This window comes from Psychrobacter muriicola 2pS (assembly GCF_904846535.1).
In the GTDB taxonomy this organism is placed as follows: Bacteria; Pseudomonadota; Gammaproteobacteria; order Pseudomonadales; family Moraxellaceae; genus Psychrobacter; species Psychrobacter aquimaris.
In genome coordinates this window covers 115,343-163,070 of record NZ_CAJHBC010000006.1, presented here as the reverse complement: position 1 = coordinate 163,070, position 47,728 = coordinate 115,343, and the positions used below count along the sequence as shown (strand labels likewise).

General features: G+C 41.9%; 35 protein-coding genes and 1 riboswitch. Of the genes, 6 read left to right on the top strand and 29 right to left on the bottom strand.

Annotated features, from left to right (window positions below; genetic code table 11):
• The 16 genes from JMX93_RS10590 to sdhC all read right to left on the bottom strand — a co-directional run.
• A partial coding sequence (locus tag JMX93_RS10590) for a hypothetical protein (RefSeq protein ID WP_499204672.1) occupies window positions 1-1,256 on the bottom strand: 1,256 nt, incomplete at its 3' end.
• A gap of 129 nt (window positions 1,257-1,385) precedes the next feature.
• Window positions 1,386-2,117: a hypothetical protein gene (locus tag JMX93_RS10585; RefSeq protein ID WP_499204671.1), complete on the bottom strand. Its 732-nt coding sequence runs from the start codon at window positions 2,115-2,117 to the stop codon at window positions 1,386-1,388.
• Between the two features lie 158 nt (window positions 2,118-2,275).
• A complete protein-coding gene (locus tag JMX93_RS10580; RefSeq protein ID WP_499204670.1) occupies window positions 2,276-4,018 on the bottom strand; it encodes a hypothetical protein in 1,743 nt (580 codons plus the stop codon).
• A 202-nt stretch (window positions 4,019-4,220) separates the two neighbouring features.
• Window positions 4,221-7,079, bottom strand: coding sequence for a glycosyltransferase (locus JMX93_RS10575; protein ID WP_499204669.1), 2,859 nt, complete (start codon window positions 7,077-7,079; stop codon window positions 4,221-4,223).
• Between the two features lie 33 nt (window positions 7,080-7,112).
• Window positions 7,113-8,357 carry a UDP-N-acetyl-D-mannosamine dehydrogenase gene (wecC, locus tag JMX93_RS10570; RefSeq protein WP_499204668.1) on the bottom strand — a complete coding sequence of 415 codons (1,245 nt, stop codon included), beginning with the start codon at window positions 8,355-8,357 and terminating at the stop codon, window positions 7,113-7,115.
• A 39-nt stretch (window positions 8,358-8,396) separates the two neighbouring features.
• The gene (wecB, locus tag JMX93_RS10565; protein WP_499204667.1) at window positions 8,397-9,536 is read right to left on the bottom strand and encodes a non-hydrolyzing UDP-N-acetylglucosamine 2-epimerase; all 1,140 of its coding nucleotides are present in this window, start codon (window positions 9,534-9,536) and stop codon (window positions 8,397-8,399) included.
• Window positions 9,537-9,575: 39 nt separating this feature from the next.
• A complete protein-coding gene (gene galE, locus JMX93_RS10560; protein ID WP_499204666.1) occupies window positions 9,576-10,625 on the bottom strand; it encodes a UDP-glucose 4-epimerase GalE in 1,050 nt (349 codons plus the stop codon).
• 100 nt (window positions 10,626-10,725) lie between these two features.
• Window positions 10,726-11,601, bottom strand: coding sequence for a succinate--CoA ligase subunit alpha (gene sucD / locus JMX93_RS10555; RefSeq protein ID WP_443510533.1), 876 nt, complete (start codon window positions 11,599-11,601; stop codon window positions 10,726-10,728).
• Between the two features lie 152 nt (window positions 11,602-11,753).
• Complete coding sequence (gene sucC / locus JMX93_RS10550; RefSeq protein WP_193012646.1) at window positions 11,754-12,920, bottom strand: ADP-forming succinate--CoA ligase subunit beta; 1,167 nt, start codon at window positions 12,918-12,920, stop codon at window positions 11,754-11,756.
• A gap of 156 nt (window positions 12,921-13,076) precedes the next feature.
• Complete coding sequence (gene lpdA, locus JMX93_RS10545; protein ID WP_443557705.1) at window positions 13,077-14,531, bottom strand: dihydrolipoyl dehydrogenase; 1,455 nt, start codon at window positions 14,529-14,531, stop codon at window positions 13,077-13,079.
• 222 nt (window positions 14,532-14,753) lie between these two features.
• Window positions 14,754-15,995, bottom strand: coding sequence for a 2-oxoglutarate dehydrogenase complex dihydrolipoyllysine-residue succinyltransferase (odhB, locus tag JMX93_RS10540; RefSeq protein WP_193008440.1), 1,242 nt, complete (start codon window positions 15,993-15,995; stop codon window positions 14,754-14,756).
• Between the two features lie 153 nt (window positions 15,996-16,148).
• Window positions 16,149-19,034 carry a 2-oxoglutarate dehydrogenase E1 component gene (locus JMX93_RS10535; protein WP_193012644.1) on the bottom strand — a complete coding sequence of 962 codons (2,886 nt, stop codon included), beginning with the start codon at window positions 19,032-19,034 and terminating at the stop codon, window positions 16,149-16,151.
• A 925-nt stretch (window positions 19,035-19,959) separates the two neighbouring features.
• A complete protein-coding gene (locus JMX93_RS10530; RefSeq protein ID WP_193008438.1) occupies window positions 19,960-20,670 on the bottom strand; it encodes a succinate dehydrogenase iron-sulfur subunit in 711 nt (236 codons plus the stop codon).
• A gap of 211 nt (window positions 20,671-20,881) precedes the next feature.
• Window positions 20,882-22,732 carry a succinate dehydrogenase flavoprotein subunit gene (gene sdhA / locus JMX93_RS10525; protein ID WP_443557709.1) on the bottom strand — a complete coding sequence of 617 codons (1,851 nt, stop codon included), beginning with the start codon at window positions 22,730-22,732 and terminating at the stop codon, window positions 20,882-20,884.
• Window positions 22,733-23,180: 448 nt separating this feature from the next.
• Window positions 23,181-23,585, bottom strand: a complete 405-nt coding sequence (sdhD, locus tag JMX93_RS10520) for a succinate dehydrogenase, hydrophobic membrane anchor protein (RefSeq protein WP_193012659.1) — start codon at window positions 23,583-23,585, stop codon at window positions 23,181-23,183.
• Between the two features lie 2 nt (window positions 23,586-23,587).
• Window positions 23,588-23,974, bottom strand: a complete 387-nt coding sequence (gene sdhC / locus JMX93_RS10515) for a succinate dehydrogenase, cytochrome b556 subunit (protein WP_083475612.1) — start codon at window positions 23,972-23,974, stop codon at window positions 23,588-23,590.
• Between the two features lie 1,029 nt (window positions 23,975-25,003).
• On the opposite strand from sdhC, the gene gltA reads away from it, so the two are divergent.
• Window positions 25,004-26,284 carry a citrate synthase gene (gene gltA, locus JMX93_RS10510; RefSeq protein WP_193012642.1) on the top strand — a complete coding sequence of 427 codons (1,281 nt, stop codon included), beginning with the start codon at window positions 25,004-25,006 and terminating at the stop codon, window positions 26,282-26,284.
• Between the two features lie 187 nt (window positions 26,285-26,471).
• Here the strand turns inward: gltA and JMX93_RS10505 are convergent, their stop codons facing one another.
• Together JMX93_RS10505 and JMX93_RS10500 are read right to left on the bottom strand one after the other, a co-directional pair.
• Window positions 26,472-27,425, bottom strand: coding sequence for a hypothetical protein (locus JMX93_RS10505; RefSeq protein WP_499204665.1), 954 nt, complete (start codon window positions 27,423-27,425; stop codon window positions 26,472-26,474).
• 72 nt (window positions 27,426-27,497) lie between these two features.
• Window positions 27,498-27,992 (bottom strand): type IV secretion protein Rhs, encoded by a 495-nt coding sequence (locus JMX93_RS10500; RefSeq protein ID WP_499204674.1) that lies wholly within the window; start codon window positions 27,990-27,992, stop codon window positions 27,498-27,500.
• Window positions 27,993-28,610: 618 nt separating this feature from the next.
• Here JMX93_RS10500 and JMX93_RS10495 point away from each other — a divergent pair.
• Both JMX93_RS10495 and ribBA read left to right on the top strand, forming a co-directional pair.
• Window positions 28,611-29,900, top strand: a complete 1,290-nt coding sequence (locus JMX93_RS10495) for a replication-associated recombination protein A (protein WP_499204664.1) — start codon at window positions 28,611-28,613, stop codon at window positions 29,898-29,900.
• Window positions 29,901-30,225: 325 nt separating this feature from the next.
• On the top strand, window positions 30,226-31,338 hold the full coding sequence (ribBA, locus tag JMX93_RS10490; RefSeq protein WP_443214716.1) for a bifunctional 3,4-dihydroxy-2-butanone-4-phosphate synthase/GTP cyclohydrolase II: 1,113 nt from the start codon (window positions 30,226-30,228) through the stop codon (window positions 31,336-31,338).
• 106 nt (window positions 31,339-31,444) lie between these two features.
• Here ribBA and JMX93_RS10485 read toward each other — a convergent pair whose 3' ends face one another.
• The 6 genes from JMX93_RS10485 to JMX93_RS10460 all read right to left on the bottom strand — a co-directional run bounded on the left by JMX93_RS10485 (window position 31,445) and on the right by JMX93_RS10460 (window position 37,617).
• Window positions 31,445-31,936 (bottom strand): acyl-CoA thioesterase, encoded by a 492-nt coding sequence (locus tag JMX93_RS10485; protein ID WP_499204663.1) that lies wholly within the window; start codon window positions 31,934-31,936, stop codon window positions 31,445-31,447.
• A 57-nt stretch (window positions 31,937-31,993) separates the two neighbouring features.
• Entirely contained in the window at window positions 31,994-32,971 is a 978-nt protein-coding gene (locus JMX93_RS10480) for a hypothetical protein (protein WP_499204662.1), read from the bottom strand.
• 102 nt (window positions 32,972-33,073) lie between these two features.
• The gene (locus JMX93_RS10475; RefSeq protein ID WP_499204661.1) at window positions 33,074-34,051 is read right to left on the bottom strand and encodes a uroporphyrinogen-III synthase; all 978 of its coding nucleotides are present in this window, start codon (window positions 34,049-34,051) and stop codon (window positions 33,074-33,076) included.
• 98 nt (window positions 34,052-34,149) lie between these two features.
• Window positions 34,150-35,184: a hydroxymethylbilane synthase gene (hemC, locus tag JMX93_RS10470; RefSeq protein ID WP_499204660.1), complete on the bottom strand. Its 1,035-nt coding sequence runs from the start codon at window positions 35,182-35,184 to the stop codon at window positions 34,150-34,152.
• A gap of 195 nt (window positions 35,185-35,379) precedes the next feature.
• Entirely contained in the window at window positions 35,380-36,117 is a 738-nt protein-coding gene (locus JMX93_RS10465; protein ID WP_198332754.1) for a LytR/AlgR family response regulator transcription factor, read from the bottom strand.
• A 348-nt stretch (window positions 36,118-36,465) separates the two neighbouring features.
• Window positions 36,466-37,617 carry a histidine kinase gene (locus JMX93_RS10460; protein ID WP_499204659.1) on the bottom strand — a complete coding sequence of 384 codons (1,152 nt, stop codon included), beginning with the start codon at window positions 37,615-37,617 and terminating at the stop codon, window positions 36,466-36,468.
• 113 nt (window positions 37,618-37,730) lie between these two features.
• On the opposite strand from JMX93_RS10460, the gene argH reads away from it, so the two are divergent.
• Both argH and JMX93_RS10450 read left to right on the top strand, forming a co-directional pair.
• The gene (gene argH / locus JMX93_RS10455) at window positions 37,731-39,104 is read left to right on the top strand and encodes an argininosuccinate lyase (protein ID WP_193012657.1); all 1,374 of its coding nucleotides are present in this window, start codon (window positions 37,731-37,733) and stop codon (window positions 39,102-39,104) included.
• Window positions 39,105-39,451: 347 nt separating this feature from the next.
• The gene (locus JMX93_RS10450) at window positions 39,452-39,742 is read left to right on the top strand and encodes an oxidative damage protection protein (RefSeq protein WP_193012633.1); all 291 of its coding nucleotides are present in this window, start codon (window positions 39,452-39,454) and stop codon (window positions 39,740-39,742) included.
• Window positions 39,743-39,826: 84 nt separating this feature from the next.
• On the opposite strand, the gene phoU is transcribed toward JMX93_RS10450, so the two are convergent.
• The 5 genes from phoU to pstS form a co-directional block, all read right to left on the bottom strand.
• Window positions 39,827-40,603, bottom strand: coding sequence for a phosphate signaling complex protein PhoU (gene phoU, locus JMX93_RS10445; protein ID WP_193012632.1), 777 nt, complete (start codon window positions 40,601-40,603; stop codon window positions 39,827-39,829).
• A 152-nt stretch (window positions 40,604-40,755) separates the two neighbouring features.
• Window positions 40,756-41,595: a phosphate ABC transporter ATP-binding protein PstB gene (pstB, locus tag JMX93_RS10440; RefSeq protein ID WP_499204673.1), complete on the bottom strand. Its 840-nt coding sequence runs from the start codon at window positions 41,593-41,595 to the stop codon at window positions 40,756-40,758.
• Window positions 41,596-41,756: 161 nt separating this feature from the next.
• Window positions 41,757-42,662 (bottom strand): phosphate ABC transporter permease PstA, encoded by a 906-nt coding sequence (gene pstA / locus JMX93_RS10435; RefSeq protein ID WP_499204658.1) that lies wholly within the window; start codon window positions 42,660-42,662, stop codon window positions 41,757-41,759.
• A gap of 61 nt (window positions 42,663-42,723) precedes the next feature.
• Window positions 42,724-43,677, bottom strand: a complete 954-nt coding sequence (gene pstC, locus JMX93_RS10430) for a phosphate ABC transporter permease subunit PstC (protein WP_499204657.1) — start codon at window positions 43,675-43,677, stop codon at window positions 42,724-42,726.
• A gap of 220 nt (window positions 43,678-43,897) precedes the next feature.
• The gene (gene pstS, locus JMX93_RS10425; protein ID WP_499204656.1) at window positions 43,898-45,070 is read right to left on the bottom strand and encodes a phosphate ABC transporter substrate-binding protein PstS; all 1,173 of its coding nucleotides are present in this window, start codon (window positions 45,068-45,070) and stop codon (window positions 43,898-43,900) included.
• A 292-nt stretch (window positions 45,071-45,362) separates the two neighbouring features.
• Window positions 45,363-45,507, top strand: a riboswitch (TPP riboswitch).
• A gap of 248 nt (window positions 45,508-45,755) precedes the next feature.
• On the opposite strand from pstS, the gene thiC reads away from it, so the two are divergent.
• Window positions 45,756-47,696, top strand: coding sequence for a phosphomethylpyrimidine synthase ThiC (thiC, locus tag JMX93_RS10420; protein WP_499204655.1), 1,941 nt, complete (start codon window positions 45,756-45,758; stop codon window positions 47,694-47,696).
• The last annotated feature ends 32 nt before the right edge of the window (window positions 47,697-47,728 follow it).

The window sequence follows — 47,728 nt, the reverse complement described above, 5'->3', positions numbered from 1 at the left end:
ATATTATATTTATTATCAATACAGACTTCACCCTTAATAAGAGTGAGACTATCATCTAGTTTTTCGACGCTCATTTTCGATGAAACTCTACTTTTATCAGAACCATCTCTATACAATGTAATTGGATATAAATCATCATACTTATAATAAAATGCACCAGAATGACCTCGTTGAGATTTAACTAGTACATTAGATGAGTCTTTCCAATCATAATTTAAAAAACCTGCATCAGTAATGACAGGCATGCCGTCGTACCAATAAAAAATAGATGTATCATCAGAATGTTTATGAGTTGAGGATGAATATCCGCACTTCATAGAAAAATATCTACTCCTCAACTTTCTATGTTTTATTGAATAGAAACCACTTTCTAGTGAATAAAACTCGGCAAACTCTAGTTGTTTCACTACTTTCTGTGAACTGATATTGCTATCTCCAAATGGGGGTAATTCTCCATTTGGTAGTGCAATTAAAGATAACGTATGCTCTGCTATCTTCAAGATAGCAGATAATTGATCAATTACTACTGAGTAACGACTATCATATTCTGTAATAAATTTCAGTTCAGCGATCTGCTGTCTTAAGAATTTAATATAAAAATTTTGATACGCTGGTGTATTTTCATTACAAAGGCCGTAGCTATCAAATGCACCTTCAACGATTTCAGTTAGTCTATTGGAAGCTAAATTAATAATGCTATCTTCCCTTGAAGAAGTCATTTTAACAAATAACGGTATATGCAGTAATGCTGATGCTAGCATCATTCCATGATTATTGTTTACGATATTATTTGGCAATATTGCCCATTCAACTAATTTTGAAAGTATTTCTAATATATTTTCTTTGTTAGTAAATTTTGTATCATCTTGAGCCAGAAGGTAAGTTAAATTCTTTACTTGTTCGGCTACCAAGTGATCTCGTGAAGTTAATTTATTAAAAATATCTTCACTTATTTGACTATTAATAAAGATATGATAAGCATCAATAAATTGATTAACAAAGTTATAATCCTCATGTTCCTTATATATAACTCTGAGCCAAGCTAAAGAATGATACCAAAGCATTGTGCTTTGATATTGGGGTGTTTCATTTATATCAAAAGTCGTATTAACGTCATCTGATAATATAATTAAGAATTTATTGGGAGTAATCGCATCATATCTATTGATATCTAGTGGTTCGATATTCCAGCTAGGTGTAATATCTGCGTCTCTTAATTTAATATAATCTAAATATTTATCTTTCGGTAAAAGCATGTGAAACCCTTAAAAATTATATAATAATTACTAATTAGAGGAGAAGCAGTACTCTACAATTCATTTAACTTAACAAGTTATATATTCTCATTAAATAATATGTAGATTGTTTACTTTCTAAATATAACTCTAAACTGATAAATTTTCTTTAACGAATGTCATATACTTTTCTTCCGGCCAGCTCCGTGCTGGAAGAAATTTTGCCTTATAACGCAAGGCATTTTCGATAGTGACTCTACCGATTTCTTTTCCAGGCACCCCTGCAATAATTGAACCAGCAGGTACAGATTTAATCACAACAGTATTTGGAGCAATGATTGATAAAGGTCCAATTTCAATACCTCCTGTTATATTCGCTCCAGCTCCAATAACTGTTAAAGCACAAATTTTGGGTACTGTAGTTAATTTATTCACTCTTTGATCAATTCGCGTTTTACTGCCATTACCACCTATAGTTACATTCGCTCCTATTGTTACACCTGGAGCAATCTCTGCATCTTTATGCAGGATAACTCCAATACCACCATATGCAAAAATAATTTCACCTTCTAATTCAAGAGAGGCTGGTACGTAACTATTATGAAAAAGGTAGTTCAACCTTTCACATCTATCAGCTCTGTCAAGCATTCCAGCTTTAAGATACCTATTTGAAGATTGCCAAATACGATAAGCACTAGGAATTTTATCGCCAATAGTAGGTATGCATTCAATCCAAGTATCAACTAACTTATCCCAACCATGATTGACCTTTTTTTCAGGAGATAAATTCCATTTGCCATCTCTTAAATTCGTTTTAATATCATTAATAAATTCTAGATCGGAAAAGCTACTATGAGAAGTTAAAGAAATATTGCTATTCACAAGGCTTTCGATATGATCTATTTTGGCTCTTAATTCTTGGAGAGTTTCTGATAGAAAGTTTTCTGACAGAGGATCATTTTGACACCTTTAAACAGTAAACAGTTTTAGGAACAGATATTAAAGTTTTTAGCACCTTATTGATATCATTAATATAGGCATCAAATTAGGCTATAATCTGCAAAAGCTCTGAGCTTTGAAGCTAAACTCGCCCTATTTCTTGGACTGTGTTCTTTAGCCCAAGAAATTAGGTTATTTAAGTCTTCATTTGCTAATAAAGAAAACTCTGTCCGACTCGACTGTAATATTTTGACAGAATCATCTATTTCTTTATCCAAAATTTTATTAAAATCCCAATCTAATGAAGTTGGTCTCACAGCTCTTTGGAAGCCTCTAAGCTCCTTAATATTTTGTACAGTATCAAGTGCAGGAGATACTTTGACTGAGTCATTATTTATACGAGATAAGTGATAATTTGAATGAAAAATTCGCTCATCTGTGGGCGAATCAAATTCAAAATATGCAAGTTTATCATCAAAGCAACGAATAACATCGAAAAGCACACGCCCTGTCACTTGCTCACTCAAGGGAAGTGAACGTGAAGCCTCTAATAAAGATGGTGTAGCAGCTACGTTCAGAGTGTACATTGACTCAGGTATAGAATGCCTTTGACCAAAATGAAATCGATTTCTAAAATTTAAATAATGAGCATCAAGTTTATGACCAACTTTATCTCCTGGTAGCCTTTGGAACGTTTCTAGTAAAGAATTAATATAAACAGGTAAAAACCCATTTCCAAAGCTTTTTTCTTTGAACTGATGCAGTAGCTCTGATAAATAATCATCAGAGCTCATTATCGATGAATCTGCCGTACGAAAGAGCATCGGTTTCCAATATTCACGATATAGCTCACCGCCACCGCCCAACATACGTATCGATGGAATCTTCGATAAAGAAAAAATTGGCTGTATATCTGCTGGTACAATCCAATGGTATGTACCAAAAACTTGAGAACGTCTTCTTTCCAGATTCTGTTCAGGTGTATGTACAGAATATCCAATCGGAACTGGTCTACCTTGGTAACTACCACCATATCTTTTAACCAATCCAGAAGCGATATTTAAATCAGTAGTGAGACCAGGGGAGGTTGGATTTGAGATAGTATTGAAGATAGCATCTTTAACCCTACCTGAAGCAACCAATGCGCCAAACACTACCCGACTATCTCTACCACCCGTTAAGTCGGAAAATACTGGCAGCCCACTATCCAATATAGCTGTTACATTATCTATAACCTCTTGAGCACCCTTCCTAATTAGCTGCCAATATTCAGTCGGTGATTTTTCTTGGAAATCACTTTTCAAATAGGTCTGCTCTATATGAACTTTTCCGTTTATAATCTTTGCAGTAGCTCCAGCTGGTAAGAGCTTCACTCCATCTATCGGGGTATCGAAGGTATTAAGAGAATAAGAGAATCCACCATTATTATAGGTAGAACTAAAAGAGGCAGGGATATTTGTTTTTTTGATCAATAATGCTAATAGATGTAATCGGTTAGAAACAAAACTTTCAGAAGTATAAACCATACTCATCCCAAAGGGATCGGGTTGTACCAAGGCAGAATGACTAGATAAATCCACAAAAACATAATTCCCTGCACCGTAATTGGAAGGTATAACGCTCATGCGCCTTGGACCAAGATAAAAATTCGAATCTAATACACCTAGGCCAGATAAGAAACGATCACCCAACCTACTATCCCAAACGTAAGCAGTATATCCAGATTTCTTAATCTCGTTGGCACCCAAACCTATTAAAGTACTTCTAATATATTCATTACTTTGAGTCGTAATCAAAAAATCAACTCTAGAATCTGAATAAGGGATAAAATTTAATTTACTCATAGAACTCTCAAAAATTTAATAGTATAGTAATTATGCATTTGATAAATATATAATAGAGCTTGTAATATTTCACTTATGTCAATAATCTTAGATATAGTTATTTTTTATTTTTCAATTCACTCATAAAAATACCTTTTTCAACTAAATTTAGGATTGTAGTCTCACTATCTAGCTGCTACTGCTAAATAAATATAGTGAACTTTTAAAAGTCATTTAGAATTTCAAATAAAGTTTCATAATCCTGATTACTACCAATCTTTGTAAGGTATTGCGTAACTTCCAGCCTATTGAGCGCACTACCTTCTTCATAGAAAGACCATATAGCACTATTGCTTCCTATATAATCACTTACTTTTGATGGCAGATACGGATTAACACCAAATACCTCTTCGGCTTTAGCATCGTTCACTATCAATACATCCATCTTTTTACTTATTGATAAAAATTCAAAATAATTGACATAGGGATTAATAATAAAGTAATTTTCTAACCCCTCTTCCTTAATCATTTCATAAGCAGAATCAGTTTGTTCAGTAAAAATATGTACAAGCGGTTTCTTTAAATAGTCATACTTATATTTATTAACATTGTAATATTTCAATATTTTAATTAAATCATCTAATCGACGTGTTTTATAGAAAGCACCGAAGTATGCAAAATTAATTTTACTATTATCTAGTGAATAATCAGCTTGGCAGCTTTCATAAAACTCTGTAGGTAAGGTTGGATGTGGTTTGATATTGGGTACAGCTTTAGCACTAACTAATTTTTCACGATGAGGAAATTTACTCAACATCAATTTCTTTTGATTTTCACATGTAAATATAATTTCATCTGCAAATAAATAAACTATTAGTTCACACCAAACATACAGGTTTGACTCTTCTAATAAAGAAGAACTCAGCTTAAATTCATTAATAAGATGTTCTACCCATTGTTTAGATATATCAGATTTTCTAGGATGACCTTCAATATCAAAGATAACTGGATCAGAAAATTCCGCAATCCAATGGACAGTAGGGTTCTTTCGTTTATATTCTAATGCTGCAAAATGTGAGGCTGGCCAGAAAGATCGACTATATACTTTTTTGTATTTTTCATTCTTACTAGTTAATGCGTCAACTGATGTACAAAAGTCATCAACCCCCTTCCATCCTCCAAAAGTAATAGGTGTTGATATCACAAACGAATCTCGTACTAAGTGCTCATCAATCTTAATTAGTTCAGGGTTAACATTTCTTACTGATGACATATCTGCACACATGACATCACACAATTGATTAAACTCAAACACTCTTTTTGCTGCCACAACTGCGCTTGTATCTACAAAGGGAGGGTGACAGTAACTAATCACTAATAATTCAGGAGATGTATAACCTAGTCTATCTTGCATATATCGATAAGGAAAGCATTTAATTTGCCGTTTAACTATCTCTAAATGTACATTGCGGTACTCATTCTCATTTTCTTGTAAATACTTAACAATAAATCCACACTGCGCTCTAATCTTATCATCAATGAAACTATGCCTTTCAGTCTCTGAGTATTTTTTCAAAACGGTGAGATCTTTGATAACATCTAATCTTTGTTCAACATTAAAATCAAAACTCATCTGTTGTCTAGATACAGAGTTATCTCTTAATCTTCTAATGTAGTAAGCATTTTCGTTAGACGACATTATTAGTCTTGGACGATAATTACTATAGTACTTTGTAAAAAAGACTACATCTTCACCACTTCTAAGTTTTTCATTAAATGATATTTTTTTCAGATTTTCTGTAGGCAGTATTTTACTCGCGATCATCGTAATTGCACTTGTAAAGTCCGATAAATCTTCGGTTTCACGTTCTAACGAGTTTAGTAGCTTGTTATTTATTGTGTTTTGTTTAATTAGTTGATCAGATTCTGTTAAGTCGTATATTCTGCAGAACCCTATAGCGTCTATACTGCTAGTCTTATAAAGTGCTGCGATATACTCTTCTGATAGTAAGTCGTCATCATCACAAAATATTGTATATTTTTTAGTGGCTGCAGCTATAGCATAGTTTCTTGCGCTAGAGGCACCTATCTTATCAATATAACTGCAGTTAATATCCAGCTCTGGATTATTTTCAGAAAAATTTTGCACTTTATCAATCGTATTATCTCGTTCACCGTTCACAACAACGATGACCTCGATTAGACTTAAATCTATATTCTTCTGATTCTTTATGCTCGTAAGGGTATCAACAACTGTTCTTTCACCTTTATAGCTTGGGATAATTACAGAAACGCCATCATCTAGAACGATACCTTTTTCGGCATTACAACTATTTTTTTTGAAATTGGCTGTAACGTTTTTAAAATTAACTATTCCCTGTCCTTTTACTCTCAGACCTAAACTAAAGTAACTTACATTTTCCGGTATTTTAAGATTTAATCCTTTATTTATTGGCAACATATTATAGGATAACCTTTCTTCGGTGTTAGCACCGAAGAAAGAGATTATAACTACTACATCTAAATTAGAAGACACATCGAATGTAAAGTTCAAATACAACATATCTCTTACAATTTCATTAACTTTCCAAAAGTTCTTTGATGAGGTATATATTGTTTGACTTTCGTCATTCTCAAAAAATATTTTATTTTTTTCTAGAAAAACTATCTTTTTTCCAGAATTAACTCCAAAGGTCTTAATAAAATCATTGATGTTATTAAAGTCAGAGTGATAAGCATCACTACTACTAGAATGCAAAAAGTCATTCATTGTTTTAAAATGAGCACCTTTATATATCTCTACTCTTTTAGCTGGAGCTTTTTTTCCTATAACACGAGCTGATCTCCGATTTTTACTCTCTAAATAAATAGTAAATAGCTTTCTTGGTGTACTAATAGCGCTAGGTAAGTCTTTCTTAGCATCTATGAGGGTTTTACCAAGCTTGTAAGATATGGTATCAAACTCAGGATCACCTATAGATACGAATGTAGTACCTATTTGACCTTTACTTACACGCTGTAATTCTTTGAACTCAGACCTAATATAGGCAATATTCTGTCTAACCTTTGAAGTAAAATCCATAAACCACCTGCATTAATTTTTATAGAGCTATTGTTAGACTATTCCTACAGTATCAACTATCGCTTTGTCTTGAGGAAACTGAACAGATTTAAACTGATTATGCCCGACTAAAACAGCAATAACATCTGCTTGTGTCAGAGCATCACTTAAAGAAAATAGGCTGCCCGTAGATAAAGTATTCGGTAACTGCTTAATGTTAGGCTCGACCAGTAGAATTTCAGCATAATCCATCTTGAGCATTTTTCCTGCAATATGAACTGCAGGGCTCTCTCGTAAATCATCAATATCAGGTTTGAATGCTAAACCTAATAACGCTACTGTCGGCTTATCAATCCCTTGCTCTTTTAACTTGTCCACCTCGGCCTTAATCTTTTCAATAACCCAGTTAGGCTTATTATCATTTATCTCACGAGCCGCACGGATGATTTTAGCCTCATCTGGGTTTTGATTAACGATGAACCAAGGATCAACAGCGATACAATGTCCACCAACCCCAGCCCCAGGTTGCAAGATATTGACGCGTGGATGGTGATTGGCCAGCTCAATCAACTCCCAGACATTAATATCTAACTTATCAGAGATAATAGATAATTCATTAGCAAAAGCAATGCTCACATCACGAGAGGCATTTTCAGTGAGCTTTGCCATTTCAGCAGTGCGAGAGTTGGTTGCGAGCAAATCACCTTCTACGAATATACGATACACTTCTTGGGCTTTTTCCGTCGACTCTTTGGTCATTCCACCAATAATACGATCATTTGAAATCAGCTCTTCTACTACCTTGCCTGGCAGTACACGCTCAGGGCAATAAGCAACAAAAATATCGGCTTCATTTTCAGGCTCATGATACTGAGGAAAGGTAAGATCAGGGCGCTCTTCAGCGAGCCATTCGACCATTTTCTCAGTGGCACCCACTGGTGAGGTTGACTCTAGAATTACGACGTCACCTTTTTCTAACAGAGGGGCTAATGCTTTACTAACAGCATGAATATAGGATAAATCAGGTTCGTGATCATCACCTTTGAAAGGCGTCGGTACTGCGATGAGATAAGCATCTGAGTGTACTGGCGTAAGGCTAGCTTTAAGCTTACCATTATCAACAGCTTGTTTGACAATCGCTTCTAGACCTGGCTCAACGATGTGAATCTTGCCTTGATTAATTGTATCAACTGCATGTGGGTTAACATCGACACCGACGACATTGGCACCATGATGGGCGAACATCGCAGCTGTTGGTAAACCAATATATCCTAGACCAAACACACAAATATTTTTCATCTTTCTCTCACTTAATTTATTCATAGTCGATTCAATTTTTTAAGCTTCTTTATGTCCAAAAAAATTAACAATAGTCTCTGCTATACGTTGTGAAGCCTGCCCATCACCGTACGGGTTATGTGCTTCACTCATTTTTAGATATAAAGCTTCATTTTCAATAAGGTTGCTAACTTCAGCCACAATAGTAGCGTGATGGGTACCAACTAATTTAACGGTTCCTGCTTCAACTGCCTCTTGACGCTCAGTTGTTTCACGCATCACTAGAACTGGAATACCGAGTGATGGTGCTTCTTCCTGAATACCACCAGAGTCAGTTAATATAATGTGGCTGGTACTCATCAGATAAACAAATGGTAGGTAGTCCTGCGGTTGAATCAACTTAACATTATCAAGACCACGTAGTAAACGTTCAACTGGTTCCTTTACATTGGGGTTCAAATGTACAGGATAAACAAACTCATAATCTGGGTATTTTTGAGCAAGCTCCTGAATTGCTTGACAGATCGACTCAAAACCACCCCCAAAATTTTCTCGGCGATGCCCAGTAATTAATACACGGCGTTTGGTAAAGTCTAGTTCAGTGAACTCCTGCTGCAAATTATTTCTGAGAGTCTCGCTAGTTTCTAGCTTATGTTTGACATCTAATAGTGCATCAACGACTGTATTACCAGTGACATAAATAAAATCAGGATTATTATGCTCATCATATAGATGCTGAGCAGCCGTTTTGGTGGGTGCAAAGTGCAGTTTAGTAATGATGCTGGTTAGTTGTCTATTGGCTTCTTCTGGCCATGGAGAATAGATGTTATAGGTCCGTAATCCAGACTCAACATGTCCAATTGGTATTTGCTGATAAAATGCTGCTTGAGCACCACACAATGTGGTCGATGTATCACCATGAACTAATACCAAATCTGGCTGACACTCTTCAAGAATAGGTTCAAGAGCAAGTAGCATTCTTGAACTGGCTTGAGTCAAACTTTGTCCTGACTTCATAATATCTAAATCATAATCTGGTGTGATCTCAAATAATGACAATACCTGATCGAGCATTTCACGATGCTGTGCTGTCACACAAACTAAGGATTTTATATTAGGATTGCCTTCCAAAGCTTTGACAACTGGTGCCATTTTAATGGCTTCAGGACGTGTGCCAAATATACTCAGTACTTTTATCATAAAGATCTCTTGTTTATTTCAATATATTTTTGATTTAGATTATTTTTTTATATCATAACCATTCGGATTCATGCTCTGCCAGCGCCAGCTATCTTGACATATCTCAGTAATTGATAATTTTGCTTGCCACTCTAACAGATTTTTCGCTTTATCAGCACTGGCATAGCAACTGGCAATATCACCTGCGCGGCGGTCTGCAAATTGATAAGGAATATCTTTTCCAGAAACATTAGAAAATGCCGTTACTAACTCTAATACAGAAGTACCTTTGCCAGTGCCTAAATTAATAGGTAAAAATCCTACTGAATCTCTTTTTCCTGTATTTATTTGACCTTCTAAATAATTCAGTGCAGCAACGTGACCTTGCGCCAGATCAGTAACATGGATAAAGTCACGTACACCTGTCCCATCTATTGTAGGATAGTCATGCCCGAAGATACTGAGTTTTTCAAGTTTTCCTACAGCTACTTGAGAGACATAAGGCATCAAATTATTTGGTATGTCGTTCGGATCTTCACCGATCTGTCCTGATGAATGTGCGCCTACTGGATTAAAGTATCTAAGAGGAATCAGATTCCAACTGTCATCGGATACGGCAAGGTCTTCTAATATGTGCTCGACGGCAAGTTTGCTTTGTCCATAAGGATTGGTACAAGAACGCTTTGAATTCTCATCGATAGGTAGGATTTCAGGGTCGCCATAAACAGTGGCAGATGACGAAAAAACGAGGTTTTTGACATCATACTCTGCCATAACTTCCAGTAAGGTAATAGTGCCACTGACGTTGTTATTGTAATATAGCAATGGCTTGGCAACAGATTCACCAACGGCCTTTAATCCTGCAAAATGAATGACACCGAAGAACTGATGAGATAAAAACACTTGTCTAAGTGACTCAGCATCGCGAATATCGCCTTCGATAAACTCAATAGGCTGACCAATGAGAGCCGAGACACGATTGATTGCTTCACGACTACTATTAGATAAGTTGTCGTATACGACCATATCATAGCCAGCTTCATGCAGTGCGATACAGGTGTGTGTGCCAATATAGCCAGCACCACCTGTGACTAGTATCTTGTTTTTCATAAATGTATTTTCGGGACAAAAAAAAGACACCCCATTGTAGGAGTGTCTTCTTGATATTTCAATGCAGTTTTAGTAGCTAGAATGTAGACTTATGCCTATCTTACCAACCAGTAACTTCTTTTAGCTTTTCGCCAAGCTTAGATGGGTCGCGCGTATATGCGATACCAGCATCTTCAAAGGCTTTGAATTTCTCTTCAGCAGTACCTTGACCACCAGAAATGATAGCGCCTGCATGACCCATACGCTTGCCTTCTGGAGCGGTAACACCAGCGATATAACCAACAACAGGTTTAGTTACATGGTCTTTGATATAAGCAGCCGCTTCTTCTTCAGCAGTACCACCGATCTCACCGATCAGAATGATTGCTTCAGTTTGTGGATCAGCTTCGAACAGTTTTAGCGCGTCAATCTGGTTCATACCAGGGATAGGATCACCACCGATACCGATACAAGTTGACTGACCAAAACCAAGCTTAGTTGTCTGAGCAACGGCTTCATAAGTCAATGTACCAGAGCGTGAGATGATACCCACTTTGCCTGGCTGATGGATATGGCCTGGCATGATGCCAATTTTGCACTGACCTGGAGTGATAACACCTGGGCAGTTAGGACCAACTAGACGTACATCGCCCGCTTCTTCAAGGTAGCGTTTGGCTTTTAGCATATCGAGAGTCGGTACGCCTTCAGTGATCACTACGATCAACTTAACGCCAGCATCAATTGCTTCAACGATAGAATCTAGTACGAATGGTGCTGGTACATAGATAACAGAAGCGTCAGCTTGGGTCGCTTCCATGGCCTCGCTCATAGTGTTGAATACTGGTAGGCCTAAATGCGTTTGACCGCCTTTACCTGGAGTTACACCGCCGACGACTTTAGTACCGTATTCGATCGCTTGTTCAGAGTGAAACGTACCATTCTTACCAGTAAAACCTTGTACCAATACTTTGGTATCTTTATCGATTAATACACTCATTATTTATTCCTTGTATTCGGTTGTCTTGCAATAGCCACCTGATGGTGTGTTATCGATTAAATATTAATGATAAATTTATACCAACAAGCTGCTATTACGCTTTGACTACTATGCTTAAGCGCATATATTTAAAGGACTATGCCCCAAGCATATTAAGCTTTAACAGCATCGACAATTTTTTGAGCCGCATCTGCTAGGCCTTGGGCTGAGATCAATTTCAGACCAGACTCTTCTAGGATTTGCGCGCCTTTTTCAGCGTTGTTACCCTCTAGACGTACAACAACTGGTACTTTTACGTCAACTTCTTTGATAGCAGCGATAATAGCTTCTGCAATCATGTCACAACGTACGATACCGCCGAAGATGTTGATTAGAACGCCTTCAACACTGCTGTCTTCTAGGATAATTTTGAACGCTTCAACAACGCGATCTTTAGTTGCGCCGCCGCCAACGTCCAAGAAGTTAGCAGGCTTGCCGCCGTACAATTTGATGATATCCATGGTCGCCATTGCAAGACCAGCACCGTTCACCATACAACCGATATTGCCTTCTAGAGCAACATAGTTTAGGTCAAACTCAGCAGCTTTAAGCTCACGCTCATTTTCTTGTGTCTTATCTTGTAGTGCTGCAATTTTAGGTAGACGATACAGTGCGTTTGAATCGATACCAATTTTGCCATCAACACAAACGATTTCGCCATTTTCACGAACGGCTAATGGGTTGATTTCCATTAGGGCAAAGTCGTTTTCAACAAATGCTTTATAAGCACCAGTCATCAATTTAACGAACTGGTTGATTTGCTTGCCTTCTAGGCCTAATTTGAACGCAACATCACGCGCTTGGAAGGGCATTAGACCAACTAAAGGATCAACATGTACTTTAAAGATTTTTTCTGGTGTGTTGTGTGCGACTTCTTCGATATCAACGCCGCCTTCAGTTGATGCCATGAACGTTACGCGACGCGTAGAACGATCAACAACTGCACCAAGATATAGCTCAGTTTGTACTGGATACATATCTTCTGCAACCAATACAAAGTTAACTGGTTGGCCATCAGCGTCAGTTTGGAAAGTAACCAAATTGGTACCGATGAGCTCTTCAGCAACTTGCTTGGCTTCTTCACGAGTCTTAACCAGCTTTACACCACCCGCTTTACCGCGACCACCAGCATGTACTTGCGCTTTGATAACCGCAATGTCAGTTGGCGTTTTATCAAAAGCAGCAGCAGCTTCGTCGCCGTTATGGGCAATGATGCCTTCTTGAATCGGCAAACCGTAGCTTTTTAATAGCTCTTTTGCTTGATACTCATGTAAATTCATTGATTGTATCCTTTATTTTTTACAATTAATAAAAAGTGAAAACAAGTGCACATATATACATGTTGGACATGCATATGGCGCACTTATGATCGTGGTGGAAGTCATAACAACCCCACCGCGATCAGGTTATAAGTCGGTACCTATCAAACTAACTACTTATTTCTTACGCTTTTTACGCTGAATGGCGTGAATAGCACGACCATCAGCAGACAGAGCAGCTTCATGCACGGCTTCTGAAATGGTTGGATGTGCAAAGGTCATCAATTGCAGATCTTCGATACTAGAGACAAACTCCATCGCAATCATACCCTGATGGACGATATCACCAGCACCAGCAGAAATAGCATGCATACCTAATAGGCGATCTGTTTTAGCATCAGCCACGACTTTGATAGAGCCTTCTGCTTCGCTTTGAGCCAATGCACGGCCGTTGGCTGCTAGATTGAATGAACCTGTTTTAACTTCGTAGCCAGCTGCTTCAGCTTCTTGCTCAGTCAAACCAACCCATGCGATTTCTGGATGGGTATAGATGACGTTAATAATCGTGTCATAATTAACTTGGGCTTTTTCGCCATGAATGCGCTCAACGGCCATCATGCCTTCTTCCATCGCTTTATGCGCAAGCATTGGACCACGAACCAAATCACCGATAGCATATACGCCATCAAGATTGGTTTTGCACTGATCGTTGACGTCGATAAGACCACGTTCAGTCAATGTGATACCACTGTCTTCGCCCAATAGTTTTTCGGAGTAAGCACGGCGACCGACACAAACGATCAGTTTGTCAAAGCTTTCTTCAGATGACTCGCCTTTGCTTTCGCTAGTGACGACAACTTGGTCACCTTGTACTTCAGCATTGGTTACTTTGGTATCAACACGGATATCAAGACCTTGCTTCTTCAGTATTTTGCCCGCTTCTTTAGCGATGTCTTTATCGGCGGCGGCTAAGAAACTTGGCAACGCTTCATAAACAACCACTTCAGCACCTAGACGACGCCATACTGAACCAAGCTCAAGACCGATAACACCGGCACCAATAACGCCTAGACGCTTAGGAACTTCGGTGAAATCAAGAGCACCAGTAGAGTCAACGATACGATCGCCATCAGTTTTAGCCACTGGGATATCGATCGGCACAGAACCTGCCGCAAGAATCACGTTCTTAGCAGTGATAGTCGTTTCTGCTTCATCAGCAAGGGCGGTAAATTTAACTTGCTTATCAGCGCCTTTGCCGTCAACCAACGTACCCCAGCCTTGTAGCCAGTCAACGCCATTGCCTTTTAATAGTGCAGCAACGCCGCCCGTCAATTGCTTAACGATGCCTTCTTTACGCGCAATCATTTGCTCAACATCGATGGCAACGTCACCAGTGCTGATACCATGTTCAGCAAGATCATGCTTAGTCGCTTCATAACGATGCGAGCTATCAAGTAATGCTTTTGATGGGATGCAACCAACGTTTAAGCAAGTGCCGCCAAGTGCTGGCTCACCTTTATAAACACGCTTTTCGATACAAGCAACGCTCATACCTAACTGACCTGCACGGATAGCGGCTTCATAACCACCAGGACCGCCGCCGATGACGACTAAATCATAATTGTCTTTCATAGTACGTTCCTATTTCTAATTATCGTTCTAATTGTAAGTATCATTCAAACTGAGGATTATCTCATTAATATATAAGCGATGTTTTTACTCAGCATGCTTCTACTTTATGGTAAATACACCATGTCAGCGAAACATTCTTATTTATTAATAAACAACTAGCACCACTGTTTAGACTAAAGTTAAAAAGCTTGTATCAGCGGCTGCCAATACAAGCTTAAAAGCTTACAGGTCTAGTAGCAACATGGCTGGATCTTCAACCAATTCTTTGATGGTTACTAAGAACTGTACCGCTTCTTTACCATCAATCATACGATGATCATAAGACAATGCAAGGTACATCATCGGTAGAATTTCAACTTTACCATCAACAGCCATAGGACGGTCGTTGATAGCGTGCATACCTAAGATAGCAGTTTGTGGTGGGTTCAAAATAGGCGTTGACATCAATGAGCCAAATACACCACCATTTGAAATCGTGAAAGTACCACCAGTCATGTCATCTAGGCCAAGTTTGCCCTTTTGAGCCAAGCCACCAAGCTCACGGATACGGCTTTCAACATCCGCCATGCTCATGCGATCGGTATCACGTAATACTGGAACGACCAGACCGCGATCAGAGGATACGGCAACACCGATATCATAGAAACCATGATAAACAATGTCGTCGCCGTCTAGTGAAGCGTTTACTGCTGGGAAGCGTTTAAGTGCTTCTGTAGCTGCTTTAACGAACAATGACATGAAGCCCAGACGTACGCCATGACGCTTCTCAAACTGGTCTTTATACTTAGCACGCATGTCCATCAACGGCTTCATATTAACTTCGTTGAACGTCGTTAACATCGCTGTTTCTTGTGAAGCTGCTAGCAAACGATTTGCGACTGTCTTACGAAGACGTGTCATTGGCACACGTTTCTCAGTACGCTCACCCATTGATTCAGCCACTGGACGGCCGCTGTCAGATTTGATGCTGCTATCCGCTTTCAATGTTGGGTTAGCCATATCTGTTTTGGTGACACGACCGCCGCGACCACTACCTTCCACTTCTTTTGGATCTACACCAGACTCTTTAGCTGCTTTACGAACTGCTGGGCTTTGATCTTTATGATCCGCTTCGTCTTTTTTATCTGTTGCTTGTACAGGCTCGCCACCATCTGCTGCTTGCTTCGCTTGTACTGGCGCTGCTGGCTGATCTGGATCTACCGCAGGAGCACTATCTGCACTGGCGCTGGCACCAGCTTCAAACTGACCGATGACCTCGTCAGACAACACGGTATCATCAACCTGCTTAACAATTTTGGTCACAACGCCGTTATCAGGCGCCACAACTTCTAATACGACTTTATCAGTTTCGATTTCAGCCAATAGGTCATCACGATTCACTTGCTGACCTTCAGTGACATGCCACTCAACGATAGTACCGTCGGCAACTGATTCTGGAAAAACGGGGGCTTTGATATCAGCCATCGATATACTCCTTAGATTGGGATATTCATATTTGTTATTAAGTCGTGATAGGCAGTCAGTGCCATCTTGGATAGCCATCTTAAATAAGATTATCTAGATTTTATTACAACATACTGACTGTTATCGCCTGATTCATTTATCTTCAATAATCTGTTATTTAGCCAACTCATCGACACTGATACCAAGACCACCAGCGATTAACGCTTGCTGCTGCTGAGCATGCAGTTTTGGTGAACCTGTTGCAGGTGCTGCACTCGCAGGACGTGCCACTGGCTCCATGACTTTCGCCTTGGTTGGGTGTGGTACGACGATACGGAACATATGCGGTGCTAAATAATACCAAGCACCTTGGTTAAGCGGCTCTTCTTGCGTCCATACAATCTCAGCCAAGTTGCTGTATTTTTCAATCTCAGCCATCAAACGCTGCTCTGGTAATGGGTAGAGCTGTTCGATACGAACAATAGCAACATGATCTAGACCTAAGGCACGGCGCTGCTCAAGCAAATCGTAATAAACCTTACCACCACAAAGCACCATACGAGTGACTTTGTCTGCGTTTTGATTGTCCATCTCTGGTAATACGGTTTCAAACTTACCATTCGCCAGCTCTTCAAGATTAGAAGTTGCTAGCTTATGACGCAGTAAGCTCTTCGGTGACATGACAATCAATGGCTTACGAATTGGGCGAACCGCTTGACGACGTAGCGCATGATAGATCTGTGCAGGTGTCGTTGGCGTAATCACTTGCATGTTGTCTTCAGCACATAGCTGTAAGAAACGCTCAAGACGTGCAGATGAATGCTCAGGACCTTGACCTTCAAAACCGTGTGGTAACAACATAGTTAGACCACAAACGCGCTGCCATTTGGTTTCACCACTTGAGATAAACTGGTCAATCACCACCTGTGCGCCATTGACGAAGTCACCAAACTGCGCTTCCCAAACGATCAAGGCATTTGGTACTGTCGTTGCATAACCATATTCAAAGGCTAGTACCGCTTCTTCTGATAACAGTGAGTTATAAGTGGCAAAACGGGCTTGGTTTTCACTAATATGAGCCAATGGCACATACATGCTGCCATCATTGATATTGTAGATTTCGCTATGACGATGTGAGAAAGTACCACGACCAACGTCTTCACCAGTAATACGTACCAATACTTTATCGTTATCGACTAGTGATGCGTATGCCAACGTTTCAGCTGCACCCCAGTTAAGAGGCTCTTCGCCCGTTTGCATGGCTAAGCGCTGCTCAACCACTTTTTGTACTTGGCGTTGTAACTTGTAGCCTTCTGGCATTTCCGCCATACGACGTCCATAACCTTTTAGAATCTCGATGTCGACACTGGTATCCCAATCATCCACCAATTCGTGACCTAAATAAGGTTTCCAATCTACAAATAGCTGCTCGTTAGGTTCTTGAACTAGCGAGTTGGCAACATAGTCACCACGGTCTAAAGATTCACGATAGTCATCTTCATACTGTTTTTCTTGTTCAGCATTTAACACACCCTCTTCGATGAGTTTTTGTGCATAAATCGTACGAGTCGTTGGTAGCTTCTTAATAACTGCATACATAAGAGGCTGAGTCGCTGACGGCTCATCGGCTTCATTGTGACCGTTGCGGCGATAGCAGAACAGATCGATAATGATGTCTTTATCAAACTCATGACGGTAATCTAATGCTAACTGTGCGGCAAATACGACCGACTCAGGATCATCACCGTTCACATGTAGAATAGGTGCGTGTACCATTTTTGCGACATCAGTACAGTACTCAGTTGAACGCACGTCTTCTTGACGACTTGTCGTGAAACCGACTTGGTTATTGATCACAATATGTACTGTACCACCAGTGGTATAAGCACGGGTTTGTGACATTTGGAACGTTTCTTGAACCACGCCTTGACCAGCAAACGCAGCATCACCATGAATAACGATTGGCAATACTGAATTGCCACCTTTGTTATCCAATTGTGGCTGATCGTTGCGGCGAACTTGACGGGCGCGTACAGAACCTTGCAATACCGGCGCGACAATCTCAAGATGTGACGGGTTAAATGCTAAAGCCAAATGCGCTTCACCGCCTGGCGTCATCACATTCGATGAGAAACCATTATGGTATTTAACGTCACCTGAGCCTTTTTCTGGCTGTACTTTGCCATCAAACTCGTCAAACAAGTCCGCAGGGTTTTTACCTAAGATATTGACCAGTAGGTTTAGGCGTCCACGGTGAGCCATACCGATAACCATCTCTTTAGTGCCATAACCGCCTGCACGTTGGATGATTTCATTGATAGCAGGGATAAAGCTTTCGCCGCCCTCTAGTCCGAAACGCTTAACGCCCGTATATTTACGTGCTAAGTATTTTTCTAGACCTTCAGCTGCTGTTAAGCGCTCAAGAATAGATAAGCGTTTTTCTTTATCAAACTTGATGTAACCTAAGTTGGATTCTAGATACTTTTCCATCCAGCGTTTTTCAGTACTGGTGGTAACGTGCATGTATTCAGCACCAATGTGGCGGCAGTAAACACGTTCCATAATTTCGATGATTTCACGCAATGGCGCTTCATCTTTACCAATATTTAAATCGTTGGTAGGAAATACCGTATCAAGGTCAGCTTCTGAAAGGTTGTGATAAGCAAGGGTCAAATCTTCCACTTCTGCACGTGGATGTAAATTTAACGGATCAAGCTTGGCGCGGCGATGACCACGGCGGCGGTAAGCTGAAATTAGCTGCTGTACACCCATTTGCTTAGGGTTAGCACAGTCAGTTAAATTGCCTGTATTTGCATCAGGCGCTTGAGTGCTAGCTTTGTTAGCCGTTTGGTTGCGGGCAAGCAACAAAAACTGTTCCTTAATAGCGTTGTGCTGTGCATCGTTTGGCGATTTATATTGTTCAAAATACGTTTGCCAATCGGTATCGACGCTATCAGGGTCGTTTAGGTATTGCTCATAAAGAGCTTCTATATAGCTGGCGTTGTCAGCAGCCAGTTCTGTATGTCCTAGGCTTGCGGCTTCTTTAGTTATACTATTCATAATAATCGTCTATTTGATAGATAAATGAATGGAATCGTGCTTATTATTGTGTAATCTGTCGTATGTTAGATATATACATACTTGATGCTATAAAAACTCAATCGTCTTCTATTCAGTACTGTTTTATAAAACCACAGTTATCACTATAAAAGAGTAGTACATTTGCCTGTCATTTTGCTTATGACAGACAGTAATTCTAAATAGTGATAATAAGTGTCATTGCAATACCTATTATTAAAAATACAATTATTTGTGAACGTCCAGTTTTCTTATCCGACTCGTTTCACAACATTAATTTATATATACTGCAATTAGTCATAACCAATTCATTGAAGATAAACATCCAATGAATCGTTCAGCTAGCCTATCACTTGGCTACTCTCGCTGAATCGTATGGTTACTTCCGAGCTATCATTGCTTTTGAGGCAAACATACATTGCTGTATAGAGTAGCATGACAGCGTTTTGCGCCATAGTTTGTTTGTTCAATAATAACTATTTAGGTAATGAATATCTACTATCATTTTAGGTACATTATTTCAGTTTACTGCGTGCCTTATACATCTATTTATCAGTAAAACATAACTGCTGACGACTAAAATTTAGTCATTAAAATGCCTTATCATTACAATGATGCACTATTCTAACATTTAACGTGGTTAATATCTCTTGGTGAATACTTTTTTCTAACACCAATTATATAGATTGCTGACGCATATATCATGTCTTCTTACATACAACCAACGTATTGTTATGTTAGCCCAGTATTACCTTTAACCATGCCATATAATTGTCTCTCTAAGAACTGTCTGGCACTGAAAAAGAATCAAACCATCTCAGAGAGCTTGCTCATAAAAAACACCACCTAATGATTAGGTGGTGTTCTTCGTACGATATCTGCAAAAAAACTAGGCGATTATAAACGATTAACCCGCTTGGTCAATAAGCATATTACGTAAATGACCAATCGCTTTGGTTGGGTTTAAGCCTTTTGGACAAACTGACACACAGTTCATGATACCGCGGCAACGGAATAGGCTAAATGGATCATCTAGACGCGCCAAACGTGCTTGCGTATCACTATCACGGCTATCAGCCACAAAGCGATAAGCATGCAATAGCGCTGATGGACCTAAGAATTTATCAGGGTTCCACCAGAACGATGGGCAGCTGGTTGAACAGCACGCGCATAGAATACATTCGTACAGACCGTTTAGCTTTTCGCGTTGCTCAGGTGATTGCAGACGCTCTGTCGGCGGTGCTGGCTGGTCATTGATTAAGTAAGGATGTACTTTTTCGTATTGCTCATAGAATTGGTTCATATCGACGACCAAATCTCGAACAACTGGTAAACCAGGTAATGGACGTACCGTGACTTTTTCTGGCAGAGTGTTCATGTTAATGAGACACGCTAGACCATTTTTGCCATTGATGTTCATGCCATCAGAGCCACAAATACCTTCACGGCAAGAGCGACGGAAGGTCAGTGTTTCGTCTTCCTTTTTTAGGCGTAATAACACGTCAAGCAACATACGATCTGAGTCTAGCAACTCAATCGTATACGTTTGCATGCGCGGCGCTGCGTCCAGATCAGGATCGTAGCGATAGATTTCGATGGTGCGAGTACCTCGGCTCATAATGCTAAACTCCACACGTAGGTGATGGCGGGCATACAAAGATTGCAGCACATCAGCGCTATTGATTAGTCAATATTGACAATAATTATTAAATATCGACTAATCATATCGTAACGCTGGCATGAGCATGTAGCTGGCGGTCACCTTTTAATAAATGAATAAGGGATAAAACGTTTACGCTGTTCGTACAGCTAAATTGCGCAGTCTAGAATTAATAGACGCGAACTTTCGGTTCGATATAATCAACCGTTAGTGGTACTTTACGAACTGGCTTATAAATGATGCGATTGCCTTCAGAATACCATAAGGTATGCTTCATCCACTCGTGGTCATTACGGCCATTTGGTGCATAATCGTCATCTTCTGGACGGTCATAATCAGATACACTATGCGCGCCGCGGCTTTCATGACGCTTTGCGGCTGATATCATTGTCGCTTTTGCCACTTCATATAAGTTCGCAACTTCGAAAGCTTCAATACGTGCTGTATTAAACACTTGTGATTTATCACCCAAATGGATTTTTTCGATCTTATCGCCCAGCGCTAAAATCTTCTCAACGCCTTCGTCCATCATTGCTTGTGTACGGAATACACTCGCATGTGCCTGCATGGTTGCACGAATCTCATCAGCCACGTCTTGCGCATTGTAGCCTTCGGTAGACTGTTGCAGCTTGTCTAAACGACGCACGGTGAAATCAAGCACGCGTGGATCTAGTGGCTTATAGTTGTGATCAGCATGGTGAAATTCATCAACAATGTGTTTGCCCGCAGCGCGACCAAATACCAATAGATCAAGTAATGAGTTGGTACCTAAACGGTTGGCACCGTGAACACTCACACAAGCACATTCACCAATGGCATAAAGACCCTTAACTACGTTGCCTTTTGCATATAAACCATCTTCATCCGTACCAGCTTCTAGATCAGGGGTAATTACTTGACCATGAATAGTGGTTGGAATACCGCCCATCATATAATGAATGGTTGGGATAACAGGAATTGGCTCTTTGGTGATATCAACGTTAGCGAAGTTTTTACCAATCTCAAAGACTGATGGCAAACGCTTCATAATGGTTTCAACACCCAAATGCGTCATATCCATGACGATATGATCGGCATTAGGACCACAACCACGGCCTTCTTTGATTTCTTGGTCCATCGAGCGTGATACTAGATCACGTGGTGCCAAATCTTTCACGGTTGGTGCATAGCGTTCCATGAAGGCTTCGCCATCTTTATTACGTAAGATAGCGCCTTCACCGCGGCAACCTTCGGTCAATAGTACACCAGCACCATGAACGCCCGTTGGGTGGAACTGCCAGAATTCCATGTCTTGTAATGGGATGCCAGCACGAACTGCCATGCCAATACCGTCACCAGTATTGATATAAGCGTTGGTAGATGCCGCAAAGATACGACCAGCACCACCTGTCGCTAGGACAGTGATTGGTGATTGGAATACGGCAACCGTACCTGTCTCTTGCTCAAGCGCGATAACACCGTTGATGTTGCCAGCTTCGTCTTTGATCAAATCAAGCGCAATCCACTCGATGAAGAACTCAGTGCCTTGCTCTAGATTTTTCTGATATAGCGTATGTAGCAATGCGTGACCTGTACGGTCGGCAGCAGCACAAGCGCGTTGTACGGCTTTTTCGCCATAGTTCGACGTATGACCACCGAATGGGCGCTGATAAATCGTGCCATCTTCGTTACGGTCAAACGGCATGCCCATGTGCTCAAGCTCATAAACTACTTTTGGCGCTTCGCGGCACATGTATTCAATCGCGTCTTGGTCACCCAACCAATCTGACCCTTTAACGGTATCATAAAAGTGGAAATGCCAGTTATCGTTACTCATGTTGCCCAAACTTGCGCCGATACCACCCTGAGCCGCAACGGTGTGCGAACGGGTTGGGAATACTTTGGTCAAAACGGCAACTTTCATGCCCGCTTCTGCCAAATGTAGTGAAGCACGCATACCTGAGCCGCCGCCACCAACGATGACTGCATCGTAGTTTAGGGTCTTAATATTACTAATGGTATTATCTTGTCTAGTTGCCATTACGGTTTTCCTAATGCCTGTTAATGCTTAGAAGTAAATAAAAAGGCTGTCTCAAAATCATCCTATTGCTGGACAAAACACTTTATTGTCTCGCCACTACTTGCAATTATCAAAGTGGATGATGCTAACAACCTTTAACCACCTAATTTGCATATCTATCGTTATATTGGGTTCGCTCACTGACTAAACCATAGCGCACTTACTATATAAGTGACTGACTAAGTCAATGATGTCCAACGCTATGATTGGCTATGACTATTTTTGGCTATAACGGATGACTTTGACATTTGTTATGTCGCGTCCGTTATTGTTCATAGATAAATCAAGGTTATCAATATATATAGTCTGTTCAATATAATGTGGATACAAGGAAAGCTAGTGAAAGCACTACAAATAGTAGACTAATCAAGCCTGACACCGTATCCATATTATAGGGGATTGGCTATAGTTAAACGGCAACAACACCGAAACCAGTACCCCAAAAAATCATAATACCCCAAAATAGAAACACTAAAATAGCGATAATCATCAATGACTGTAGCACTAAGCGTAGACCTGCGGCGCTTGAGCCCAATTTGCCAGTGGTAATATAATCAGTGAACACGGTCCACATACCAACCCAAGCATGGCCAGCTAGTGCAAGTACCGCCACCAAGCTAAATAGACGCATAGGCAAACTGGTCATAAATGATGACCATTCAACGAAAGTAACATCGCCGTGCGTCAAAAAGAAGCCCAGCAATACCACACTATAAACGGCTAAAACGACAGCGCTAATACGCTGGATAATCCAATCGCGTGAGCCTGAACCTGTCAGACCGGTCGCACTTTTGATTCCTGAATCATTTTTTATCATTAGAACATCACCCATACAAATGACGCGACAATTAGAATCGCTGCAATCACAAAACTAACCATAGACGCAGTGCGGCCAGATTTTAGCTCTTCGTTCATGCCCATATCAGCAAATAAGTGCTTGATGCCCATCACAAAGTGATAAGCAATCGCGGCAACAAATATCCATGCTAAAAAGCGCACAAGTACGTTGTCAAATACGGTTTCAAAACTCTCAGCCGAAGCCAATGAGTTCTGTAGTAACCACAGCATGACAGGAATCAATAAAAATAAAATAATGCCAGAGATACGATGCAAGATAGAGGCGATCGCAATCGGTGAGCGATTAACGCTAATCACTTGGCTTAAAGGCAGATCAATAGGTCGGTTGCTTTTCACAGCGGGCATCCTTTTTGCGGTTATACTCCTGTATCTGCTATCAACGCTTGATATCACTGATGTCGATTAAGCATTGAGCAACACACGAGACGAATAAAGTAAGGAAGAGCTAGCTGACTTCGTTTAGTTTGCGCTAAATATGAAGAAAGGATCATGGAGTTCAAAGTATTGATAAATTGTTTAATACCGCTCGTCAAATCGACAGGTCTGTCAAACAACCCATCTATTATACAACAAAGAAAATAAACATGAGTAAGATCGATTAACTAGTCTATTTTTACTGGTCATATCAATAAAAATAACGCTATTCCGTCATCGATATCAATACAGCCCTTTTACTAAAAACTTAAAAATAGAACAGTTAACAAGAACATTCAAACCATGGATCGAAGATATTGTTTATCAAAACGCTGGTGCGTCGTTGCTCTTGTGCTACTCAGCCGAGACCGAGTATGAATAGAAAAACGACACTATATCATGACCACTTATCAATTCGCACAAAGCGAGCGCCAGTTAAGTCCCTACAATTATAAAATGACTGGACGATAATTACAAATTTATCCCCTAAGCAGTAAAAGATAAACGCTGTGTTAACAAATAAACAGACAGAGGACATACGCATTTTTCAAAATTGCACAATTCTGGCGGAATTTTTACCCAACTCAATTCGTCTACTACTCATACTCTGTCTGTTTTTACCCCAAATATTAATAAAATCTGCTACATTATTATCGTAAATTTCTTTAGAAATTATGCGGATAATGTAGCTCTACTTACTGTCATAAAAACAAGCTTTCTAAGCAAAATAACTAATCAGACATATTTTGATACAAAAATTACAGTGAACAAACACGACTAAACCGTGCCAATTGGTGGCATTGATGGTAAAAGTCTTTTCAAATCATAAGGAATTACTGCTAATATACCCTGCGTATTAAATGAGTTAAATGCATTTTGATCATTTGACTACCGATAGCGCGAGGGTGTGCGTCTGTCGTAATTTTATTCTAACAAGCTAAAAACAATGGAGAGCAATTTATGGCTGACACTAATGCCAAACTAACCGTCAATGGTAAAGAATACGAGTTTCCTATTATCGAAGGTACTTTAGGGCGTCCAGTTCTAGATATTGCTGCTCTACAAGAATCAGGATTTTGGTCTTATGACCCTGGTTTTAAAGTAACCGCGCCTGTTGAATCAAAGATTACTTATATTGATGGCGGTAAAGGTGAGCTACTACACCGCGGCTACCCTATCGATCAATTAGCAAACAATGCTGAATATTTAGAAGTGGCTTATGCATTGATTCATGGCGACTTGCCTAATGCTGAGCAAAAAGCAGACTTCTTTGAAAAAATCCGTAAGCATACGGGTGTTCATGATCAATTACGCAAGTTCTTTGAAGGCTTCCGCCGTGACGCACATCCAATGGCTATTATGGTTGGTGTCGTGGGTGCTTTATCCGCGTTTTATCATGAAGCGTTAGACGTCAGTAACGAAGAGCATCGTGAAATCACTGCTATCCGTCTGATTGCTAAGATGCCAACGCTTGCTGCGATGAGTTATAAATACTCGCAAGGCGAACCGTTCATGTATCCACGCAACGACTTTAGCTATGCTGAAAACTTCTTATACATGATGTTTGCCACGCCTGCTGATGTTGACTACAAAACCAACGACGTCATCACTCGCGCCATGGACAAAATCTTTACTTTGCATGCTGACCACGAGCAAAACGCGTCAACGTCTACGGTACGTCTAGCAGGTTCTACTGGCGCAAACCCTTATGCCTGTATCGCTGCTGGTATCGCAGCCCTTTGGGGACCATCACATGGCGGCGCGAACGAAGCCGTGCTTGAGATGTTAGATGAGATCGGTTCTGTAGAAAATGTGCCTGAGTTCATGGAAAAAGTGAAGAGCCGTGAAGTGAAATTGATGGGCTTTGGTCATCGCGTTTATAAAAACTTTGACCCACGCGCACAAGTGATGAAAGAGACTTGTGATGAAGTATTAGGCGCATTGGGTATCAATGATCCTAAGCTTGAGCTTGCCATGGCACTTGAGAAAATCGCCTTAGAAGACCCGTTCTTCGTTGAGCGTAACTTGTATCCAAACGTTGATTTCTACTCTGGCATTATCCTTAAGGCCATCGGTATCCCAACGTCAATGTTTACCGTTATTTTCTCATTGGCTCGCACCTCTGGCTGGATCAGCCATTGGTTAGAGATGCACAGTGCTCCGTTCAAAATCGGTCGTCCGCGCCAGTTATACACTGGTGAAACGCATCGCGACTTCGTTAAAGTTGAAGACCGCAAATAGTCACTTATACTCTAGCTTCTAGAACCATAAAAAATCCCGCCATCGTGCGGGATTTTTTATTTTCTTATTTGTGATTTTAATATCACTGGTTTCAAGCTCAATATCATTGGTTCAAATGCTATCTTAAAAATGGCAGATAGTTGATTCTAAATAAAACCGATACGTTGTACGATAACACACAGCTGATTTATTGAAATTCTTGTAATGTTTGCTCGTACTTGGCAATTTGCTCATCATATCCTTCAATAGTTTCATTAAACTTAGTCATAAGCGCCTCAAATTCTTTTTGTTGATTCAGTTTCATTTGCTGCATATCAATCACTTGCTGAGCTTCTATCTGCTCCCAAACCTGATGCTGAATAATCAAACGTGCTAACGCTGGGCTCTTGGCGCTGAGTCTACCAGCAATTTCTGCATGCTCAAATAACTGCGGAACCAGTGTTGCTATATTGATTAACGTATCGATATCTTCTGCGCTAAGTGGCGTTGTTACAGGCTGATAAAGTGCATCCATCGCTTGCTGATAGCTTTCGATAATTTGATCTTCTGTGAGCATAATAGGCTTACGTGGCACAAGGCTGATGCGCTTTAAAACCGTTAAATCACGCTCACCAACTTTCGTACTGGTATTGATATCAGCCTCAGCGGTCATATCCACCTCACCATCTGTGGTGTCAGCAGATGATAAGCTGCTATCAGCTGTTTCGCTATTATTCTCCATCACGTTGCCAGTATTAGTATCGCTAGCAGCAGTATCACCATTTAGCAGCAATGACTCTTCACTGTCTGAGCTATCAGCGGCTTGGAGGGACTCATACTCTGCTTGTAAACGACGCTGTAGCCTTTGTGCTTGCGCGACATATATAGGCTGAAACTGCTTTATACGAGCAGCAGCAGAATCACTTGGGCGCATAGGCTGACTGTCTTCAGTGCTCGTTTTTTCAACACTCTGACTATCTTCGGGCGCAGGTTGAGTCTCTGCTTGCTGTTGACAGCCATTTAAGAGTAATACGCCACTCAATGTTGCTACCAGCAAGGTTGACGAGTGTTGTAAAATATTGGTTTTTTGATTGATAGAGTCATCAACCACACATTTACTCATTTTATAATTAGTAGACTTTTTTGGCAAAAATTTAAACATAAGGGTATGTGTCCTTGTTAAGGCAAAATAATAAAAACTAAAATTATCATGGCAGTCCATTGCCAATGGATATCACTTCATATGGTCGTCAGACTTTACGATTAAAAACGGAATACAAGTTTCTAACGCTTGACAGTCTTGTCCACGCTGACGACGAATAAAATAATCCTGAACCATACGCGCCTGCTGTTCGATACCGTAGTTAAAAAAGGATTTGCCTGTTTTGAGCACATAATCATAACGGCGATCAATAAGTGCACCGCGCACTACTTTTAAGCCTTGCTGTAATTGCCATACATGGGTCAATTCATGTATCAGCCAGCTTTTTTTACTAAATGACGCATCGCTAAAATCTATTATCCAATCCGCTGGGTTAAAATAAATATTGCCATTAGGACTGACCGCATAATGTTTCAATACCCACCAAGCAGTCTTGAGCTGAACATCATCGAGATCGATACTGTCGCCAAATACTGAACGCGCCAGCGCTATCTCACCTGTAGTAAGCGAACGTGATTGCTGCTTTGCACTGCGATATAAATACCGATCAAACAAACGCTGCAACATCGGTGGAGACATCATGACGGTAATACCTTATGCCTAATGAATGAGTTATCACGAAGTATAGATCGTAAATCACGCATGATAGCTGTGGCCTATCAATGCTGTTGAACCGTTAATAGGGATAAAAGTATAAAAATCAAAGTATTTGGGACATAAGCTGTACACTTAATTGACTTTTATTAACGTAAATCTGCGTTAGCCTATCGTGTATAACACATACCAAATAGCGTCTTTATAAATTAGCCTACTTTTACTGCTGATGTCTAGGGCGTGTTGAACATTCGGCCGTGGCACTGACAGGGAGTATTTTTCAGGCGATTCAACGTTAAAAATAGTAAGTTTAGTCATTCTAAGCGTCTATTTTTAGCTAAGAAGCGTCAAAAAAGAGTCCTGTCCTGTTAGGCTGATACTAAAATGGTCATCAGCAGTGCCGATTTGTGAATGTTCAACACGCCCTAATATTCATTAGTGCGAAAATCATGCCAGACAGATATGTTCGTTTCCCATAGAAATGATGAATGTAATCTAGTGTGTCATTATTTAGATGCAGTAATAAAAACCCATTAATCACTGTCGTTATAAACTCATTGATAGCTGTTTAAATTGATAATAGAGATCTCTATGCCGCCTAATTTTCATGCTGATACACCCCTTGCCCAGCGCATGCGCCCAACGACACTTGATGCCATTATTGGCCAAGAGCACTTGTTAGCAGCAGGTGCACCCTTGCGGCGCTTGGTTGAACAAGGACATCTGCCATCGATTATTTTGCATGGTGAAGCTGGCATCGGCAAAACGACTATTGCCATGCTCTTGGCTGATGCTGTTGGCAGGCCTTTTCATGCGTTGTCTGCTTTGAATACTGGAGTCAAACAGTTACGCGAAGTATTAGATACCAAAGATTCTTTAAACTTTGAATCACCTGTGGTTTTTATTGATGAGATTCACCGCTTCAATAAAGCCCAGCAAGATGCACTACTGGGCGCGGTCGAATCTGGTGATATTACTTTGATTGGTGCCACGACTGAAAACCCTTCCTTTAGTGTCAATAACGCCCTGCTATCACGTTGCCAAGTGTATCGTTTAGAGCCACTGACGCCTGAGCAAATCGGTGCCGTATTGCAAAGGGCAATCTCAGAAGATTCAGTGCTGAAGAGTTTAACGGTTGATTTACAAGCGAAAGATACTATCAGCCAACTGGCGCATGGCGATGCTAGAAAGGCATTAAATTTATTAGAGCTTGCCATTCAAACGGCGGACACGAAGCACTCTCCGCTCATTATTAATGATGAATTGGTCGCTCGTGTCGCCCAAACAGCTCTAGTTCGCTATGACAAAGATGGTGAGCAGCATTATGATATTATCTCGGCGATGATAAAGTCCGTACGTGGCTCAGACCCTGATGCTGCGCTTTATTGGATGGCGCGGATGCTCGTTGGCGGTGAGCCTGCTGATTTTATCGCACGGCGCTTGGTCATCTTGGCCAGTGAAGATATTGGTAATGCCAACCCTAATGCCTTACTGCTTGCCGATGCAGCATTGCGCAGTGTGCAATCAATCGGCATGCCAGAAGCGCGTATTATCTTGGGACAAGTGGTGGTTTATTTGGCAACCAGCGCCAAAAGTAACAGCACTTATAAAGCCATTAACGCTGCCATGGCTTTGGCAGAAAAAGATGCCTCGCCTGTGCCGCTACACCTGCGTAATGGCGTGACCAAACTGATGCGCAATCAAGGCTATGGTCAAGGTTATGCTTATCCACACGATTATCCCAATCACTATTATCCGCAAAGCTATTTGCCAGACAGTCTGGTTGGTACTAGCTTTTATGAATTTGCTGACAACCAGCGCGAGCAACACAGTAAACAGTTTATGGATTGGCTAAAAAGCCAAGCTGCCAGTAACGACTAATGGCTCGCAATATAGTTGAGCCCATTGCTTAATACGTCATTGAATACATGAATCGTCGTGACCATTAGTAATACTTATCGCTATTTTTGACAGACTGGCCCATATAGTTTCGAGATGAAGCAGCACAGTGGGCTGAAAAGCGTTAAAATGTCCTCATATTGATATATAAGCAATGATCAAATAACGTCTACAGTGGATTAATTTGCTTGAGTGCCCTTTGCCTAACCGCAACAGCGCTCTGTAGCATCTACTGCTACAATAGACAGATAACGCTTTATACTCCAAATTAAACCTATCTATAAATAATAAAATATTGAGACTTACTATGAGTTTAAATACGATTCCTGAGATTATCGAAGACATTCGTGCTGGCAAGATGGTCATCTTGATGGATGATGAAGACCGTGAAAATGAAGGCGATATCATTATGGCAGCGACCCATGTGCGCCCTGAAGATATCAATTTTATGATTACTCATGCACGTGGCTTGGTCTGCTTGACCTTGTCACAAGCGCGCTGCCAACAGTTGGCGTTGCCGCTGATGTCTGATCGTAATGAAGCAAAATTTAGCACTAACTTTACTGTCTCTATCGAAGCCGCTGAAGGCGTTACGACTGGTATCTCTGCTGCCGATCGCGCGCGTACCATTCAAGCAGCGGTTTCTGCTTCAGCAAAACCTGAAGACATCGTCCAACCTGGGCATATCTTCCCAATCATGGCACAAAATGGTGGCGTCTTGCACCGCGCTGGCCACACTGAAGCGGGTTGTGACTTAGCACGCCTAGCAGGGCTTGAGCCAGCAGCAGTGATTGTCGAAATCATTAATGCGGATGGCACAATGGCGCGCCGTGATGACCTTGAGATATTTGCCAAAGAGCATGGCATCAAGATGGGTACGATTGCTGATCTCATCAACTACCGTATCGCTAATGAACAAACGGTAGAAGAAATTGAGTCGCGTCCTTTTGAAACGGAATACGGCACCTTTACGCTACATCGCTTCCGCGAATTTGGCGCTGATGAGACTCATTTGGCTTTGGTAAAAGGCGATGTGAGCGCAGGCGTCAGCACTGTCCGTGTCCATGGTTTCCACCCATTACGCGATCTATTTGCGGCCAAAAATGATATGACGGGTCGTAGCGGCTGGAGTGTACGCTCAGCACTAGAGGAAATCAGCAACTCAGATCGCGGCGTACTCGTCTGGATTGGTAGCAATCAGCCAGTAGATTTAGGAGAAGCGTTAGACAAAGCGGCAGACAATGAATCGCTATCGACCATTACCCAGCAGCCATATCGCAGCATTGGGGTTGGCGCACAGATTTTGCGTCATTTAGGCGTGCGTGATATGCGTTTATTATCATCACCCATGAAGTTTTACGCACTATCAGGCTTTGACTTGAACGTGGTTGATTTCGTACATGCACCACAGCAAGACTAGTATTTGATTGACTGGCTGATTCGATATCAGTCACCTACTAAAAGATTAAAAGGGCACGCTAATGTCATGTTAGCGTGCCCTTTTTTCACTTACTCAACAATCAGTGTTAAAGCTTCGGAGTATGATCAACTTTTGCTTCTAATGCTAATAGCCGAGCGCGCTCTTCCTCTGTCCAAGGTAACTTACGCTTTCCATCGCTATCGAGACGTACCACGACTGCCTCAGCCGTCGCAACGATGGCCTCTTGCGCGGTGCTATAGTAGCTATATTCCATCACGATACTCGTATTACCCAAGCGCTGACAGCGTACTCCTAGTAGTAAAGTATCAGGATAAGTCACTGGGCGTAAATACTGGCAGCTCGATTGTGCCAATACCGTCACCATACTGCCATCAAACATGCCTAGCGCCTGCAAATAGCCAATTCGCGCTGACTCAGCGTAACGATAATAAACCACGTTATTTAAATGGTTAAACGCATCCATTTCGCCCCAGTGAATGGGTTGGTGATGAATAACAGGATAATGTGCCAACGCCTCAGGATGAGGATTAACTGAAGTGTCAGGTATTAAATTTGAGGTTTGGTTAAAACTGTCCATAACGTCGCTCTCTTATTTTTGTATTTATAAGGCTATCGATCAACATCCATTGAACCACTAACGCTGAGATTTATCCAAAATCTGAGTGGTTAACAATGGCGTTGGTTTTGGTGCATTGGCAATCAATTTATCTAACCAATCTATGACTTCTACAATATTTGTAGGAGATGATCTGGTTTGTAGGTTCTTGGCGGTAGAGGTTTGTTTTTTGCCTGCGGATGCTGCATCAGAGGTGTTTTCAGTATTAGTCATGGCTGCCTTTGGCGCTGACTCTTCAGGTATGGCAGACTTCGGCACCAAGGTTTTTAGTTGATTTCGTGCTTGACGCAGATAACCAACCAGCTGCTCTTGTTCGCGCATATTGCTGGCTTGACTGGCCAAATTCAAGGTCATAATTACTTCGTGAATGGTCAATTGTTTGCGCGTAAGGTTCATATTATTATCGGTGCTATTGTTCTGCGTGGCCTCGCTACTCACACGCTCATAGCGGTGCAAAAACTCTTGAATATTTTGAATGGCGAGGTTTTGTAGCTGCCAAGGACTGGGCTGCGCGCTGCTTGCCTGCAAACGTTCAATATCTTTCATCAAGCTTTGTTTGATCACAACCGTTAGCGCTGGAGCAATCTCATTGCTGCTTTGCGAAAGCTGCCAATGTAGACCACGCAACAAATCAATCGCCGCACTGTCGTTATTGTCTGCTAATAATCTATCAGCGGCTTGTATTTGAATACGCAATAAATCTAACTGGTTTTGCGCTTGGCTACTGGCGGCAGATCGAGGCTCTGGCAACGTCTGTTGACTCATCGCAAATAGACGGTCATCCATCTCATTCAGACGGCTGACGACTTGCTCGTTGCTTTGCAAACGCTCATTAACGCTATGCTGGAAGCGCTGCTGGCTGATATAGAGCCATAATAAAGCGGCGATAAGCAACAAGATAACCAGCCACTGCAGGCGCAACAAAAACATATTTGCTTGTCGGCGCTGCTGAGTAGCAGAAGGTTCCTGAGATAACGATTCAGAATTGATTGACATAAGGCAGCACCGTTATTTTGGTTAAAACAGGTTTAAAGCGAATAAATAAAAAGTGAAACATAATAAGGTAAGGACAGGTCATCGGTTGACATAGTGATACATTCAACAGGCTTTAGCATGAATAGCAGCGAGAATGGTTGCTGGTGCCAAATCTTCCACACGCCAATAGCTTAACTGCTGCTCAGCGACCATGTTGGCTAAACGCTCACCCAGCACCACATAAGCAAAGTCTGACAATTCATAGGGCAAAATAGCGGGGATTTCTCTGACTGTTTCTTGCTCTAATGCCTTTTCTGCTACAGCCCGAACAATGCTTTCCCAATGCTCAAAGGCTGTACCGCTACTGACGACCACGATTGGCTTTGGCTGACTAGCTGATGTATCTTTCTTGCCATTACGAGCTAAAAATCCTTGTAGCCACTGCTCATATTGAGCCATCGCATCGACTGGCATTATACGCTCATACCAAGCAATACTATCGATATGCACACCGCGTGCCAGCAACGTATCGACCAATAGTCGCCTGCCACCCAATCCACGCCACACGAGCAACTTGTCGCCTGCTTGCAAACGCTCAATCTCAGGCATCGCTAGCATACCTTCGTTATTAGCAATGTGAGGCTGCAGAACTTGGTAATCCGACGCCTCGATTCTGGCATTATTTAGTACCGACGCGGTCGCTTCACCGACGGCAATCAAGTAGCTCGGAGCTTGCAGAGCTTTAATTTCTATATCTTTTCGCTCATCATCATTGTCATTATTTTGAGCTTGACGCTCACGTTCAAGCGCTTGCCAAACGGCCAATCCTGAAGCGGCGGCCGTTGGGCTAACGATAACAAGCGCCTTATAATCACCTGCTAGCCACTGGCGCATCAGCGTCATGTCTTGCTCAGTCGTTGGGCGCGATTGTAACGTCAACATCGGTATCTCTACCACCGTCAGCCCTGCTGCTTGCAGATGATCGGTCAATGCAGCGGCACGCTCTACTGGGCGAGTATTGATGACTACTTGCGCTAGTGATGACTCATTATTTGATTGACTGTTAGCAATACGCTGGGCGTGATTTAATATTGATGACATAGACGTACCATGACAAAAGGCTAGTAGAATTGGCTTAACCATAGCCCTAGCATCAACAATACTGGGGCTATGACTAAGATAATCAAAATACTGACGTGTTATTCAGGATGATAAATCGCGGATAAGATATCACCCGCGCCATCGGCAAGCAGTATATTGGCAACATCAATACCAAGCTGATTGGCCTGTACTTCTTGCTCGGCTTGTGTGCCGATCAACGTGACGCGTTTTTCTGCTTTTAGCAGCGCGCTGCCATCAGCTTGGCCCACTCGACCACGTAGCCACAACACATTGCCGTTGTCGTTATTGCCATTGTCGCCGTTATCATCATTATTGCTGCTTGTTTCATCCGCCATTTGTAGCACGGCATAAGCAGCAATAGGTACTTGGCAGCCACCATCTAAGTGACGGTTTAGCGCGCGCTCAGCAATAAGGCGAATACGCGCTTTATCGTCATTCAGTGGTGCCAATAATTTTAACACCTCATCATCACCTTCACGGCATTCGATCGCCAAGGCGCCTTGACCAACCGCAGGCAAGCAAGCATTGATATCAAGCTCGCCGCGTATACGCTCATCCAGCTCGATACGCTGCAAGCCACTGGTCGCTAAAATAATTGCATCATACTCGCCAGCATCTAGCTTGCCCAGACGTGTACCGACGTTACCGCGTAAGGTTTTGATTTGTAGGTCTGGGCGATAGGCTTTAAGCTGACACTGACGACGCAAACTTGACGTGCCAACGACTGCCCCTTGTGGCAATTCATCAATACTATTATAGGTATTAGAAACGAAAGCATCGGTCGGTGAGGCGCGTTTGCAATAGACACCCAGCATCAAGCCTTCTGGAAGCTGCATCGGCACGTCCTTTAATGAATGCACCGCGATGTCCGCTTGTTTGTCATATAGCGCTTGCTCAAGCTCTTTGACAAACAAACCTTTACCGCCAATTTTAGCCAAAGGGGTGTCCAAAATCTTGTCACCCTTAGTGACAATTTTTAGCAAGTTAATCGTCATCTCAGGATACAGCTCTAGCAGACGAGCACGGATATGCTCAGCTTGCCATAGTGCCAAAGGGCTCTGACGCGTGGCTATGTTCAAGGTAGTCAAAGCAGGTTGCTGCGGATTGCTCATAAAGGGCCTCAATAAATTCGATACTGTTCACGTCAGTACTATGCATGTCAGTATTAAGCAATACTGCAAATTTTCCACAAAAAATGGGCAATATAAACCATATATAGTCAATGCTGACGCAAAAAAATACCCCTATTTAAGCATAAATAAGGGTTTGATGATATGGGATGATTATTTCACTATTAAAACAGTAAGTTACATGCTTTGAATCTTGTCACGCAACGCTGGTAAGTGACGACGGCTAACTGCTAGCGTCTCATCAATGCCTTTAAAGCGTATCTGATATTGTCCTGCATCCAACGTTTCTAAAAAGTCCAAAAAGCTAAGATTGATGATGGCATTGCGGTGCACCCGAAAGAGCCGATCGTCAAACTCTTGCTCAAGCTCTTTTAACGTTTCATCAATCAGTACAATGCCATCTTTATGACGGACTTTGACGTACTTTTGATCGGCTGTAAAATAGTAGATATCTTTGAGCTTGATTAGCTCAACACCTCGGTGGGTACGAGCAGCGATATGCTCACGTACTGGCCGCGCTGTTGGGTCTTCAAGTTTACGAATCTCATTTAACTGCGCCGCGTTTAAATTTTTCGCTTTATCTAGTGACTCTAGCAACTCGTCTTTATTAGCCGGCTTTAATAAATAACCAATCGCATTGGCTTTTAGCGCGGCAATGGCATAATGGTCGTAAGCGGTGACAAATATAATAGCGGGCGGATGCTCAAGCTTAGCAAGCTCTTGAGCGCAGTGCACCCCATCCATCTCAGGCATACGAATATCTAATAATATGATATCTGGCTGCTGAGTTTTGACCGCGATAATAGCTGCTGCACCCGTGGTTGCTTGGGCAACTACCTGATGACCTGACTCCTGTACAATTCTAACCAAACGCTCACGTGCTAGTGGCTCATCATCACAAACTACGATACGCATGCAAACTCCCATCCCAGGATAAACTTAGTTTTTTTTCAATGGCCTTACAAACATATTAGCACTCATTACCAATCACTTAGCATAAAAACATTTAATTATTTCATAGAACAATAGCTGACTATATTAATGCTGATAGCCGCCAATATTGCCCAACTATTAACAGATTTCATGTGAGCCACTATTCTGAATTGAATTTTATTGCGGCTCATTTATCGATAATACTTTTCATGGTGAATCATGGCTAAGTACAAAGTAAAACAACTTGTTAGCTATAGAAAATGGTGCAATAACTATGCCAAACCTATTGATTTAACAATAAAATAAAAGATTATGCCTCAAAAAAAGCGGTCATAAACTAACATCTTGAAGAGGATAGTCGATGACAGTAATAATCTGGCTACTGGTAACGGTATTTTTAATATCTGCACTTTGACCAAAATAAGCCCGTAAACGGTCTGCTTGAATATAAAAATTCATGTGTTGACGTAAATCATGATCAATAATGAACGTTTTTTTAGGAAGCTCGACACTAATCATAATTGCAACCCGATGCTGCTGCCAAGTGACTTTAATATTGATATAAATGGTTTCAGTGGTCATTTCCACCACATTCAGCAGCATTTTTTCTAGCACGCTCTGTAAGGTCAAGGCGGTGATGACCATGTCATACATGACATCTTCGTCAGGTAATTGCCAACTCACTTCGAGCTTATCCGCTAAACGGCTAGACTCAATCGCTAGATAATGCTCACAAAGAGCGATCTCTTCTTCAAAGCTAATCTCTCGCGCCCCATTAAAACTGGCACGGAATAATGCAGAAACGTGCTGTAATAAAGCGGAAGCTCTTGCTGGATTGGATTCTATCAATGACACTAGGGTGTTAACGGTATTAAAGAAAAAATGCGGAGCAATTCTTGCTTTGATCACATCGTTTTGTGCACTCAATTTATGCTCAAACGATTGTTTGAGCGCATTCGTCTCACGATAACGGCGTAAAAAATACAGCAAGAACACCAAGGAAAAGCCACCACTAATCACCGCATCAAACAATATATTTAAAATAAAAGTCTGACGATCATATTCAAACCAACCAATATTAATCATCACCAGCATGACTAGAACCATAGATATTGTAGATGCCACCATGATTAAGGCAAGCACATACATGCTGACTCTAGGTATGCTCATGCCTTTAAAAATAGGCCGCAAATAATCAATGAGATATAAAGAAGGAATAATGCTCAAGGTGTTTTGCAGGACTCTGCTAAACAGCTGAATCAAAAAGTCTGACCACGTGGCAATGTCATAGCGATTCGTCACCGTGACGAATAGCGACCAAAAAAAGAGATAAATGAACCACTGCCAAGGCTTCATGACCTCCATGAGCTTGGGAATAAAAAACTCTAAGCGCTCCGCTAGTAAGGCAACCTCATCCTTTGCTATACTTGAGTTCTTATTCTCTTGACTTGTCTTGTACCGATATGAACGCCAATTCTTCAAACCCTAGTAATCCCGAATCAAGTGTAAATTCATCTGTCTCTGATTCTAGCACAGATGCTTCTATAACAAATAACACGACACAAAACAGCCCTGCAAGCAGTCAGGGTCAGCAGATGTGGGGCGGACGCTTCAGTGAAGCGACGGACAGTTTTGTCGCCGCCTTCACCGCCTCTGTCGGCTTCGACCAACGCTTTGCGCGTCACGATATTCAAGGCTCAATCGCCCACGCGACTATGCTTAAAGAATGTGACATTTTAACTGCTGATGAAGTTGCGACCATTGTCGATGGTCTTCAGCAGGTACTGCGCGAGATTGAAGCAGGCGAGTTTAACTGGTCAATCGCTCTCGAAGACGTGCACATGAACGTCGAATCACGCCTGACTGATATCGTCGGTGCGGTTGGCAAAAAACTGCATACAGGTCGTAGCCGTAATGATCAAGTTGCCACCGATATTCGTTTATGGCTGCGTGAAGAAGTCGATAATATCATCGCCTTATTAGTACGCTTACAAAGCGGATTGCTTGATTTGGCTGAGCAACATACTGACACTATTATGCCCGGTTTTACACACTTACAAACAGCCCAGCCCGTGAGCTTTGGTCATCATGTGATGGCGTGGTTTGAGATGTTATATCGCGATACCGAGCGTTTAGTGGATGCCCGTCGCCGTATCAATCAGATGCCACTTGGTAGTGCTGCTCTGGCTGGAACAACGTTCCCAATCGATCGTACGATTACTGCCGAGTTGCTGGGTTTTGAAGGTATTTGCCAAAACTCGCTCGATGCCGTCTCAGATCGTGACTTTGCGATTGAATTCACCTCAGCTGCTTCTATCTTGATGATGCATATGTCACGCATGAGTGAAGAGATTATTCTTTGGATGTCAGCGCAGTTTAACTTTGTGCAGATTCCAGATCGCTTTTGTACCGGCTCATCTATCATGCCGCAAAAGAAAAATCCTGATGTACCAGAGTTGGTTCGCGGTAAAGCAGCACGTGTCTTTGGTCAGTTAATGACGCTATTAAGCCTAATGAAGAGTCAACCACTGGCTTATAACAAAGACAACCAAGAAGACAAAGAGCCGCTCTTTGATTGCGTTGATACTTTGACAGGTTCGCTATTGGCGTTTGCTGATATGCTACCTAATATCACCCCAAATAAAGAAAACATGCGTGCTGCCACCATGAAAGGCTATGCCACTGCAACAGACTTAGCAGATTATTTGGTACGCCAAGGCGTTGCTTTCCGTGATGCCCATGAAGTGGTCGGTAACGCTGTCGCCTTAGGTATTAAAGAAGGCGTTGATTTGAGTGATTTATCACTGGCGCAATTACAGCAATTTAGCGATGCGATTGGTGATGATGTCTTTGAGTATCTAACTTTAGAAGGTTCATTGGCAGCTCGTGACCATTTGGGTGGCACTGCGCCAAACCAAGTTAAGAAAGCTGTGGTCAATGGTCGCGCTCGCTTAAAAGCCTTTGCCTAATCAGACCATTTTAAGTAAAAGCTAACGTACCGCGATATATCTAATACCCGCTATTGATGCGGGTGTTTTTTATTTGTCTTATCCTCTCTTATCATTTACCACTTATCGCTTCTAAACTATCGTTACATCTAGAAATATCGAAACAAAGAATATGATTGGAAGCACGACACATCATAGATTGAACAGCCCTGACACCGTAGCTGGTTGATATAGGATTGACTATAGCGAATTGATAGAGGTTTGACGATATATACTAGATACCCTTTGCTAAATTGACCCAGACCGTTATCATAGTCTCATATGACTATTTGATTTGACCACTTAATATAATAAATAAGGAACGCCTTATGACTGAGACTTTTAATCCTCAAGCCAATACCGTATTTTGCCGCAAATATAAGCAAGAATTGCCAAAAATGCCGCATCCACCTTTTCCTAATAAAAAAGGTCAAGAGCTCCAAGAGACCGTATCTGAAAAAGCATGGAAAGAATGGCTTGAGCATCAAACGATGCTTATTAACGAAAACCATTTGAGCATGATGGATCCTGCCGCCAAGAAGTTCTTAACGGAGCAGCGCGATAAATTTTTGGACAATGAAGATTATGAGCGGGCTCAAGGCTGGACACCAGAAAGCTAATTTCGCCTTGCTTTGTGATAGCCGTAAAAAAACGCGCTCAATATAGCGCGTTTTTTGCTGTTTATAAGCAATTAGTATTTATTATCAGTCGTCATCACTATCTAATAAATCAGTAACCGACATAGCACTAACCTGGCGGGCAGCTAAGCGATCATTGGCTTCTTGTACCGCTTTTTCGACCATGGCGTAGTCTGAATGACGTACGTCTTGACCGCTAATATAGTTAATCACTAGCTCTGCTACGTTTTGCGCATGATCGCCGATACGTTCAAGCGAGCGCAAAATCCACATGATATTGATTACCTTTGAGACTTGTCTTGAGTCTTCCATGATATATGTCATTAAAGCACGAATAGCAGATTGGTATTCGTTATTGACCACACTGTCATTGCGCATGACTTCAAATGCTTGCTCAGCATTCGATTGGCTAAAGGCTTCTAATGCGTTGTTGAGCATCAACCTTACCTGATTACTCAAGTGTTGCACTTCAGCATAGCCGTATGCCGATTTGCCTTGTGCCGCGAGCTTGCTTGCCATTTTCGCGATTTTTACCGCTTCATCGCCGATACGTTCTAAATCCACCACACCTTTACTAATCGACATCACCAAACGCAAATCACTGGCCGCTGGCTGACGCTTGGCAACCAATAACAAGATATGCTCATCGAGCTCAACTTCCATTCGATTGATATCGAAGTCCATCTCGATGACCTCTTGCGCCAGTGTCTCATCTTTGTCAATGAGTGCATGGATGGCTTTGGCCACTTGGTTGGCAGCACTATCACCCATGTATAAAAATAAACGGATGGCCTCATCAAGATCTTGGTCAAAACTTTTGGAGATATGCTTATCACTTTGCATAAGAGGTATTCCTTGAAATCCATATTTTAGTAGCGCGGTATACTGGTTAAGTGAAACAACCCAGCTCATAGCATGTTATGGAGCACTCTGTGTTAGACCCAACTTCAGTATCAACTCTTCAATATCTACCCTTCGGCATTAACCCATCAATATTAACCGTAGCGACCAGTAATGTAATCTTCCGTCGCTGTTTGGGCAGGCTTAGTAAATATCTGATCGGTCTCGCCCATCTCGATCATATCGCCCAGATACATATAGACGGTATAGTCTGATACCCGCGCCGCTTGTTGCATGTTGTGGGTAACGATGGCGATGGTATAGTCATTTTTGAGATCTTCTATCAGATCTTCGATAGCGCCCGTCGAGATAGGGTCAAGTGCAGAGGTTGGCTCATCGAGTAACAATACTTCAGGCTTGGTCGCGACACTACGGGCGATACACAGACGCTGCTGCTGACCACCTGATAATGACAGGCCTGATGCTTTTAGTTTGTCTTTCACTTCTGGCCACAATGCTGATTTTTTTAGTGCCCACTCCACACGCTCATCCACTTCGCTTTTGCTGAGCTTCTCATAGAGTTTGACGCCAAAGGCGACATTGTCATAAATAGACATTGGAAACGGTGTTGGTTTCTGAAAAACCATTCCGACTTGCGCGCGTAGCAAGTTGACATCGACGTCTTTGCCCAAGATATTGTTGCCATCAAGGTTGATGATGCCTTCTGCACGCATACCTGGATATAGATCATACATACGGTTAAATGTACGTAGCAGTGTCGACTTACCACAACCTGAAGGACCAATAAAGGCGGTCACTTTCTTTTCTGCGATATCAATATTGATATTTTTCAATGCTTGAAAATCATCGTAATAAAAGTTTAGGTCGCGGACTTCCATTTTTGCTTTAGGCATGTTTTGGGGAATATCATGAAGGGTTTGTTTATTGAAGTCAGCAGTATTTGGTTGCTGTGATTGCGCACCATTATTAGACATGGTTCTATTTAATAGGCTGTCTGTTGCGGTATTAAAGCGATCAGCAGTCGTTTCTGTGCGGACCTTGCTTGCGACATCATTCATAATATTATCCAACCTAGCTTAGTGTATTTCATATAAGTATAAGTAAATGCTTGGTATCTGTGCAGCGATATCGGTCTTTATTTGACCTGACCTCGATTGCCAATAAATCTTGCCAGAATATTCAATACCAAGACAGATGCTGTAATCAGCAGCGCCGCTGCCCACGCTAACGTATGCCAGTTATCATAAGGACTCATCGCAAACTGATAAATAGTATTGGGTAAGTTGGCAATCGGCTGACCCATATCGGTACTGAAGTACTGGTTGTTGAGCGCCGTAAACAGCAACGGTGCTGTTTCACCAGTAATTCGAGCAAATGCCAATAACACCCCTGTCGTCAATCCCGCTTTGGCGGCTTTGACCGTCACTTGCGTGACCATTTTCCACTTAGGTGTACCAAGTGCATAAGCAGCTTCACGCAAGCTATTAGGCACCAGATTCAGCATGTTTTCAGTCGTACGCACGACGACTGGGATGACAATCAATGCCAATGCCAATGCGCCTGCCCAACCAGAGAAACTTTCGCCTTTTACCATTAAAGCATATATAAACAGACCAATGACAATTGATGGTGCTGATAACAAGATATCGTTCAAAAAACGGGTCACTTTGCCAAGCATACTGCCTTTAGAAAATTCAGATAAATAAATACCGGTCATAAGGCCAATAGGCGCCCCAATAAACAATCCTGAAAATGCCAACATCACCGAACCAACGATCGCATTGCGTAAACCACCTGGGCTCATAGGCGGCGGTGTATCAGCGGTAAAGATTGGCAACTCCACCATCCCTTGAAAGCCTTCAACAAACAAAGTCACCAAAATCCATGACAACCAAAACAAGCCAAAAACCATCGCTGACAGGGCAAAGCCCAAACCCAGCTTGTTGGTCCAGCGACGCTTGTTGTATAGGCTTTTGTTATAACGCCCAGCACTGCTTGGCTTCGTAGACATTGGCGCATTCATCACATTGTTCGCAGGCATACTATTTATTTCCCGTATCTTTTATCAATATCTATCAAGGTCTAATAAGTCCTTCTCAGACTTATCGGTTACCTGCTTTGTGATCCATGCGCATGAGCATTAGTTTGGCCAAAGACAGCACGATGAAGGTGATGACAAACAAGATTAAGCCTAGATGTAGTAAAGATGCCAAATGCAGCTCGCTCGATGCTTCGGCAAACTCATTGGCCAATGCCGAGGTAATGGTCACACCCGAAGTAAATAGGCTTGGACTGATATTGAACGCATTACCGATTAAGAAGGTCACTGCCATGGTCTCACCCAGCGCACGACCAAGACCTAAGATCACACCGCCAACGACACCAGCTTTGGTATAAGGCAGGATGATCTTGAACATAACTTCCCACGTCGTCGCACCCATACCATAGGCGGATTCTTTAAGCAGATCTGGCACAACCGCAAAGACATCACGCATGGTGGCCGCGATAAAAGGAATAATCATGATGGCAAGTACCAAAGACGCTGTGAACATCCCTAGCCCCATGGGCGCGCCTGTAAAAAGCTTACCGATGATAGGTAAAGGGCCAATATTCTCAATAAACCATGGCTGAATGTGCTCACCAAAGAAAGGCGCAAATACGAACAAACCCCACATACCATAAATGATAGAAGGAATACCCGCCAATAGTTCAATGGCAATGCCAAGCGGTTTTTTAAGGAACTTAGGGCACATTTCAGTCAAAAATATCGCGATACCAAAACTAACTGGCACTGCGATAGCAATGGCGATAAATGACGTCACTAAGGTGCCATAAATAGGTGCTAATGCACCATACTCATTGGCGACCGTATCCCAATTATTACTGGTATAAAACCCCAGACCAAACGTTTGAATGCTCGGCCATGCCCCAACAATAAGAGACACCAAAATGCCCCCTAAAGATAGGAGGACGAGTATGGCAAACGCTTTGGTAGAGTTGACAAATAAAGCGTCGTAACGTTTTTGTTTAGCCAGTTGGGACCTTAAGTCTGTCATAAGTGTCTCAGCATTGAATGGGTGAATTCAAAAAACCAGAATGTTTATTTCGTTTTATGACAGCAAACGCAACTTGTATCATTACTAATGGTTATCGTGAAATAGAGCAATTAGTTTTTTGGTCAAATTTGCTGTGATAAAACCTCTCAAACCACTACCGGAGAATAGTGGCTTAAGAGGAAATTAAAAAGATTGAGAAACAACAGCTAGCATAGATAGATTACTGAGCAGGCTTATAAACTGGCTGTCCATCACTACCTTTTACGTCGTTCCATTTTGCTTTAAATAAGGCTACTGCCGTATCAGAGAATGGGACATAGTCTAGCGCCATGGCATCATCATCACCTTGGGTATAAGCCCAATCAAAGAAGTTCAATACACCAGCGACTTGCTGAGGATTCTCTGGTTGTTTATGGACTAAGATGAAAGTAGCAGCAGCGATAGGCCATGCTTGATCCGTCTCAGAGTTAGTGATGACTTTATAAAAGCCTTCTTGTTGTGACCAGTCGATATCACCAGCTGCTGCAAATGTCTCAGCAGATGGCTGAACAACGTTGCCCGCTGCGTTTTTCAATGCCGTATGTGACATATTGTTTTGCTTAGCGTACGCATACTCAACATAGCCGATAGAGTTTTTCATACGGTTGACGTAGCTTGAAACGCCTTCGTTACCTTTACCACCTGCACCAGTCGCAGACGTTGGCCACTTAACGGTTTTATCAACGCCAACAGTGTCTTTCCAATCTGGTGAAACCTTGGCAAGATAATCCGTGAAGTTAAACGTCGTACCTGAACCATCTGAGCGGAATACGGTAGTAATAGCAGCATCAGGTAAGGTTAAGTCTGGGTTCATGGCTTTGATCGCAGGATCATTCCAGTTACTGATTTTACCCAGATAGATGTCTGCTAACATTGCACCGTCTAATTTCAACGCGCCCGGCTCGACACCGTCAATGTTGACGATTGGAACAACGCCGCCGATGACCGTCGGAAACTGAATCAAGCCCGCTTCGTCTAGCTCTTCAGGCGTCATCGGTGCATCAGAAGCACCAAAGTCGACTGTCTTTGATTGAATCTGTTTGATACCACCAGAAGAACCAATCGACTGGTAATTGACTTGGCCACCGGTAGCAGCGTTATAGTCGTAAGACCATTTGGCATAGATAGGCTGCGGGAACGATGCACCTGCACCCGTGATATTCATTGCGATATTTTCAGCAGATTTGAAACCGGTGTCAGCAGAAGGCGTTGCCTGATTCTGAGTGGTTGTTTCAGCCGTGGTAGCGGCACTACTGCTAGTATCAGCAGCTGGCTCTGTCGTTTCAGTCGATTTATTACATGCCGTAAGCATTAATGTACAACTAACGGCCACTGCTAATAACGAATAACGCATGTAGGACTCCTAAAGTTTAACAACGATACAAAAAGTATTTGTTTGTGATATGCGTGCTATCTTGCCAAATCTTTATGACAGTTTAATGACAACCTCTGGAATCTTTCATTCGCTTTACATAATATTTAGATAAGTATTCTAAAACCCAGTAATATCAAGTGATTTCAATCACTGGTACTCCAAAGTCGTTCACATAAATATATCGAACATCAAACTCAACGCCTGATATTTTCATCTAAATATCATTAGCCCTCATTGCAGAACTTTGTTAGTATTGAGTTGATTTACAACACTGACAGACTCGGGGTGCGGTGTATTATTGGCTCGCTTTACTAAACTTGCTTTATTAAAGTAGTCGCCTTTATACATTCGCTGAGAGATCACCCGCCGAACCTGATGCGGTTAGTACCGACGCAGGGAAGTCTTAAGCACTTTGTTATTTATGGCAAAGGACGTGCAGAAATGCCTTTTTTATCCTCATTACTATCTTAATATGCGTGATGTACTATTAAGTAGTGAAGACTGATATAAAGCTGCGTCCAACGTTTGATGAGCATCATCCGCGACTATATTTTTTGGTCGTAGGCTGATGCTCATGAGCTGAATTTGTCTGGATCACAGATGCTACCCCCGCAGCTACTGGCGGTGTTGCTTTTATTCAAAAACCAACACGCTAGGACAGCATATGACAACTTTATTAGCCACTTCTCCTTCTCAAAAACCTTCTAAGACAGATGCGTTAAAAACCCCTGCTCACCGCAGTGCCAGTGATGCGCGCTTTGAAGAAGACGCTCGCGACTTACACCGCATTCTCCCCGCCTCCCGTAAAGTCTATATCGAAGGCTCACGTCCTGATATTCAAGTACCCATGCGTGAAATCACTCTTGACCCTACTCCTATACAAGGCGTTCCTGAGAGCGAATGGGAGCAAAATCCGCCGTTTTATGTTTATGACACCTCTGGCGTTTATACAGACCCCAACGTCGAGATTGATTTGACAAAAGGCTTACCAAAGCTGCGTGAAGGTTGGATAAATGAGCGTGGCGATACGGAACAGTTAGCAGGATTATCAAGCGATTATGGGCTAGCACGTGCCCGTGATATCAGTACCGCTAATCTGCGCTTTGCCCATATCGACAAACCTCGCCGTGCTAAAACTGTTGATGGGAAGGTAGGTAACGTCACCCAATTGCACTATGCCCGACAAGGTATTATCACCCCAGAAATGGAATACATCGCCATTCGCGAAACGCAAAAGCAGCATGAGCTGACCGATATGCGTCAACACGATGGTGAAAACTTTGGTGCTAATACGCCGACGGTTATCACTCCTGAGTTTGTCCGTGATGAAGTAGCTGCTGGGCGAGCGATTATTCCCAATAACATTAACCATCCAGAATCTGAGCCAATGATTATTGGGCGCAATTTCTTGGTGAAAATCAACGCAAATATTGGTAACTCAGCGCTCGGCTCTTCTATTGATGAAGAAGTGTCTAAAATGACGTGGGCCACGCGTTGGGGTGCGGATAACATCATGGATTTGTCGACTGGCAATCATATTCACGAAACCCGCGAATGGCTGATTCGTAACTCGCCAGTACCAATTGGTACCGTCCCTATTTATCAGGCACTCGAAAAAATCGATGGCGTGGCAGAAGATTTAACGTGGGAAATCTTTCGTGATACCTTGATTGAGCAAGCCGAACAAGGTGTTGATTACTTCACTATTCATGCTGGCGTACTACTACGCTATGTGCCGCTGACTGCCGGACGCTTAACCGGTATCGTCTCGCGTGGTGGCTCCATTATGGCGCAGTGGTGCATGTTTCATAATAAAGAGAGCTTTTTATATACCCATTTTGAAGACATTTGCGAGATTATGAAGCAGTACGATGTGGCGTTTAGCTTGGGTGATGGCTTACGTCCAGGCTGCTTGCAAGATGCTAATGATGAGGCACAATTTGGTGAATTGCGTACCCTTGGCGAGTTGACTAAAATCGCATGGAAGCATGACGTGCAGGTCATGATTGAAGGTCCGGGACACGTGGCGATGAACCGAATTAAAGAAAATATGGATTTACAACTTGAACTGTGTGCCGACGCGCCATTTTATACGTTAGGACCACTAACAACCGACATCGCACCTGGTTACGATCACATCACCAGTGCGATTGGTGCGGCGATGATTGGCTGGTTTGGTACTGCTATGCTCTGCTATGTGACCCCAAAAGAGCATTTAGGTCTACCTAATAAAAAAGATGTTAAAGACGGTATCATCACTTATAAAATCGCAGCCCACGCGGCTGATTTGGCTAAAGGTCATCCAGGGGCACAATCTCGTGATAATGCGTTATCCAAAGCCCGTTTTGAATTCCGCTGGGACGATCAATTTAATCTGGCGCTTGACCCAGATACCGCCCGTGAATTTCATGATGAAACCTTACCAAAAGACGCGCATAAGACGGCGCACTTTTGCTCTATGTGTGGACCGAAATTCTGCTCAATGAAGATCACTCAAAACGTGCGAGATTATGCGGCAGGACTAGATAAAGATGCCGCTGATAAAAAGGTAACCCCGAAATCGGGTGATACAACCAATGTAGGTCATGTTATTAAAGAGTTTTAGCGCTTTACTTACTGAAAACTGGCTAACTTAAA

Coding starts and splice junctions, on each gene's coding strand:
- JMX93_RS10465 (WP_198332754.1), bottom strand. CDS start 36,117: ATGCGTATCGTAGTTTGTGATGATGAGCCACTAGCACGTGAGCGTTTG.
- JMX93_RS10575 (WP_499204669.1), bottom strand. CDS start 7,079: ATGGATTTTACTTCAAAGGTTAGACAGAATATTGCCTATATTAGGTCT.
- pstC (WP_499204657.1), bottom strand. CDS start 43,677: ATGACAGACTTAAGGTCCCAACTGGCTAAACAAAAACGTTACGACGCT.
- odhB (WP_193008440.1), bottom strand. CDS start 15,995: ATGGCTGATATCAAAGCCCCCGTTTTTCCAGAATCAGTTGCCGACGGT.
- pstS (WP_499204656.1), bottom strand. CDS start 45,070: ATGCGTTATTCGTTATTAGCAGTGGCCGTTAGTTGTACATTAATGCTT.
- ribBA (WP_443214716.1), top strand. CDS start 30,226: ATGAGTTTAAATACGATTCCTGAGATTATCGAAGACATTCGTGCTGGC.
- galE (WP_499204666.1), bottom strand. CDS start 10,625: ATGAAAAACAAGATACTAGTCACAGGTGGTGCTGGCTATATTGGCACA.
- sucD (WP_443510533.1), bottom strand. CDS start 11,601: ATGAGTGTATTAATCGATAAAGATACCAAAGTATTGGTACAAGGTTTT.
- sucC (WP_193012646.1), bottom strand. CDS start 12,920: ATGAATTTACATGAGTATCAAGCAAAAGAGCTATTAAAAAGCTACGGT.
- lpdA (WP_443557705.1), bottom strand. CDS start 14,531: ATGAAAGACAATTATGATTTAGTCGTCATCGGCGGCGGTCCTGGTGGT.
- JMX93_RS10500 (WP_499204674.1), bottom strand. CDS start 27,992: ATGTTGCAGCGTTTGTTTGATCGGTATTTATATCGCAGTGCAAAGCAG.
- thiC (WP_499204655.1), top strand. CDS start 45,756: ATGACAACTTTATTAGCCACTTCTCCTTCTCAAAAACCTTCTAAGACA.
- pstB (WP_499204673.1), bottom strand. CDS start 41,595: ATGTCTAATAATGGTGCGCAATCACAGCAACCAAATACTGCTGACTTC.
- JMX93_RS10505 (WP_499204665.1), bottom strand. CDS start 27,425: ATGTTTAAATTTTTGCCAAAAAAGTCTACTAATTATAAAATGAGTAAA.
- JMX93_RS10530 (WP_193008438.1), bottom strand. CDS start 20,670: ATGAGCCGAGGTACTCGCACCATCGAAATCTATCGCTACGATCCTGAT.
- JMX93_RS10580 (WP_499204670.1), bottom strand. CDS start 4,018: ATGAGTAAATTAAATTTTATCCCTTATTCAGATTCTAGAGTTGATTTT.
- sdhA (WP_443557709.1), bottom strand. CDS start 22,732: ATGGCAACTAGACAAGATAATACCATTAGTAATATTAAGACCCTAAAC.
- wecC (WP_499204668.1), bottom strand. CDS start 8,357: ATGAAAAATATTTGTGTGTTTGGTCTAGGATATATTGGTTTACCAACA.
- JMX93_RS10535 (WP_193012644.1), bottom strand. CDS start 19,034: ATGAATAGTATAACTAAAGAAGCCGCAAGCCTAGGACATACAGAACTG.
- pstA (WP_499204658.1), bottom strand. CDS start 42,662: ATGCCTGCGAACAATGTGATGAATGCGCCAATGTCTACGAAGCCAAGC.
- JMX93_RS10450 (WP_193012633.1), top strand. CDS start 39,452: ATGACTGAGACTTTTAATCCTCAAGCCAATACCGTATTTTGCCGCAAA.
- JMX93_RS10495 (WP_499204664.1), top strand. CDS start 28,611: ATGCCGCCTAATTTTCATGCTGATACACCCCTTGCCCAGCGCATGCGC.
- argH (WP_193012657.1), top strand. CDS start 37,731: ATGTGGGGCGGACGCTTCAGTGAAGCGACGGACAGTTTTGTCGCCGCC.
- hemC (WP_499204660.1), bottom strand. CDS start 35,184: ATGAGCAATCCGCAGCAACCTGCTTTGACTACCTTGAACATAGCCACG.
- sdhC (WP_083475612.1), bottom strand. CDS start 23,974: ATGCCCGCTGTGAAAAGCAACCGACCTATTGATCTGCCTTTAAGCCAA.
- JMX93_RS10485 (WP_499204663.1), bottom strand. CDS start 31,936: ATGGACAGTTTTAACCAAACCTCAAATTTAATACCTGACACTTCAGTT.
- wecB (WP_499204667.1), bottom strand. CDS start 9,536: ATGATAAAAGTACTGAGTATATTTGGCACACGTCCTGAAGCCATTAAA.
- gltA (WP_193012642.1), top strand. CDS start 25,004: ATGGCTGACACTAATGCCAAACTAACCGTCAATGGTAAAGAATACGAG.
- JMX93_RS10480 (WP_499204662.1), bottom strand. CDS start 32,971: ATGTCAATCAATTCTGAATCGTTATCTCAGGAACCTTCTGCTACTCAG.
- JMX93_RS10475 (WP_499204661.1), bottom strand. CDS start 34,051: ATGTCATCAATATTAAATCACGCCCAGCGTATTGCTAACAGTCAATCA.
- phoU (WP_193012632.1), bottom strand. CDS start 40,603: ATGCAAAGTGATAAGCATATCTCCAAAAGTTTTGACCAAGATCTTGAT.